This window comes from Legionella nigrisilvae, from assembly GCF_977063395.2.
Map to the genome: position 1 here is coordinate 634,388 of NZ_CDRUGZ020000019.1, position 57,671 is coordinate 692,058.

Consider the following 57,671-nt stretch of genomic DNA (forward strand, 5'->3'; position numbering starts at 1 on the left):
CTCAGGTATCCCGTTGGGTGCAGAGTTATTTTTTATGTATACGACAATGCTTATTGCTGTTCCAACCGGTATTAAAGTATTTAACTGGGTTAGCACTATGTTTCGAGGTTCTATGACCTTTGAAACGCCCATGTTATTTGCGTTGGCATTTGTATTTTTATTTACCATAGGTGGATTTACAGGGCTTATGTTGGCATTGGTGCCTGCAGATTTTCAGTACCAAGATAGTTATTTTGTAGTAGCTCATTTCCATTATGTTCTGGTCCCAGGTGTAATTTTCGCCCTTTTTTCTGCAACCTATTATTGGTTGCCGAAGTGGACTGGGCATATGTATAACGAGGTACTGGGCAAATGGCATTTTTGGTTATCTGTTATTTCAGTAAATGTAGCATTTTTCCCGATGCACTTTTTAGGTCTGGCAGGAATGCCCAGAAGAATCCCAGATTATGCATTGCAATTTACTAATTTTAATATGATCTCTTCTATAGGTGCTTTTATTTTTGGTTTTACTCAGCTTTTATTTTTATTTAATGTGATTGCCACAGTAAGGAAAAAGGGTACTAAAAAAGATATCGCAGCTGGAAGATCTTGGGAAGGAGCATATGGTTTGGAGTGGACGTTACCTTCACCACCCCCATATCATACGTTTACGACACCACCTAAACTCGATTTATAGGTTTGTTGTATGAAAAATCAAAAAGGGCATCACAGGCTAATTATCATCTTATCGGGTCTTGTACTGGGGATGTTTGCTTTCGGATTTGCCTTAGTGCCTATTTATAATAGTTTATGTAAGTCACTAGGTATTAATGGAAAAACAAACCCCGAAGCGGTAGCTTACGATGTAAATAAAGCGAAAATCGATAAAAAAAGGGAAATTATTGTAGAGTTTGTTGCGACAAACAACAGTGGGGTACCATGGGCTTTTTATCCCAAAACTCGAAAAATAACGGTACATCCCGGGGAAATAGCCAAACTTGCTTTTTATGCTGAAAATAAAACGGATCATCCGATGACCGTACAGGCAATACCTAGTGTTACACCTGGGATTGCTGCAAAGTATCTGAAAAAAACTGAATGTTTTTGCTTTACTCGGCAAACACTAAATGGACACGAGGCAATGAATATGCCTTTATTATTTCATTTGGATGCTGATTTACCTGAAAAGGTGCACACAGTTACTTTGTCTTATACTTTATTTGATGTAACAGATAAAGGTTAACATAACCTGGCAGCTCTGATTATAAGCATCTAAGCAGTAATCATAAGCTAGTCATGCAAGTTGGTAATTTTTAGTAGGTTACATGCTTCAATGGCAAGGAGCGTGTCAAAAACAGATTAATGCCTGTTTCAATTCTACTAGCTTGGTCATAGAACTTGGTTTCTTGCTTTATGCTTCAGAAACAAAGTCCTGGGACTTAGGATAGCGAATTCTAAATAGGCCCTATTCATGACAGGAGATAAAAATATAATGGGAGCACATGGTACTTATTATATCCCTAAGCCAAGCCATTGGCCTTTGGTGGCATCATGTGGGTTAACTACTACGCTTGTGGGTGCTGCATCTTGGCTTCATAATGATTGGTATGGACCCTACATATTTACTATTGGTGTAGGAATCATGATTTTTATGTTATTTGGCTGGTTTGGCCAAGTGATTTATGAAAATTCGAAAGGAGTCTATGACGAACAAGTTGATAGATCATTTCGTTGGGGAATGTGCTGGTTTATTTTTTCTGAAGTTTGTTTCTTCGGTGCATTTTTTGGAGCCCTTTTCTATAGCAGGTGGTGGTCTGTCCCTATATTAGGAGGTGAATTTCACCCCATTACACACTTTACATTATGGCCTAATTTCAGTGCCAACTGGCCTATCTTATTTAACCCAAACAACCAGGTTTTTGCTGGTGCTCATGAAGCAATGGGAGCGTGGGGATTAGCAGCAGTGAACACGCTTATTTTATTGACCTCTGGGGTCACTATCACCTGGGCTCATTGGGCTTTAAAATTAGGAAAGCAAAGACAGCTCATTATCGGGATGATTTTAACCATTTCGTTAGGTATATTATTCTTAGCTTTACAAAGTTATGAGTATCATGAAGCATACACAGAAATGAATTTAACCCTATCTTCGGGGATTTACGGAACGACATTTTTTATGTTAACCGGATTCCACGGGATACACGTGACTTTGGGTACAATTATGCTAATTGTGATCACTGTTCGTTGTAAATTAGGTCATTTTACTCCAGAACGGCATTTTGCTTTTGAGGGAGTGGCTTGGTATTGGCACTTTGTAGACGTGGTCTGGTTGTTCTTATTTGTTTTTGTTTACTGGCTATAAATCGATCCTTATAGTTGTAGCCCGGGTGCACCAAAATGTAACCCGGGTTTCTTCATGGTTAAATCAATTCGAGTTCGCTGCTTCCAGCAAGGATGATTCAGTAGTGATTTCATAAACGTGTATTAATCAACAAACCAGGCTGAAATTGGATCTCTTTTATGGTTAGCTTATAGGTAAAAAACGAGTGAGCGAATTGAATTTCTTGGATAATTGCCTGGCCGCGAAAATGTTTGGCAAAAAAGGAAACTTCAATCTCCTTTTCAATATATTCCTCGCATCTTAATTCCAGTTTTTTTTCAGATAAACTTAGTAGTTGGCTTATGTATTCAATTTCGCCAATCTTCATTAGAACATGAACAGGTTGAACGGGCTGAATTAACATTGCGTTCTCCAAGCAATATAACCAGCTTATAAGGTAATTGTAGTATAAAATTGTAGCATCTATCAAAAGTTCAGGTAGAGTTTCAAAACGATGATAGCGGCAATTTCCTTTCTAAAAAGAAATCCAATGGCGTTGAGTTTCCCGGATTTGATGTTCGCCCATCCGGGATAAAGTCGCAATGAATTAAAAATTATTGAGGGGCACCGATTAATTGATCGATAATCTGTTGCAAACTGTGTTCATTGTCATAGTGAATAACTAATGAACCTTTACCCGCTTTTCCGGGCTTGAGTTTAATTGCAGTCTGTAAATGTTGAGAAAGATTTTTTAATTGCTCGTGGTAAATGTGTGAAAGATCACTATAAAGCTGTTGATCTTTGGTTTTACCTAATTTGATTCGTTCGACCAACTTCTCCGTTTCACGTACAGATAAGTTTTTGGCAATAATAAGCTGAGCCACCTGGTTTTGTTGTTCTTCTTCTAACATGAGTAAGGCGCGTGCATGTCCCATATCAATATCGCCATGTTCTAAAAGCTTTTTAACTCCTGCTGACAAAGCCAATAATCGCAAAAAGTTGCTTACAGCAGCTCTGGATTTACATAAAAGATCAGCCACTTGTTGATGCGTCAAGGAAAACTCGTGAGTAAGTCTATGCATGGCACGAGCTTGATCCATCGCATTTAGATCTTCACGCTGTAAATTTTCCACTAAGGCCATAGCCATCGCTGTTTCATCATCAACCTGCTTCAAAATAACTGGAACTTCAGTCAGGCCTGCTAATTGGCTGGCACGCCAACGACGTTCCCCGGCAATAATTTCATAACGCCCATCACTTAGTTCGCGAACCAGAAGAGGTTGGAGTAAGCCTTGTTTTTTAATTGATTGGGCTAGTTCCATGAGTGGAGCTTCTTCCATCTCGCCACGGGGTTGATATTTACCCGGCTGCAGGCAGTCTACTGCGAGCTTGAGACTTTCAGCTGGCGGTTTCTCATTTAAAAGAGTGCTACTTGATTGGCTTAATAACGCGGATAAGTTACGCCCTAAACTACTACGTTTTGCTGTCATAAATTACCCCATTCATCCTGCTACAGTCTGTTTATTAATCAACTCGGAAGCGAGTACCATGTAGGCTGCTGCACCTGGTGATGTTTTATCATAATGTAAAGCTGGCAATCCGTGGCTTGGTGCTTCAGCAAGTCTAACATTACGCGGTATTACGGTTCTGTAGACCTTACTTGGAAAGTGTTCTATTAGTTGTTTTGATACCTCAGAACACAATCGGTTACGAGCATCGTACATGGTTCGTAACAGACCCTCAAGATGTAAACGAGGATTTACTGAGGCTTTGACCTGTTCAATAGTCGACAGCAGAGCAGCTAACCCTTCTAGTGCGTAATATTCGCATTGCATAGGAATAAGCACAGAATCCGCAGCAACAAAAGCATTTATAGTTAGCGTATTCAAAGCGGGTGGGCAATCAATCAGAATAAAATCATAATTGTTTTGAATAGGCTGGAGTGCTTTAAATAAAAATGTTTCACGATGATTGCGCTCCATTAGACTTACTTCAGCCACCGTTAAATCATCATTGCCTGGAAGTAAATCATAACCACTGGTTGTGGCAAGGCATGCTTGTTCTGCAAGACAATCATGGAGTAATACATCATTAGTTGTATGAACCAATTGGCTTTTATCGACGCCGCTACCCATAGTGGCATTGCCTTGAGGATCCAAGTCAATTAGTAAAACCTGTTGTCGATTCGCTGCTAAAGAAGCAGCTAAATTAATCGCTGTAGTGGTTTTGCCTACTCCACCTTTTTGATTGGCAATGGCTATAACTTTTGCCATGATTTATTCCTTGATTAAACTCGAATAAGCAGTAAACATCCAGGATCTGATTAACGTGCACCTGATTGGCTAAACGATGATTTCGCTCAAGTCAGAACAATTAAACAGCTGTTGTTAACTACTTTTTCTTGGTTGATTTTCAATAATGACGCAACAACGCTCGCCTTCAATACCTGAAACCTTATAATGTTCTATCGAGCAGTGCTGCTTTATCTCATTTAATTCTGTATCAGGATCACGTCCTTTCATTGCCAACCAAATTCCATCATCGGCAATAAGGTGTTGCGTCCACTGAACCATTTGTACCAGACTACTAAAAGCGCGACTTACTACTGTATCAAAACCTTGAGTTGGGTGGTAGTTTTCGACTCTAAATTGTACAATTTCAACATTTTTTAAGTCGAGTTGTCGCTTAACTTCATTCAAGAATCGAGTTTTTTTACCATTTGAGTCTAATAAAACAAAGTTAAAATCAGGCCGAGCTAAAGCAAGAGGGATACCCGGTAAACCGGCTCCTGTTCCTACATCTATAATTTGTTTGCCTCTAAGCCAAGGCAAAATAGCCAGGCTATCTAATATATGCTTACTCACCATAGACTCAAGGTCACGGATTGCAGTGAGATTATAAGCTAAATTCCACTTGTTAAGTAAGAATAAGTAATCCACCAAAGGTGCACTAAGTGCATCCAGCTCAAATTGTTGCAAACCTTCTTTAAGTTGCGATTGTATTTGCTCTATTTGTTCCTTCATACCTCAATTCGCTGTTTTTTCAAATGCACCAAAAGTAGGGACAAGGCGGCAGGAGTTACACCTGAAATCCGGCCAGCTTGGGCTAAAGTAGCGGGTCTTATCTTGGTTAACTTCTGAATTACTTCATTAGATAATCCTGTGACCTTGCTATAATCCAGAGATTCGGGAAGGACCGTGTTTTCTTGTTTACGCATTTTTTCAATATCTTGTTGTTGCCTATCGATATAGCCTGCATATTTGTTTTGAATTTCTATTTGTTCGCTAACTTCGGGTAGCAGTTCGGGTAAATTCAAATCTTCGAGCATGAGTAAATGCTGATAATTAATCTCTGGACGTTTCAAGAACTCTGAGGCTCTATTATCATGTTGCATGGGATTGAGTAACACATCTTTTAAAATCTCATTATGCCCTACACGAACCCACGTTTGGTGCAGCAACGATTGCGTGGACGCTATTGCTTCACTTTTGGTAGTAAAATGTTGCCAACGTTCATCACCCACTACGCCTAATTCGCGGCCTTTAGCAGTTAAGCGTAAATCTGCATTATCTTCACGTAAAAGCAGCCGATATTCAGCACGCGAAGTGAACATTCTATAAGGTTCTTGAGTGCCGCACGTAATTAGATCATCGATTAATACACCTATATAAGCTTCATCACGCCGTGGGCACCAAAGTTCTTTATCTTGTACTTGCAGCGCTGCATTCATTCCTGCGATGATTCCTTGGGCAGCCGCCTCTTCATAGCCGGTGGTCCCATTAATTTGTCCTGCAAAAAATAAGTTGGGGATGGGTTTGGTTTGCAAAAATGAAGTTAATCCACGAGGATCAAAGTAATCGTATTCTATAGCATAGCCTGGCCGGGTAATATGAGCATTTTCAAAACCTTTGATCGTACGAACAAACTGCACTTGTACTTCAAAAGGAAGGCTTGTAGAAATACCATTAGGATAGATTTCTTCAGTGGTTAATCCCTCGGGTTCAACAAAGATTTGGTGAGATAATTTATCAGCAAAACGAACAATTTTATCCTCTATAGAGGGACAATAACGCGGTCCTACGCCTTCAATAACCCCAGCATACATAGGTGATTGGTGCAAATTATTACGAATAATTTCATGTGTTGCTTCAGTTGTATGGGTAATATGACACGGGACTTGTAGCGGATGATCGCTCACATGACCTAAATAGGAAAAAACAGGGGTCGGTGTATCGCCTGGTTGCACCGTCATTTGACAGTAATCTAAGGAGCGACGATCGATTCGTGGAGGGGTGCCTGTCTTTAGACGGCCAACGGGCAAATCAAGATCACGTAAGCTTTTGGCTAGGGCTACTGAAGGTGGATCTCCTGCACGACCTCCGGCATATTGATTCATACCTACATGAATTTTTCCGCCCAAAAATGTACCCACTGTCAGTACTATTGCACGTGCTCGCAAGACCAGGCCCATTTGAGTTACTACAGCAGTTACGCGTTCTCCTTCAATCAATAAATCGTCCACAGCCTGTTGAAAGAGGGTCAGATTGGGTTGTGTTTGTAATTGCTCTCTAATGGCTTGGCGATAGAGCACACGGTCCGTTTGCGCACGTGTAGCGCGGACTGCGGGACCTTTGGAGGCGTTAAGCGTGCGAAATTGAATGCCAGCTTTATCTGCAGCTTTTGCCATAGCTCCATCCAAGGCATCAATTTCTTTCACCAAATGGCCTTTTCCTATCCCACCTATAGCAGGATTACATGACATTTGACCGAGCAAATCCATGTTATGAGTAAGTAATAACGTTTGCGCTCCCATCCGGGCTGCCGCTAAAGCAGCTTCTGTGCCTGCATGTCCGCCACCTACTACAATAACATCATATAATTTTTCAAGATTCATGACTGATCAATATTTGTATAACAAAAAGAGGAATTATACACTTTTTTGTGCATTGTCCCAATATTAAAGAATTAGATGCGATTGGCCTTGGTTCATGCATCAGTTTATTCACGAATAGTTCATCATTATCAAGCTCATATAATCGCATAAGTTTACAAATTTATTCATTGTGGAGATTTAATGCATAAGTTTTGGTCCATTTTAGTCCTAAAAATTTGTTAATTGATCAAAAAATGATCTATTATCATAATAATTATACTTCTTGTGGTTTATCTTATGTGGCGCGATGTCCCGAGTCTCAAAGATTGGGAAAAATTATGTGAAACTAGCGGATTAACTCCAGCTGAGGTGAATACCAGTCTTGTAGCTATTACTCAATTATTACAAGAATATCATTCCATTCCAAAAACAAAAATAGAGTTCTTTGATAAAAGAATGGAATTACTTTCTCAGATAAATGAGATGAGCACTCAATTAATGAATCTACCCAAAGCAGTAGAACCATTGCGTATTATTCAAAAACTGGCGGAAAATAAAACAATCTATCTAGAGAAATTAAAAAATCATTATAAAGAGGCTAAACCGCGTCATCTATCCAAAAATGCGATGTTGGAAACAATTAAGGAACGCGAAAAAACACATGGAGAAAACCCTTTATTAAGTCTTTTTGGTTCAACTTTGATTGAGCGCTTAGATCCAGCTCATCGAACAATTGAATTTAATTATAGTGATATTGAAAAAGGTTTAAACCGTGCCGAATATCCGATGAATACTGCATTTTATGAATGGGCTAGAGAAACAGATCCACCTCCCTTTTTTTTGTGGTTAGAGGAGCATCCCTTAACAACCGCATTAGAAGGTATAAGTGACAATTGGCGAGAGTCTTATAAAACAAAGATAACTTCCGTAGATTACGAATTACGAGATAAAGTCCAAGTCCAGATAGAGGATGAAAAATTAAAAATTATTCCCAAAGATTCCTTAGCGGAATGGCCTACACTAAACACAATCCGATTAAAAAACATTTCTTATAAAAGAGGCATGGCATTTGGCGGTGCGGCTTTTGTTTGGGATAAATATAATGACAATTTATTCCATGTCCATCCCCATAAGGCTGGAATTTACCATCACTCGTCACTTTTTAATGGCCGTAAGGTTCGTTGTGCCGGAATGTGGTTGGTTAAAGATGGGATGGTGGCGATGATTAGTAACAGCAGTGGCCACTATAAACCGGATTCATTGCATTTTTATCAATTAATTCGTTTTCTTCATGATAAAGGTGTTGTTAATAATCTTACCCAAGTAGCCGATTTCTTGCGGCCTCTGCCTTATACAGAAGGAACACGGGTACCTAGTAATTTTATTCCTTTGGAGGAGTATTTTGCTTGGGCTGAGGAACAACCTTTCGTGCAAAAATACTTGAAAGGGGAACACTTAAAACCCCTCTCTCTCTATAAGGAAGTGGATGCAGGAATGAAGATGTCAAAGCAAAATTAATTTTTAGCAAAAATATCGATGACCGATTTTCTAATTTAGAACGGGAAAGACTTCTCGAACTTGTTTTGACGCAACCCCACTTTGTTCATATTTAAATCATAATAAGTTGTTATACTATGCATAGAGAGATAATTTTTATGAGGAAAGCCATGTTTTTCGATGAAAATGAAATTGAGCTCGAAGATTTTTCGATAACGCATTTAAGAAAAAGATTAAAATTCATGAAAGGGAAAAAAGCGCCTCAAAAATCAATTGTCCAATCTATATGGAAAACGCTTCCATTATTTAACAGTTTTATGGACTCTGTAGAGGAAGCTGGGAGTGCCATTACAAGTATGGTCCAAATTAAAGGCCATTTAACCCATGCTTCAGATGCAGCAGGTAATGCTTTCCTAATCATTAGAATAGTGAATGCTGCCTTTGATTTTATCCGGATTCCAGCTATTTATATTGCAGCCTATATAGCGAATCAAGAATCACCGATAACCTTGTCACGTAATGCCCGGTTTTTATATTCGGCAGTACTTTTAGGTCTTGCAATAACTGCAATTGCCTTTCCCCCATCAGCTCCTATTATTGCTTTAATTATTTCAATCGCTGCCCTGGGTTTAAGTGTGATCACGCTTGCCAAGCTTTATTATAAACGGTACGAGATACAAGATAAGTTAGCACAAATAGAAAAAGATATTGATAATAAAAAAAGTCATATAGCTCACTTAATTGATGACTTAGAGCAATTAGAAGCTGAAGAAAAAAAGGCAAAAATTGCCGGACAAAGAGAGAACATTAAACTCATAGAAGATAACTACAAAACGAAACGACATGAAATAAAGGAACAATTAGACGAGTTACAAAAATTATATGATGATCAGGAGTTGGGCAAAGGAAAATTAGCAAAGCTGGGTTCTCAAGCTACTTGGGATAAAACAGCCGGGGTGGCCTTCACTTCACTGGCATTAATTGGTGCCATAGTCAGTTTGGTATTCCCTCCTGCAGGATTTCCAATTTTTGCTGTCGCCATGTCTTTGGCGGCGATTTATATTGTTGGACGAATTACTTATCCTTTATTTAAGTTCCTTGCGGGAAAAATGGTTAATAGCCGTAACAAAATGCCAGAAGTCACTAAAAAAGACAGTGATGATAAAGAAGTAGAAGACGATTTGCTTGAAACTTCGTCTATGAAGGTGCAGCAGGATATGGATAAAATAAGAAAAGATGCAAAACGATTAGAACAAATTGTCGCTGATTTTCCAATTATTGGGACACCCAAAAAATCTGAAGTAAAGCCTAAATCATCTACTTTAGAAATTAGCACCGCTAAAAAGAAAAAGATTGATGAGGAGCTTCAAGAAGATGATGAACATCCATCAATGCAGTAAAAAGCATTGTTCTTTTTAACTCGATTAGATATCACCTAATCGCTGCCTTATGATCAACGCCTGGGGTTCGCAAAAAATTCCAGGTTTTTTTATTTTCATTTTTTGGACTTTGGCTTTGCCTACTAATAAAATCATAATCGATTCATTGGCGGTAGGGCATCTTCAGGTTCTTTTTTATTCCGATTATGTTTTTTTAGTTGCTCAACACTGCGCCACAATTCCTCGCCTCGCCACAAGGTTTTTTCTTTGTTTTTATATAAAACTTGGGAAAGAATTTGCACTTGTTTTCTGAAGGTTGCGTCGGTCGTGAGACGTGTTAAATCAGTTAAATTTAATATAGGTGCATCGGGCCAGTAAAGATTGGCCCACTTTAATAAGGCATCGCGTGCTTTTTGTGGATTGGCTTGCCTACACGCTTTATGGAGATTATTTAAAGCAGTTTTGTATTGACCACTCCCAGTATTTTTATGGCGTCTTTGCCATCCCCATAATGCTAAAGTAACGAGCCACGCCAAACCAAAAAGTGCTGCTACTATCCAAGCCCAATTAAATTTTGTTGAGGAAGTGATAGATTCGCTCACTGTCTTGGTGGATTGAGTGACAGGTTGGTTTTTAGGGATAAGAGGTTGAGTTATATTTGTTGTGTTTGAAGGAGTAACTTCGAAGGTTTTTGCCGGTAAAGTGGCAATTTCTTCTTTTCCAGTTTCGGTATTGAACCAAGGGAGTTTTAATTCTGGAATCGTTATCTTTCCTGCTTTATTAAATAAATAGGTGACTTTAATCTCTGTGCGACCAATCAATTCACCGTAGGTAACCCGGTTTTTATCGTTCCCCTTCTCCGGATAAACATTCACTCCATCGGTTTCTGGAAAATTGAGCGAAGGTAAAAGTTGAGCAGGGATTCCAACCCCTTCAAGAGTAACGGTACGAATTAAGGTGTTGCCTTGAGCTATGGTTTTCTCTGCGTTTTCATATTGTTCCATTAACTTAACTTGTTTGGCTGGCAACCATGTTTTACCTGAAAACTCTTTAGGGATGGGTTGTACGTCAATGGCAATGGTTTTGTCCTGAGCTTTTACGCGTTCGGGATTAAAATCATAAATTAATGCAGTAAATACGGGGGATTTAATTTTTAAAGTGCCACTCTTTTGTGGAAAAATAGCATAATTTTGCTCCTCAACCAGATAAGTCACATTATTTTTTTGAATCTGAGATCGTTTTTCCTCACCTAAAGGAATAAGCAGAGCATTTTCTACTTGGGGGCCTTGATAATTTGCATCTAATAGATGCTTTGAATTGTATAAAGTAACTTTATAAATAATTTGCTGATTCAAATAGGGTTTTTTATGGTCTACCTCAGTGGTTAAATAAAGATTCTGATTGTTGTGACCAGCAGAATCGTCTCTAGGTGTATTTTGCGATGCACTCCCCGTGGTGACTTCAATGGTCATAGGTTTTGTATAGTCCTTGCCAATTCTTATTGCCGGAATTGTTAGCTTACCTTCTTTTTGGGGCTTTAAAGTTATAGTCCATTCACTAGAGGATTGGGCCTGACCATTAATAATCGAATAATTCATCCGACGTTCGGTGCCCACAATCATAAAATTCTTTTGAAGTGGGGTCAGGTCCGGGATGCCTCCATTTTGTAAATCATCTTGAGTTAGAATTAATCTGAATGAATCATCAATGCTTATTTGGGAAGGATCAACTTGCACCTGTACTTCAGCATTGACTAATGCACTGAATAAACAAAAGAACCCAATAATTATTATTTTCTTCATTGATACCACCCGCGTTCTCTTCTTAAATGGTCACGTAAAAATTTTTCTCGCATCAATCCGCCAGGATCATCAGGAATCAAACGCAACCATTGTTCTTTAGCTTGTTGTTTTTCTCGTTCTGTTTCAGATTGTGCTTCACTATTTTGTTGCTCTTTGTTTTGCTGATCTTTGTTTTGCTGCTCTTTGTTTTGCTGCTCTTTGTTTTGTTGATCTTTGTTTTGCTGCTCTTTGTTTTGCTGCTCTTTGTTTTGCTGATCTTTGTTTTGCTGATCTTTGTTTTGTTGATCTTTGTTTTGCTGCTCTTTGTTTTGCTGCTCTTTATTTTGCTGCTCTTTGTTTTGCTGATCTTTGTTTTGCTGCTCTTTGTTTTGCTGCTCTTTGTTTTGCTGATCTTTGTTTTGTTGATCTTTGTTTTGCTGATCTTTGTTTTGCTGCTCTTTATTTTGCTGCTCTTTGTTTTGTTGATCTTGATTTTGTTGATCTTTGTTTTGTTGATCTTTGTTTTGTTTTTTTTCTTTATCTTTTTTCAAAAGGTCTTCAACCAACTTTTTATTATAAATGGCATCTTGATTTGCTGCATTGATTGCTAACGCCTTATCATAGGCTTTTATTGCTTCTTCATATTGTCCCATATGGGCCAAAGCGTTGCCTTGATTATAATATCCTTGTTCATTGTTTAAATCTTGATACAGCTCGGCTGCTTTTTGATAATCGCCTGCACGATATGCTGCAGCCGCGGTCCAATCACTGCGTGTAAATGTTTCCTTAGCTTGTTTAAATTGATTTTTTTTCATCAACTCTCGACCTTGTTGATCCGGTGTGGACCATAAGTCTTGCCAACTAAAGGCATGGGTAGCATATGACAAAAATGAAATGAATAAAAAAATAAAGAAACGGATCATACAGCTACCCTCTGTATCCAACCACGTCGAAACACAGGCAAGAGTAACAGCATCGCTGGTATTAAAAACCAACGCCCTTCATCACGCCAAAGAGGAACATCTTTTTCTTCACTAAGAGCAAACTCATTAGTATTACTGGATTTCAGCCATTGATCCAAATCGCTTGAATCGGATGCATATTTGACTAGTTGTCCACTACCTGCATCGGCAAATTGCTGAAAAAGTGGATTTAAATTCTTATCCGCTTTGACGGGCATAATAGATGAATAAATTCCTGATTCAGCTAATTTTCCGGCTAAGGCTATTGAGGCACCGGAAGGTGCATCTGCTGTTAACACCAAAATTTGTCCTTGGTTGTAACCCGCTTGTTTGATGAGCTTACTGGCTTCATTCAAGGCGCTATCAAGGTTTTGTCCAGTTACTGGCAAAATATCTGGAGTTAATGAAGAAAGTAAGGATGAAATAGTATGCCCATCATCAGTCAGCGGAGAGACAACAAAGGGTTCACTGGTAAAGACCACAAGCCCAAATTGACCTACATCTTTGTGGGCAAATAAATCATGCAATTTAAATTTAGCACGACTCAGACGATTAGGTGTTAAGTCATTAGCCATCATATTATCAGACATATCTAAAACCAGGACTCTTGGCTGTATTGGTTTATAGGTTGCTACCGGCAATCTATACCAAGCAGGACCGGCAATACTAAAAATCATAAACAAAATACTTAAAAACAAACAGAGCATGGAACCCATACGTTGTCCTTGTCCTTTTTTTTGCAGAAGATGACTCAACAAATGTTGATCGCATACTTCCGACCAAGCATGGAGTTTTGGTTTTTGCCGCCATAAAATCCAAATCAATCCCAGCAGAGGTAAAATCATTAACAGCCACCAAGGTCTTAAAAAATGAAACGTTGCAATCATGACTTTAAAGCCTCCCGATCGGTCATTGTAGCTCGTATGCTTAAGCTCAAATCTGCTTTTCTCAGTAGCCAAGAGAAACAAAGTAATAACGCGAGGCCGACAAACCAAGGATAATATTCTTTTTGGGGACGAACTGTGGCTTGTTCCTGATTGATAGTTTCCAACTGATTAATTGTTTTATAAATTGAATTTAATGTTTCCGTATCGGTAGCACGAAAATACCGGCCGTCAGTCATGTCGGCCATTTTTTTTAAGGTTTCTTCATCGAGATCTGCGGAGGCATTTTGCATCATAAAGTCACCAATAATGGCTCTTGAATCTGCTTCAGACCCTAAGCCTATTGTATAGATTTTGATGCCCTCTTCTTTAGCCAATTCAGCCGCTTTTAAAGGAGCAAGTACACCAGAATTGTTTGCTCCGTCCGTCAATAAAATAAGGATCCTTCCCTTTTTGGGAACATTATTGAACCGTTTTACAGCAAGACCCACGGCGTCACCAATAGATGTTGTTTTACCTGCAAGCCCTGCAGTAGCATCTTCAAGCCGTAAGAGAATGGTATGTCGATCATAAGTAAGAGGTGTTTGTAAATAAGCTCGGGTCCCAAAGAGGATTAAACCAATTTTATCACCCGTACGGTCTTGTACAAATTGTTCAGCAGCACTTTTTACAACACTTAAACGACTCACTGGACGTCCGCGTAAGAGCATATCGGGAATTTCCATACTTCCAGACAAATCTAAAGCCATCATAATGTTAAAACCCTCACGTGAGATAGGTTTGGGAGCACCAATCCAGCGAGGACCTGCTAAAGCAACCACCAATAATAACCATATTATCGCGGGGGTGAGCAATAAATATTGAGCCGAAACAGAACGTTTTTCTAGATCTGCAATGCGAACCATGTCAGCAAAGAAAGGTACCTTCAATGCCGTAGGCAATTGTACTTTGGCTCTTGGCATTAAAAACCAGAAGATCAAAGGTAAAGGTATGACGATTAAAACCCAAGGGTTAGCTAATTCGAACATGGCACTCCCCTTTGTTTAATCCAAAGCTGTGCTGCATTGAATAATGGTTTAAGATCCATAATTTCTTGTGTTTTAAAAGGAGCATCAAGGAGTAAATCCTTTACCAAATAGAAATCAACATCTTTGCTCGTTTCATTTAAAAATTTAAGCCATTCTTCTCCATGTAAACTAGCTACTTGTTCTCTTGGATAATAGACCAGGGCGACGCGGCGTAGTAATTGTGAAATATGGGCACTGGTCTCGGCTCCATTTTGTTCCTGATCATATTGATGCTGATAGTTATTTAATAAAAGCAAAGCTTGTTTTTTAGCGAGAGCATTAAGATGTTTTTTATATATAACGTAAGCGAGGATCATTGCTAAAAATAAACTCAACCCAATCAAAATATACCACCCAGGAGCCATAGGCCACCAACCTATTGGAGGAGGGAGATGAATATCTTTTAATTGCGCCAGAGGATCGTTATTAACCACGGGACCTCCTGGGAAATGTTTGCCGTACGAGGGGAGCCAAATCAATATCGGATGTAACCTGTACATACTGAATATGTAAGCGTCGCAATTGAGTTTGCAAGTGCTCTATACGTTGCTGACAATACTGTTCATATGCGGTACTCACCGAGCGCAAGCTCGTATCAAGGATGAGCTCTTGTCGCCCATTGGTTATGGCATATTGCTGGGGTTTGGGTGGAGAAAGCTCAACTTGGTCACAAATATGATAGGCCAGGATGTCATTATGGTAACGTAATCGATTCAGATGTTTTTCGCACTCACGGTCCATAGAATAGAAATCACTGATCAAAACCAGGATACTACCCGGTCTCACCACCCGATGTAAGCGAACCAATGCATCGCTAAGCTGTCTGGGTTGGGCTTCACGTTGTTCTTCCGTCTGATCGGTATATTGACTTAGGGATGCTAATAAGGGCAGTACGCCCATATCCCTACTGCGAGGGGTAAATTCACTGTGATCCGTAGCTGAGAAAAATACGCCTCCTACTCTATCGCCTTCTTTGATGACGGTCCAAGCAAGAAGTGCTGCCAGTCGGGCAGCAATAACGGATTTAAATGCGATGCGCGTACCAAAAATCATAGAAGGATTAAAATCCGCGAGAATCACCACCGGTCTTTCTCGTTCTTCCTGATAAATTTTAATGTGAGGTTTACCCGTGCGTGCAGTAACGCGCCATTCCATATGACGTATTTCATCGCCTGCCTGATAATTTCTTACTTCGGCGAAATCCATGCCGCGGCCACGTAATTTGGATAAATGATTTCCTGATTGTATCGCTTTACCTTCAGGTCGATAATGCATGGATTGGACATATCGTCTTAAGCCAATTAATTCATTTAATTCTGCAATAACGCCATTAGCCATAAAAACCTCGTCTATCTCATATGTCGCTTTAGATGGGGACTGAACTCATCCGATTCAAGGCTATTATTTGTTAAGCCAAAGGCCCAAACTACTTTTTAAGGAACAGCGACTAAACGTAATAAGGAGTCAATAAAATCGTCGCTATTAATTCCTTCTGCTTCAGCTTCAAAGCTTAATAGGATGCGATGCCTTAATACATCATGGGCAATCACGTGAATATCATCTGGAGTAACATAATCTCTCCCACAAAGCCAGGCATGAGCTTTCGAACAACGATCTAAAGCAATCGTAGCTCGGGGACTTGCACCAAAACGTAACCAACGACCCAGTTCTTCGCTGTATACGCCAGGATTACGAGTTGCAACTACTAATTGGACTAGATAATTTTCTAATGCTTCGCTGGTATGAACATTCAGTACCTGTCTACGCGCTTCAAATAATGTTTTTTGTGATAGCTTTTCAGTGGTAACGGGTTTAGTGGCCATAACAGCGCCTAAAGCTTCTTTGCGAGAGAGAGCTAAAATATCATGCTCTATTTTGGCATCAGGATAACTAATTTTTACATACATTAAAAACCGGTCCAGTTGTGCTTCCGGTAAAGGATAAGTTCCTTCCTGCTCAATTGGATTTTGTGTTGCCATGACTAGAAATAACTCCGGCAAAGGATAGGTTTTACCTCCTATAGTAACTTGGCGTTCTGCCATTGCTTCAAGGAGTGCGGATTGAACCTTAGCTGGGGCACGGTTGATTTCATCGGCCAAAAGCAAATGATGGAATATAGGGCCAGGTTGAAACACAAAAGAACCATTTTGTGGATGGTATACATCGGTACCAGTTAAATCTCCCGGCAATAAATCGGGTGTAAACTGGATGCGATGAAAATTTCCTTCCACACCATCAGAAAGTGCTTTAACTGCTCGGGTTTTTGCTAATCCTGGAGCTCCTTCAACTAATAAATGACCATCTGCAAGTAAGGCAATGAGCAAACGTGAAATTAATCCATTCTGGCCTAAAATTTGCGAATTTAAGTGATTACTTAACTGTAGTATTTGACGTTGTACAGCATTTCCACTCTTACTGTCTTCTACTTGCTCCATAGTTTCTACCTTAATCTAAATAACATCGAATAGAGTTAAATAAAAAAACTTATCCTAGCGTGAATTGTATTCGCTGCCAAGTGCTGCAGCGCATTTTGTTCAATCGTTAACCATACTTGGGGTGAAGTAAGCTAAAATTTGTAGCTTGGGAAAGGCGATGCCATCATTCAGGTCTGTTGCACTTCCCCTTGAGACTCTATTATTGTTGATAATCCGGATGGAGTTCCAAAGGCATCAGTGTTTGCAGCTTTTGATATAGAGAAAGGCTCTCTTCACAAAAAACCTGAAATTGTTGTTGGTTCTCCCATAGATCATAATCCGCTCCTTTAAGGAAAACCTGTTCTTTTTCGAGAGTTTTCAATACAACGCGTTCTTGATGTGAAAATCCTAAATGGCTATTTAATTCGACCAATTCCATTAGTTTTTTATGTTCTTTAATTGGGCGATGTTCGTGCAAACAATATGCCTTTAATGTCAGCACAAAAGCTTGATACATCAAAGAAGTAACAGGAGTTAATACCGTAAGTGGATCAGTTTGTCTAAAGGTCCAATCGGTGATTTGCTGCAAGAGATAATCGGCAGCGTAGGCATGTTGGGTTGCGATATTGAGCATTTCCAATGGGGATAAATAACGTTTGTCCATAAAGGAATTTTCCTATTCGATTTGAGTTGCTTTAGCTTATACAGCGGCATTCAACTGCTTTTTCTGGTTTTAAAGTATGTTAAAATTGGCCCTCATTATATCTATGAATTAAATTGATGCACGCTTTTATTAACAGTGCCTGGAAAATAGGCTCTCTGACATTATCCAATCGATTAATCCAAGGCCCTTTAGCGGGTTATAGCTGTGCACCATTTCGGACATTATTTAATCATTATCAGGCCCCAGCGTATTGTGTGGCTGAGATGAGTTCTGCAACGGATATTCTTTTTAAACATAAAGCTAATTCACGTTATATTTATCGGGCTCCACAAGAAGAGATTCTTGCATATCAAATTGCAGGCACTGAACCTTCTATATTGGCGCAAGCAGGACAATACCTCCAACTAAATGGTGCGAATATTATCGACATCAATTGTGGTTGTCCAAAACCTAAAATTCGTAAAAAAGGTGCGGGAAGTGCTTTACTCGAAGATCCGGAACACTTAGTGCGTATTGTCAAAAAAGTTCGTGCCGCGATTACTGTTCCCTTAACTATAAAAATCCGCATTCAAGGGGATGTAAAAGATGTTCTGCTGGCAAAAAAAATTGAAGAAGCGGGAGCAGATGCTCTAATCGTACACGGTAGGCGTTGGGTGGATGATTATGATGTAGCATCTGATTTACACCAAATCGCAATAATAAAACAAAGCATCGCTATTCCGGTCATTGCTAATGGAGATATTAATAATATCCATAGTTTGCATAGGGCAATAGAATTAAGTAATTGCGATGCTTATATGATCTCGCGTGCTGGCAGTGGTAAACCCTGGCTTTATCAAGAGTTATTAAAACAGCAAATTATTCCTATCAGTTTAGGGGAAAAGATCAGTTTGTTTATGACGCACTTACATGGATTGGCAGCACTGGAAGATGAGTATAAGGCTGTTTTACAAAGTAAGTCCCTAGTGCGTTATTATTTTGGCAAATTATTTGATGAATCAGCAATAAATCGTTTTTATAAATTGGATTCTTTGGATAGGATTTATAGCTTTTTGCAATCTTGGGTATAATTCGATTCTCAGAACGTTATTAAGTAGGTTAAATTAAATCACTGTAATCTTGATTATAAAGCTTAAGATGCTCCAATCGCTGAGCCGCTTTTTGCGCTCCTTCCTGATTTCCATTAGCAAAACGAAGCTTGGCAAGATAATTTAAATAAAGCTCAATATATTCTGGAGAAATAGGATATTGAAGGCCAGTTTCCAAGACCTCTTGAGCAAGGTCTAATTCATGTTTCTCTATTAAAAGTCGAGCAAAAGTAAGTCGCGCTAAACAAAAATGAGGATCATTTTTTATAGCCTTACTAAAATAGGCTTTTGCTTTTTGAACATCATCACGCTCTAAACTTTGTAACAATCCCATTTGAAAATAAGGACGTGCAAAGTAGGGGTTCATTGCAATTGCTTGTTTAATCGCAAATTCAGTTTTTTTTATCCAAGAATGACGTTCTTGAACTGAGGTTGCTTGTTGGATTAGTTGTAAACTTGCGTCAATTTTAAGGCTTTGAATTTCAACAAAAGGAAATAAGTTTAGCGCATGATTACTAGACGCAATCGCTTCGTTAAATTGTTTGGCTTGAATTGCTGCTTCAGTATTCTTGATATAATGTTCGAGAATTAAAAAACGAAAAAAATAAGAGCTGATCACTAATAGAAATACAATGACTCCACTACGCAGGATCCAAATATTTTTAAGTGAGAATGAATAAACTTTAACTCCACCTTCCTTCCTAAGAAAATAATGCAAATACCCTAAGCAGCATCCCATGAGGAGGTTCATAGGGAATACATAAAAATTAAAATCAATAAAGCTATGACATACTAAAGCCCCTAAAGCACTAAAGCAGGCGATGCCTTTGATATGGGTAACAGAGTTTTTACTCGGGTGGTTTAAATAGTGTTTTAAATAGATAAGCCCCGTCATGATAATTCCCAGCAGAATAACAATTCCTGGAATTCCAGTTTCAACAAGTAATTGTAAAAAATCATTGTGAGCATATTCGAGATTAGAACCATCACCGGGCAAGCTGAAGGCAGGATAATACTGTTTAAAATTAAAAATTCCTAAACCATACCATGGAGTATTTTGCCATAATTGCCAAGCACCGTTCCAGATAATAAGCCGGGATTTCTCATGAACGAGTAAGTCAAGACGATGTTGTATGGCGGGTTGAGCAAAGAGGCACAAGGTGGCTAATGCCAAAACTAAAATCCCTGATAATTGGTACATACTTCTAAGTTTTAGTTCATGACGGCATAAAACGATTTCTAGGGTTGCAAAGCAAATAAAACATAAGATCACACCACGGCTTAAAGCAGCCAATAAGGCTAGGGTGATGATATAAATACTGTTTAGGATAATGATTTTTTTTATGGTGTCTGATGATTTAAATCGGTTTATTTCTAGAGTAAAAAATTTACCTATTAATAAGAGATCGATCATCATTAAAAAAGCGGCAGCGGTATTCTTGCTTGCAAAAATACCAACAGGCATTGCATTTTTTGCGAATAATTGAATTAGTGCGTAACCTGCACAAATAAGACCTAATATCCAAAGCAGCTTGAGTAAATTCTTCCATAACCAATCCGCTAGAGAATCTCTATTAAATAAAATAAAACCAAATATCCACATGGAGCACTGAAAGATACCAAAAAGGGCAGTGCGTGGAACCAGGCCTACTAATGGAGGTAGAGTTGTCCAAACCAGCCAAATTCCCAGTAAAAAAGTTAATTGGGTATATTGAATTGACTTTAGAGACCAACAATAGCTAAGTGTAGAAGTAACAATAACACCATAACTGATTATTAAAATGGAATAGTCACTGGTGCCTTTAAACAGAAACGCTGCAGTGATCAACAAAAAAAACAGGACGCCTACAGACTTGTGAACATTGTTTTCTTGACTCAAAAAAGCCAGGGGCACCCTGTATTTCATCGAACATCACACATCATAAATAGTTAACACCCTGAAACCCATTTCCCTTTGATAAAAGGACCATCTAACGAGAAATCATGCTGGGTTACGGTGGTTGCAGGGTTACTGTTTCCGCCAGGAGGTAGTAGAAACATATGTAAATAATGCTGCCACATCCAACCTCCCATTAAGCTAATCTGTCCATTTCCTACTGCCAATTGATAGCTGGCACCTAATTTAGCTTCCAGCTCGGGAACAAGCCGAGTTTGTTTAGCCTGAGCGCTAAAGGGAAAGGCAATACCGCTTAAGTTTGCTCCAGATAAGCTGGCTTTACCTTGTCCAGTTAACAGGGTCATAGCACTTTGAGCAAATAATGCGAAACCATATTTCATATCCCGAGACATATCTACTCCTACCCGAGGACCGGCACCTTGGAATTTAGTGTAGGCGACGGATCTTTGTATTATATGTGGCGTAGGGTCAGAGGGTAGTTTTTCAAACTGATTGTCTGAACGTGTGATCCGGGTATTAACGTATTGTCCACCAGCATAAAAACGGATGGTTTTCTTTTTGCCGAAATGACTGGTTTGTGCAAATTCTAAATTAACGGCATCAAACTTAGTATCGAATTTTAAATCGGTGAAGGTAGTAACTGGATTAAATTCATCTCCAGAAAAAAATGAAAAATAATCAGAGTTGTCCGGATTGAAATGCAGCCAATTAACATTGAGATCATTTCCTGTATTAAAATGGTAGCTTCCTTCCAGTAAAAAACCCCAGTCCCAAGAAGAATCAACGGTATGCGAGTCGTTGCTGATTGGATTTAAAATTGGATTAAGTAGTGCGGAATTGGTGTTGGGTTGTAAATATAAAGCGCTAATACCCACATCCCAAGCATTGCATGGACAAGGAACCGTTACATTATCAGGACTGCATACAGGACCCATTGTCCCTGCTTGAGCTATTCCAAAACCCAGAGTACAAAGTATAAAACTGGCTATGTTCTTCATGAATTATTTATCATCCTTGTTGTTTTTACCCAATTATTCAATAAGTGAATTGATTAATCAATTAGGTATTAATAAATTATCCAAGCAAGCTTCTCCCCCCATCCACCTTGAGTATTTGTCCGGTGATATAGGGATTTTCGGCTAAGGCTAAAATTGCTTGGGCAATATATTCAGGATCCCCTTGTTTTTTTAACGGAATTTTCGCAATAATTTTTTCTTGTGTTTCTTGAGTTAAGATATTGGAATGCTCAGGCCAAATAGTAGCCCCTGGCGCAACGGCATTGACCCTAATTTCAGGCGCAAATTCACGTGCCAAGCTTTTTGTCTGCATTTCCAAAGCGGCTTTACTCTGGCAATATACAGAATAGCCTTTCAATGGTTTTTCTGCATGAGTGTCGCTTACATTGATAATGGCTCCAGATTCTTTTGCCAATAAAGGACGGGCTGCGAGACTAAGTAAAAAAGGAGCCTTAACATGAATGTTAAAAAGAGCGTGCCAATCTATTTCAGAAAAGGCAGTAAATTCAGTGCGGAGGAATACTGAAGCATTGTTAACTAATAAATCCAAACGTCCAGCCCAATCTTGAACAGTACTCATTATTTCTTCTGCTGCGCCGGGTTCATTTAATTCCCTTTGTAAAACAAACGCACTATAGGGACGTTGTTCATTTAAACCCGCTGCTAAGGCATGAGCCTCTGTTAATGATTGATGGCAATGGATTATAACTTTATACCCTGCTGAATGAAGTTTTTTGACTATCGCTGCACCGGTTCGGCGCGCTCCACCAGTGATTAAAGCAACTTTCACTTCTTGTTTGTTTGTCGGATTCAATGTATGTTCCTATTCTCGATTATCCTCGGTAAAACGAAGCTTCCTCACTTTATGCCTAGGTCTCCACGGAACCGCGGGACGGAGGATCAAAATTGCCTCGGTTTTGCCAGTTAAATTTTTTAAAGTAATTATGAGTATAATAAACACCATAAACGCGCTACTGGCCGAACGCCAGGCTATTCCCTTCGTAGAGTTCATGCAACTTGCATTGTACGCTCCTGGAGAGGGATATTATAGTTCCGGATTACAAAAATTAGGGAAGCAGGGGGACTTTATTACAGCTCCCGAATTGACTCCCTTATTTGGTAAAACGCTAGCGAATCAGTGCCAGCAGGTATTAATGCAACTTGAATCGCCGATGTTATTCGAATTTGGTGCCGGTTCTGGCGCTCTTTGTGTTGCTATATTAGAACATCTGGCAGAACAAAATGCTTTGCCAGAAGCTTATTATATTTTGGAGGTCAGTGCTAATTTACAACAGCGTCAGCGGGAACTGATTGCCCAAAAAATTCCTCATCTTGCTCATTTAGTTACTTGGCTTGATCATTGGCCAGAAGTTCCTTTTAATGGTGTGATTTTGGCAAACGAAGTTCTAGATGCGATGCCAGTTCATCGCTTTATGAAAACGGAACACGGCATTATGGAAAGTTATGTTGCTTTGAATGAACAGCACCAATTAATAGAGCTATTTAAACCCTGCCAGAATCAACGTTTGCTGGATTACATTCATAATCGATTATCCCTGCCAAAAACTCCTTATCTTTCGGAGGTAAATCTTTTTATCGATGATTGGATCTTAAATAATTATCAAATGTTAAAACAAGGCGTGGTATTTTTGATTGATTATGGATTTCCTCGTCATGAGTATTATCATCCTGATCGTAATCAAGGCACTTTAATGTGTCATTATCAACACCAAAGTCATCCGGATCCGTTGGTGAATCCAGGAGAGCAGGATATTACCGCACATGTAGATTTTACACATGTTGCAGAAGCGGGACAACAAGCGGGTTTTCATATCGCAGGTTTTACCAACCAAGCCTCTTTTTTGCTGGCCAACGGTTTGCTAAGCTTAATTAATACTTTGGATGATCAAATAGAACTAGTAAAAGCAAAACAAGCGATAAAGCAACTAACTCTCCCCAGTGAAATGGGAGAGTTATTTAAAGTAATTGCTTTAAGTAAAGATGTGGAAATTTCCTTAAACGGATTTCTATTAAATGATAAACGAGTGAGTTTATGAACATAAAAAGATATCTGACAACCGTGGAATTACAAAAAGAGTCCATGAAATTTTCTGCTGGTCATACGACCATTTTTTCTGCAACTGAAAGAGAGCCGTTACATGGCCATATGTATGGGGTTTATTTGGCACTCACGACTTGGGTTGAAGAAAATGGGATGACTTTTGACTATCGCTATTACAAAGAGCGCATCCATAAATTGTGTCGTCATTTGAACCAAACTTTTCTAATGCCGCAATTCTCTCCTTTTCTGGAATATGCTGAGGATGATGAATATTATTACTTTACCTTTAATCATAAGAAAATTCCCTTTCTGAAAGAGGATGTGACTTTATTACCAGTCACAAATATTACGGTAGAAGAGTTATCTCGTTGGTTTGTGCAAGAACTGATTAAAGATAAAGCAGAGTTAGATCGACATCGAATTGAGAATGTTGTGGTCAAGGTTTTTTCAGCTCCAGGACAATCAGCCAATCATCAATGGCAAAGAGCGCATGAATAAAAACGAGCAAGATAATATTATCGACAGCGCTCGTTCATCAATGCCTGCTGAGGTACCCCTGGATTTGAGGGAGCGTCATGATGTTGGGATGCCTACGACACAACCCTCTGTGCCAAAAATGACTACTATTTATCAAGTCTGTATTCCACATACGCATCGAGATTTTTTTGATTATGTTGTTGATGGACTTACTCCCTCCATTGGCGCGCGAGTTTGGATTCCTTTTCGCAAACAGATGCGTTTAGGTTTAGTAGTAGGGATTCATGAATCCTTGGACGATATTTCCTCATTAAAAAGCATCAGTACCGTTATTGATGACCAACCATTAATTGATAAAGCCACCTTAGCGTTATGTTCTTGGATTGCCAATTATTATCAGTCGCCCTTGTCTGAAGTAGTCCCACTGGCATTACCTAAAAAATATCGCTTAGGACAACCCAGCCAATTACCTATGGGGGATTTTTATCAATTGGCATTACCACTGGAAGAAGCCAAAATGCTTATTCCGGTGCGTGCTCGCAAACAATTGGAGCTGGTTGATTTCTTGAGTACCCAAAAAGAACCTGTTGCCAAAAATTGTTTGACTGAAAAAGGATTTAGTTCCACTCAACTTTGTAGCTTACTTGCTGCGAAGATCATTTCTTTATCTCAACAAATTGTACTGCCAGAAAAAGCAGATACTTTCTCAACTCCGCCCTTAATACTTAATTCGGAGCAAGCGGCTGCGGTAGATGCTATTACTGAAGCACTGTCTCAATACCAGTGTTTTTTATTACAAGGGGTCACAGGAAGCGGCAAAACAGAAGTTTATTTACAGGTTATTGCCCAGGTTCTTGCGGAACAAAAACAAGTCTTAATTTTGGTACCCGAGATCGGATTAACACCACAATTAGTGACGCGTTTTACCTCACGTTTTAAGCAAGCTGTTGCAGTGATTCATTCCAACTTGAATGAATCAGAACGACAAGTGGCTTGGCAATTAGCAAAAGAAGACAAAGTGAAAATAGTGATAGGAACCCGAGCCGCAATTTTTACACCGATGCCTAATCTAGGGTTAATTGTAATTGATGAAGAGCATGATGCATCTTTAAAGCAAATGGAAGGAGTGCGCTACTCTGCTCGAGATACGGCATTAATGCGCGCCCATTTAACAAATATACCTATTATTTTAGGATCAGCGACTCCTAGCTTAGAAAGTATGTACAATGTAATACAAAAAAAATACACTTTACTTCGCTTGACCCACAAAGCATGTTCCACAACTCCGTTACATTATCAATTGATTGATCTGCGTTCACAAACACTTCAACATGGTTTAGCAACTCCAACCTTGCACGTCATTAAGGAACATTTACTCAAAAAAAATCAGGTATTGGTATTTATTAATCGACGAGGTTTTTCCCCAGTACTGTTATGTCACCAATGTGGCTGGATGGTGGATTGTCGTGCTTGTGACACTCATCTCACACTGCATAAACAGTTAGGAAAGATGATTTGTCATCATTGTGGATTAAACCAAAAAACTCCGGATCGTTGCCGTAATTGCCAAAGTACGGAATTAATTCCGGTGGGCGCCGGTACGCAACGGATTCATGAGTTTTTAAGTGCATATTTTCCAAATACAGAGGTTGTGCGAATTGATCGGGATGCAGTGCGAAAAAAAAATTCCTTGGATGAGCATTTAGACAAAATTCATAATGGCAAGGCACAGTTGATTGTTGGCACCCAAATGTTAGCAAAAGGTCACCATTTTCCACGTCTTTCTTTAGTTGTGGTAGCCGATGCAGATGCGGGACTTTATAATCAAGATTTTCGGGCGCTGGAACATTTAGGGCAATTGTTAATACAAGTTTCGGGGCGGGCAGGTCGAGAAGAGCAAGCGGGTCAAGTGTTGATTCAAACCCACTTACCCAATCATCCACTCCTTAATGTGTTGATTCAACAAGGGTATGATTCATTTGCAGATGCCTTATTAGTTACCCGCGAACAAGCGCAACTGCCTCCTTATCACTATTTGGCTGTAATTAGGGCGCAAGGAAAAGTAGCAGCAAGCGTTTTAAAATTTTTGCATGCGGCGAAAGAGCAAATCTTGGCCTCTTCAATTACCGTTATGGGACCAGCACCTGCTCCTATGCCTCGCAAAGCAAATCAATACCGCATGCAATTACTACTGAAGTCTTCCTCCAGAAAAATCCTGAAAAATGCCTTAACGCAATTGCGTGAATGGTTATCAGGTAATAAATTAGGTAATGGTGTGCGTTGGAATGTGGATGTGGACCCTATAGATTTATCATAATGGAGATAGAATGACCGACTTGAACCTTGAAGTACATAAAAAAGTTTTTTCCATAGCTTGGGGAGATATGGATGCATTAGGCCATGTAAATAACGCCCGCTATTTTGATTATTTTCAAGAAGCACGTATTGAATGGTTAAGACAGCTCAATATCAGTATGTCTGAACAAACTGGCCCGGTAGTGATCCACGTAGCATGTACCTTTTTAAAGCCGGTAATTTATCCTGCGACAGTAACGTTGTGCTCCAAAATCCACAGTCTCGGAAATTCTAGTATGGTTATGGAGCATGAGCTGTATCAGGATGAAGTCAAGATGGCGCAAGGAAGCTGCAAGATTGTTTGGGTGGATTATACGAAAAATAAATCCGTAGCGTTACCCGATGAAATCCGCCGACTATTTGAAACTAAGTAAGCTAGGGAAAACCTCCCTGCCATTTAGCAATGATTTTGATATCTCTGCGAAGAGGTTAAAAATCATTATCATTCACCGACGGCAGGAACCTATTTTTGTAGTAGTTACTACTGCTATGCCATTTCTAGAAATGGATTAAACTGCAATCGGTGCTTTGATCGCAGGATGAGATTGATAATTTACGAACTCGAAATCATCATAAACATAGTCAAATAATGATTGCGGCGTGCGTTTGATATTTAAGGTGGGTAGGGGCAAAGGATCGCGGGTTAATTGAGTGCGTGCTTGTTCTAAATGATTTAGGTACAAATGGCAATCGCCGCCAGTCCAGATAAAATCACCTACATTGAGATTGCACTGCTGAGCAACCATGTGAGTAAGCAATGAATAAGAGGCAATATTAAACGGTACTCCCAAAAATACATCAGCAGAGCGTTGATACAACTGGCAGGAAAGAGTTTTATTCGCAACATAAAATTGGAATAGGGCATGACAAGGCATTAAAGCCATTTGATCCAGCTCTCCAACATTCCACGCACTAACCAACAAGCGACGTGAATCAGGATTGGTTTTTATTTGTTGGATGACATCACTGAGTTGATCAATAGTTCGCCCATCGGGTGTTGGCCAATTTCGCCATTGTTTTCCATAAATAGGTCCCAATTCACCATTGCTATCTGCCCATTCGTCCCAAATAGTAACTCCGTTTTCGTTTAAGTAAGAGATGTTCGTATCCCCTTTTAAAAACCAGAGTAACTCATGCACAATACTGCGCATATGTAATTTTTTAGTAGTGACTAAAGGAAATCCTTGGCGTAAATCAAATCTCATTTGATAACCAAAAACCGATAGAGTCCCTGTGCCGGTGCGATCTGTCTTTTGATTGCCGTGCTGTAGAATGTGTTCTAACAAGTTTAAATAAGTTTTCATCGTTTAATCCACCATAACCAAAATCCCAGTAATAACATGGGAATAGATAAAATTTGTCCCATAGTCACCCATCCGAAGGCAAGATAGCCGAGCTGCGGATCAGGTTGTCGGAAAAACTCAGCAATGATACGACAAATGGCGTATCCTATTAAAAAAATAGCAGAAACTCGCCCTACAGGACGAGGTTTACGCGCATAAATCCAAACAAGAAGGAACAAACCAATTCCCTCCAAACCAAATTCATACAATTCTGAAGGATGGCGAGGTTGATTATCAACATGGGTATATACTATCCCCCAAGGCATGTCAGTGACTCGACCCCATAATTCACCGTTAATAAAGTTACCAATTCGTCCAGCGCCTAAACCAATAGGAACTAACGGAGCAATAAAATCACCAATCTCCAGGAAGGATTTACCACTTTTGCGAGAAAAGAGCCAGAGTGCAACCGCCACCCCTATTAAGCCCCCATGAAAGGACATTCCTCCTTGCCAGATTTTAAATAAGGCCAATGGATTATGCACCAGTTCCGTGAAATTATAAAAAAGCATATAGCCAATGCGTCCGCCAATAATGACACCAAGGGCTGCGTAAAAAATCACATCACTGATTTGTTCAGACGTCCAATCCAGTTTGTAATGCTTCGCTCGCCAGTGAGCCAATAACCAGCCGCTCACAAAGCCAATTAAATACATTAATCCGTACCAATGCACTTGTAACGGGCCTATTGAAAATGCTACAGGATTTATATAAGGAAAAGTGAACATATCTATTTAAATTCCTTGGTTATAACACGCACGTTACCTTCCAACCAGATTACACGATTCAAGCAAATTCGTATTCATAAAGATTTTCCGGCCCTAATCAGGCCTCCCAATCCTTCGTCTTCTAGGGCTTTTTGTAAATGAAAACGTATTTGGGCCGGATGTTCAAATTCCAGTACTTCGGCTAGAATCTTACGAGCATTGGCAATGGCGAAATTACGAATAACCCATTTTACTCGCGGTAAGCTCGACGAGTTCATACTTAACGTATCAAAGCCCATGGCGATTAACAAAATAACTGACAAAGGATCACTGGCCATTTCTCCACAAATACTGACCTCAACTCCCGCTGCATGACCTCCTTCAACAACCTTCAGTAAAACACGCAGCATGGCGGGATGCATCGAATCATAAAGACCTGCAACTCGCGCATTATTTCTATCTACAGCGAGGAAATACTGCGTCAAGTCATTACTACCCACGGAAATAAAATCAACTCTCTTGGCGATTTCGCGAGCCAAATAGGCGGCTGCAGGGACTTCGATCATGACACCTAACTTGGGTTTTTCAATGACACACCCTTCTTCCAATAATTCAGTATATGCTTGATCAATAAGATAAGAAGCTTCTTCAACTTCGCTTAGATTAGTGACCATAGGTAACATAATTCGCAAGTTATTCAATTCTTCACTTGCTCGCATCATCGCGCGAATTTGCATCAAGAACACATCAGGATGATCTAGGGTAACGCGAATACCTCGCCATCCTAAATAGGGATTATCTTCTTCTACAGGAAAGTAGGGAAGTACTTTATCACCACCAATATCCAAAGTACGCATGGTCACTGGACGGGGAGCAAAAGCCTTTAGAGTTTGTCGATAAATAATAGTTTGTTCATCTTCTGAAGGGAAATGATCCCGGCTCATAAATGGAACTTCTGAACGGTACAGACCAACTCCTTCGGCACCGACACTCATGGATAAGCCTGCATCCATTGCCAAGCCTGTATTCACTTGCAACGATACTTTATAATTATCAACCGTTTCTGCAGGTTTATCTCGCAAGCTCACCAAGCTTTGCGTTAATGCTTGCTCTTCTTGTTCCAGTAATTTGAATTCTGCAAGTACTGATTTCGAGGGTGATATATAAACTTGCCCATAATATCCATCCACAACAATGGCTTTGCGAGAAATCAAATCCAATTTTAAACCACGAACACCCATAACCGTGGGAACGCCCAACGCACGTGCTAAAATAGCGACATGAGAGTTGTTGGAACCCTTGGCAGATATTACCCCCGCCAGATATCCTTCTGGAACTTCTGCTAAGGCAGCGGCGGTTACTTCCTCACCTACGAGAACTGTTCTTTTGGGATAAACAATTTCTTCTTGTTGCGACCATTGTAATGCGGCTAAAACACGTCGTCCTAAATCACGAAAATCACTCGCCCGCTCACGAAGATATGAATCCTCCATGCTTTCAAATTGGGCAATGTGCTTTTTAATCACCGTTGCCAAGGCAGCCTGAGCGCCAATTTTTTCTTTACGAATTACCTGTTCTACTTCAATGCCCAAACTGTCTTTATCGAGAATACGTAAGTACACATCAAACAATGCATGCTCATCTTCTGCAACAACGGATTTCATACGTCTGCTTAAACGATGCATGTCGTCTCTAGTGGATTCCAGTGCCTCATAAAACGCATTAATTTCTTCATCCAAAGTCTCGACAGGATTTTGGGGAACTGCATCGATATCTGCTTGCGGATAGACAACCACAGCGGTGCCTATCCCAATCCCTGGTACAGAACCAATTCCGGCAAGAGCTGCAGTGCTTAAGTCAACTTTTTTGGTAACGCCTAGAGGTTTAGGCTGGGTTAACTCAGCCAATTCGCCTGTGGCTTCGGCATGAGCGATAATCCCACCCAGTTGAGCAGCTAAGGTAATTAAAAAAGATTCTTCCGTATCATCGAAGTAACGTTGCTCTGTTTGTTGAACAATGAGTACGCCATAGAGCTTTCTATGTTGAATAATAGGCACACCTAAAAATGCCTTGAGATGTTCTTCACCCAATAAGGGATTATGATAAAAATCAGGATGAGCTGGGGCATCCTCTATATTGATGGGTTCTTCCCGTCGTCCGACCAGACCTACAAGTCCACTATCAAATGCAATACGAATTCGGAATGGAGCTTGCTTGTTTAAACCTTCGGTTGCAATAAGAACATATTCGGCGTGTTTGGTATCGATGAGGTAAACGGAAGCGGCCTCTGCATTAATGGCTTTATTAATTTGTTGCACCAGAATGCCAAGAGCTTCGGAGAGCTGTTTGGCTGCAGTGACTTCTTGAACTATCCGTTTAAGTACTTTGAGCATCTATGCCTATGATTACCTCTTTTATAAATGGTTACCGAAATGGCCGCATTTGGCACATCTTGAACGAAAATCGCTTCGAAACACTCACATAGCGATCTATGCTCCTATTTTGCGAAGCGATTTTCGTTCAACCTGTACCCAAATTCAACCGTTCAGTAAGATTTTTATATCCCACGTGACCTACGATCTTTTCTTTCTTTTAATACCGTAAGGTGTACGACGACTCTTTTTCAATAAAGGTTCTAACTCTTTCAAGGCCTGCATGTAAACTTGGCGTTTAAAAAAGATAACTTGTCCTTCTGGCTCATGAAAATCTACCCAACGCCAGCTGTCAAATTCTGGTGAATCACTGAGATCCAGTTTGACCTTTTGCTCACTGGCTACGAGCTTTAACAAATACCATTTCTGTTTTTGTCCTATCACTAGAGGCTCACTGCCATGACGTAGATATTGTTTGGGAAGTCTATACTTAAGCCAACGTTTGGTAGACCCAATGACCTCAACATCTTCCTTATCCAAACCTACTTCCTCATGCAATTCCCGAAACATTGCTTCTAATGAAGTTTCGCCGGCCGCCAAGCCACCTTGCGGAAATTGCCAAGCATCATGACCAGTCCTTCTACCCCAAAAAACCCTATTCTGTGCGTTGACAAGGATAATACCTACATTCAACCGATAACCGGCACGATCAATCACCATGATGTCACTGTTTAGATTAAACCGCTAATAGCTCGATTTTTCCATAAACTGCAAGAGCTTGGCAATTAAATATGTAATTATTATTGAAAAAAGGTAAGTACTCAATAAAAACTATGATCTCAATTTCTAAATAATAGGTTTTTCCAATCGGTTTAACGATGCCCAGCTAAAGGGAAATCAAGTAGCTACAATAAAAGTACTACATCATTTACGATTATTTAGTTATATAATTGGAACAAGTCTTCCAATTTACAAACCTATGAAAAAAAGAATCCTCATCATTAATACGGGCGGCACGATTAGCAGTATTAAAACAAAAAATGGTTATGAGCCTGCCCCGGGTTATGTGGAAGCTGCATTGCAACAAATTCCCTTATTGATGCATCCAGACATGCCTGAGTATTCGATAAAGGAATACCATCCTTTACTTGATTCATCCAATATGACCGTTCATGATTGGAATCGAATCGCTCGAGACATTGCCGATGATTACCCGAATTTTGATGGTTTTGTAGTATTTCATGGTACGGATACCATGGCCTATACTGCATCGGCGTTATCTTTTATGTTAGAAAATTTAGGAAAACCCGTACTTATTACTGGATCTCAAATTCCTTTATCCGAAGTACGGAATGATGCTATAGATAATGTGGTAACTTCATTGTGGCTTTGTGCCAATCAACCCATCCATGAAGTATGCATTTACTTTAATCAGCATTTAGTACGTGGAAATCGAACACAGAAAATAAGTTCGCAAGGATTTAAGGCCTTCGATTCACCAAATTACCCCCATTTAGCAGCTATAGGAATAGATATTAAGGTACATAAAAACCTTTTGCTCAAACGGCCGCAGCAGCCATTTAATTTACAAACGATTGAGCCGCAATTTATTGCGAACTTCAGATTATTCCCAGGATTTGCCACCGACGTTTTGGCTTATATTTTAAATCAGTCCATATGCGGTTTGATTTTGGAGACCTATGGTGCGGGTAATGCTCAAAATAACGATCCTCGTTTTTTAAAATTGCTCAAAGAAGCTTGTGCCCGGGGTGTAATCATCATTAACTGTACCCAATGCCAACAAGGGGGAGTAGAAATGAGTCACTATGCTACAGGACACTCTTTAAAAGAAGCAGGTCTCATTAGCGGCCATGATATGACTCCTGAGGCAGCACATTGCAAGTTACTTTATTTGCTTAGCAAACGATTGGAAATTGGAGAAATAAAAAGGTTAATGGAAAGAGATCTTTGTGGTGAATTGACATCATAATCAATTGTTTTTATGTCTCCTATAAGTTAAAAAAGCTGTCTAAGTAAAATTTCTACCATCACGAGTAACTTAAGATTTAAGAAAGTAAAACCCAGGTTTGTTCCCGGGTTTTACCCCTAACATTTAAACTAAACGAATTCTTTTGGCTTAACTACTGCTTCAGGTGATGCTTCAAATGTATCTGTTGTCAGCTCATTAATTTTTCTAATGGCCAAATTGAGTTGTTCCCCTAAGCGACCTTCGCTGGGAGAAAACCAATCTGAGGGTAATGTTAAATGTACTCCATAAAATGAGAAGAAAGGCAATGTATAATTGGCCTTATCTTTTTTTACCGTTTTTTTATTGTCTTCGGCTAAGTCTCGTAAAACTTGAAGGGTTCGTTTTTTTTGTTCTTCGAGGTTATGAGAGGGTTTTATTATTTCAAATAGAGACTGAAGTCTTACACCCAGCTTTTCTTCTTTTTCTGCCCGAAGCTTTAGATCAATACCTGATAAGGGACAAAAAATTTCTTCACCAAAATAATACACCGCATGCTGATAGACTATATGTGCTGGATTATTCTTAAAATCTTGATCAATTAACAAAAAATCATAGGCACCTGATTCTTTGAATAATTTTAGTTTTTCATAAAATGCGCTGGTATGAAAAACTAAGTTATTAAGACAGGAAATAGTATCACCTGTGTCTTTGGGTTCTCCATGAGATTCTCTTTTTAGTTGGACACGTGAACGGTACTCTGTAATCAATTGAGTAATGGCTTTAACACTTACTTCGTCGGACCCGGTGCTTTCGTATTTGACTATTTCATCGGATAATTCATCTATGAGATCTTTTTGTTCTTTAGAAAGTATTTTATTATGGCCATAAGTTTTAGACTTGCTATCTAAGCTTGCACTGAGAGGGCTCAATTGTTCCTTGATTAATTTTTTCAAAACCATTAGAAAAATAGTCATTGCTCTACTCCTTGAACTGTAATTTAGTTATCATTTACATATTTTTATATTAAGCAGATTTATCTCATTGCAAACCTATATTTTTTAACCTAGGAACTCATAACTACATGAACTTACAAATTATTATCTTAGCTGCAGGCCAGGGTAAACGAATGTATTCCAGTACTCCTAAAGTACTTCACCAAATTGCTGGGAAGCCTATGTTGACTCGGGTAGTGGAAACAGCACAGCAACTAAATCCTGATGTAATCCATGTTATATATGGTCATGGTGGTGAACAACTTAAGAACTCACTCCCTGACTTACCTGTGCATTGGGTATATCAGGCAGAACAATTAGGTACGGGTCATGCAGTTATGCAGGCATTACCTTTTATCCCACCACAAACACAAGTTCTTGTTTTATCTGCTGATGTACCACTTATTGAAGCAAGCACGCTGCGAGCATTAATTGAGTGCAACAATTCAGCAAATTCTTATAAATCCGTTTTGACACTTTTGGTTGCTCATCTCGAAGATCCTAGCGGTCTTGGACGTATTATTAGAGACAACCAAGGTGAAGTTTCCATCATTGTAGAAGAAAAAGATGCAAATGAGCAAGAAAAGAATATAAAAGAAATTTATTCAGGTATTTGTTGTGCAATATCTGATGATTTAGCAAAGTGGTTGCCTAGACTGAGTAATGATAATGCACAAGCTGAATACTATCTAACAGACATCATTGCTTTAGCTGTTGCCAGTCAAACATTAATTAAAACAATGAGTGTAAAAGATAACGCAGAAATTCAAGGGGTAAATAACCGTCTGCAACTCCAACAATTAGAGCGAATATGGCAAGTAAAACACGCTGAAAAATTGCTCCAACAAGGAGTAACACTCGCTGATGCACATCGCTTTGATCTGCGCGGTGAATTAACCTGTGGCAAAGATGTATATATTGACATCAATTGTGTGTTCCAAGGTAAGGTAGTTATTGGAGATGGTTGTTCTATCGGACCTAATTGCATCCTTACTGATGTGAGCTTAGGTGCTGGCTGTAAAATTTATGCCAACAGCGTTTTGGAAGGCTGTGAAATAGCAAATGATTGTGCAATTGGTCCTTTTGCTCGTTTAAGATCGGGTACGGAATTATCTGCAAACTGCAAAATAGGTAACTTTGTTGAAACCAAAAAAGCGGTATTTGCTGAGGGATCCAAAGCAAGCCATTTAAGTTACTTGGGAGATGTAAGTCTGGGGAAAAAAGTTAATGTAGGTGCCGGTACAATTACTTGCAATTACGATGGAGTTAATAAGCACAAAACCATTATTGAAGATGGAGTGTTTATTGGTTCAGATACCCAGTTGGTTGCTCCAGTGACAATAGGAGCTAATGCAACGATAGGCGCAGGGAGTACCATCCGAAAGCATGTACCTCCAGGTGAGTTGACGCTAACTGAATCAAAGCAGAAAACAGTTTATGGTTGGAAAAGACCTGTAAAAAAGGAATGATCCGCAATTTGCCTGGAACGCTCTTATAACCTAGGTTATATAGCTTAACCCCAGGCTAATGTTATGACGTCCGTAATCACAATATTTAATCCCTTAGTCATACTGCAAAGTTAACGCTTTATTCTTCTCCATATGAGTACAAAACCATAAAATAAAAGGGAGGAGAATGAGCGTCATTAATAATTTGTATTGCCAAACATTCACGACCAAATCAATAACCTGATCATAGGGATAAATACCCCCGAACAATAAGCTGTAGTCAATTAAGCATAATAAAGAATTGGAACAAAAATTAGCAATTAAGATGCGTAACGGACGATGTAAATTCCACTTGCAGTATTTTAAATAGTGTAACAGTAGGGCATTACTAATAAAGGCAACAAACAACGCTACCGAAGCCGTAGGTAGTCTTTTGAGCATGATATAATTGTAAAAAGGATTTAAATCAAAGAATGTCGGGGATGGTAAAGCCACGAGTCCTATAAGTAAAACATCAAATGTAAATTGAGTCGCAATAAGGATTAGGCATAATTTTAAATTAACTCGATAGCCCCAAAGCTCACCTAGGATGGTACTAATCATTAATGTAATGGGGAAAAACAAAGAGCTGGCTGATAGAACCATATATTTATGGATAATAGTTACGATTCTATATTCACAAGCCAGACAAATAAGCATGATGACGATCGCAACACAAATAAAGTAATGATATAGGGGTAATCCCTCTCTGCCAGGTTCTGGAGTGAAAAAAGAATTCTGGTATTTAAGCAAAATGGTTAAATAAAACACTCCAATAAGAAGCAATATGAGTGAAGCAATCATCATGGAATCAATAAAAATTTGTTTGAAACTGTGGAGATGTACTCCTGAAAATAAGAGAAAAAAATCAAGTCCAAAAAAACTAATACCACCTAATACGGCAAGGAGCATACATTGTTTTGGTGAAGGCAGTATTTTACTGGACTTAGGATAAAACAATAGATGGGGTAGGTAGAAGCTAAGTGCAAAGGAAATGGTGGTTGCAAAGAATTTCTTAGGGATGTCTGCAAAAATAATTTGATAAACGGGATTATCATGCATGTATTCGGCGGCAGGTAAATGTATAAGTACATACACGCCAATACAAAAAACATATAAAGTCATTAACGAAATATTCAGCAGATGCCTTTGTTCTTTTATCGTACAAGTTCTTAATGCCAATAAATATAAACCTGCTATTAATGGGGTGATTAAGCAGTTCACTGAGAACATTAATCCATCTATGAGAACAATTTTAAACGAAACATTAATGAGTAGAATAAGAGAGGTAATAACGCTTACTGTCAGGAACAAGAAACAGCGTGAACGCTGTGAAGGCAATGATTGATTCATATGTTTAGGATTTCCATAACTTTGCCTTGGTTTTTACTGACAATTGTGCTTTTTAATAAACTAATTCGCGCGTAAATATAACACCATTGTATTTAATATGGCAAGTAGTTGCCCACTTCTGCGGGAGTACTGCGGTAGCGCCTGAAAAAAATTAGGGGTCTTAAGCCAGATGGTGAGAACGATCGGGCACTAGGCGAATTGCGATTTCAAACAAGGTGATCGAAAGAATCCAAATACTATAAGCATTCTTTCGACCCACAACTCATTGATTATAAACAGTTGTTGAAGAAAGTTCCTCTTGAGATGGTGAAGAACAATCTACTTCTTGCGGAGGTCTATTGTTCATGGCTCTTGCTCGCTGCTTCGTAGAAAATAAACTATTAGCAGTTACTCCAGTTAAAGTTTTTGAGGGAATTAACTGTTTGGCGTCTATCACTGTTGGTGTTCTTGGTGTTTTTAATTCATTAGCTGAAGGTACAATTTGGGTCTTAGGCTCCTGGGGAAGCTCAATAATTTTGTTTGATTCATGTAAGCCTGCGCTGCGAGTCCCTTTAGCCAAAATTACCTCATAAGATACACTGTTTCGTTCAAGCCATAATCTTAGGGCAGTAACAAAATCCCAAAAATCCTCTTTCTTACTCAAAGATAACAGAAATTCAGACAATTTTATAGGTAAGCCGAATCGGTAGTTTAATACGACTGGAAGTGTATATTTAACCGTAGACGCAATTGCTGTAGGCGCCGTTGTTAAGGTTTTAACTGGTTTTGTGGCTTCAATAATTTCTATAATATAGAGTAAATCAGAGCGGATGTCGGGCCAAAATTCCTTAATCACTGGATCATTGACGGCATTTTTAGGGCTGTGAAAGATTCTAGGTAGAACAAGGTTTCTTGTTTTCTCCATAGCATAAAGTAAATCTATGCTAATATCGTTCCAAAATTCTTTGCGAATATTTGACCAAAATTCCTTACTCACTGGAGCATTGAGTTCATTTTTGGAGCTATTAAACATACTAGGTAGAAGATGCTTTGTGGTTTTCTTAAAAAAACCAGGTGGCGTTGGTTTAACTTGCTCTAAATCACTTTCCAAAACCTTAGTTAGAAATTTGAAAACAGTTGATAAAGGAATGAAGGGTTTAGCGCCTGGAGGTGGTTTAAAATCAATAGGTATTCGTTGCATTAATCCTGCAAATACGACGTCAACAGTGAATCGCTTGATACGATCATAAATCACTAAAGGATCAACGGGGATGGTATCTTTCGTTGAGCGAACTAATGGCAAAGTCATGTGCGATGCCACATTAATATGGGCTAAGAGTAATAAATGGCGCAATGTACGGAGATAAAGGTAGGGGATTGGGCCTACCGTAGAATCAAGTGCATAATCCATTAAGGCTGAAGTTGCTGTATAAGAAGCCCCTAAAGACAAGATGGATTCAGACTTCATCGCCTTATGGCGCTCACAACGTTCTGGGGTTGCCATCCGAGTGATGTATTCACCATAAAAAAAGATAGCCAAGATCCATGCCACTTGCTCCCCATAGGGAACGAATTTACTAATTCCTAAAAGTACAAGATCATTAAAAGCCAATACAATGGGTTCGCGTAGGGAACCTTTAAATTTGCGTTTGAAATTACAATCCTCTTCTTTTTCGCCACAGAGGGTCGGTGGGGGAGGGATAAGTTTTCCTTTGTGTTCGTTAAAAGCAGATGAACCTAATGCATCAAGAGCTAAGGTATGCACAACTACTTTGGATGCTTGTCGATAAGTAAATCCCCATACTGCGTAATTTACTAAAGTTAAGCTAGGAACAACCATATAAGATGCTAAGATCCCGGTTGGATCTTCGGGACGCAAATAATTTTGAATATTATTATTGGCATAATGTGCGCCCACAACAGGAAGGACATCATACAAAAGTATATTCCCTCCTCCTTTGACAATTTTCATCACCGGGGGAGTGACTACTGCAGGAATTGCCTCACGTAAGGCTAAGACTTGTTCCGCTACATAAAATGCAGTATTTGCAGCGTAACCTACTGTTTGCTTTATGGCGTTATTCCAAACCCATGTTGCCCCATCACCAAGTGACTTGGTTCCATCAACTACTGAAGTCCACCAGTTCATAGTATTGCTCTCCCTGCAACAACGAAATTTTATTGTAAGAGTAAAAATTTGGAAATGCCAGTCTTTTTCGCATGAAGTGCAGGAACATTACATCTTGCTAATGATTCAAATAAATCTTTATTTTAATAAGGAGAATGGTAACCTTTATTATTTATTTTTTTCAGTTCAACTAACCCGTTATCATAACTAATCAATTGATTTTTCGCGTTAAATTACTTAAGTTATGTCCTAATCCATTAACCCGAGGGCAGGAAATTCTAAACATCTGGGGTGTAATGACAAATCTCTCTATTAAGACCAATTCTTATCAGGATATTCACATAGATCTTGAATGATACAGTTTTTACAATGAGGACGTCGTGCGGTACATATATAACGTCCATGGAGAATAAGCCAATGGTGAGCGTCCTTCAAAAACTTGGGTTCGATGTTTTTTAGGAGCGCTTTTTCAACTGCTAAAGGAGTTTTCCCTTTGGCAAGCCCTGTGCGGTTCGCTACCCGAAATATGTGGGTGTCTACAGCCACAGTGGGCTCCCCAAAAGCGGTATTGAGAATCACATTAGCGGTTTTACGACCTACCCCAGGCAATGATTGCAATTCCTCACGTTGATTAGGAACGTTACCCTTATATTTTTTGACCAGCAGGTCACAGGTGTTCATAATATTTTGGGCTTTGCTATTATAAAGGCCTATAGATTTTATATACTCTTTAAGTCTATCCAGTCCTAAATCAAGGATACCTTGAGGGGTATTAGCCACCGGAAATAATTTAGCAGTGGCTTTATTTACACCCACATCCGTTGCTTGTGCTGAAAGAATGACCGCAATTAATAATTCAAAAGAAGAGCGGTAAGTCAACTCAGTAGTTGGATGTGGGTTTTGTTCTTGAAAACGGGCAAAAATTTCGTGGCGCTGTTGTTTATTCATGGCTTCTTTTCGCTTTTACGCGGGCCAATGCCTGTTGGATATAGTCCTGCTTGGCTTGCATGTCTTGGGTTTTATCCGCTTTTAATGCAAGTTGACGCTTTTCTCGATACGCTTGCTGTTTTTCATGTTCTTCACGTAACAAACGGGTTTGTTTGGCATTAAAACGTTTACGTGCTAAATCTTTATCATAGTTTACATGGGGTAAATTAACCATCTCGATACAATCTACGGGACAGGGAGCAACACATAATCCACAACCCGTACATTCATGGTCAATTACAGCGTGCATTAATTTGCCGCTGCCAATAATTGCATCGACCGGACAGGCTTTGATGCATTTGGTACAACCGATACATTCTGCTTCACGAATGACAGCAACAGATGGTGCGCGGGTATTTGCTAACGCTTCTTGCAAGTAAGGAGCAGGATCAACATTGAGTAATGCTCCGAGCGCTTTAACTGTGTCAACTCCTCCTGGAGGACATTTATTAATCGCAGCACTCCCTTGAGCTAGCGCTTCGGCATAGGGCAAGCAACCAGGATAATTGCACTCGCCACATTGAGTTTGTGGCAAAAGTGCTTCAATTTCTTTAACTGAGGCCATTGTTCACCTGTTTGGATTGCTCCAGCATGGCTTGTATTTTTTCTTTTTCAACACGAACCATTAAAGGTTGAAACGTATTGATGCTCTGATTTAATAAAGGATTATCAATTGATTCCCAGGTAAGGGGGGGACAATTTAAAAATTCTTCCGCGGCATTTGCCATCAGAGGGACTATTGGCTTTAGGTAGGTAATTAAGATTCGGAATAAATTAATTCCCATGGTACAAATAGCTTGTACTTCAGGTAAACGTTCTTCTTGCTTTGCTAATACCCAAGGTTTATGAGTATCGATGTATTGATTGACTTTATCGGCACAATCCATAATGTGACGTACAGCACGAGCATAATCGCGAGATATAAATGATTCAATGACTTCAGCACGCATTTCTAGCAGTTCGGCATACAATTGTGGATCGCTTAAGCTATTACTGAGTTGGTTCGCAAATCGCTTATTGATAAATCCGGCGCAACGGCTGGCAATATTGACAACCTTGCCCACAAGGTCTGCATTGATTCTGTTGGTGAAATCCTCAAAATTTAAATCGAGATCATCAACACGACCATTCAGTTTAGCTGCAAAATAATACCGTAGGTATTCCGGATGTAAATGTTGCAGATACGTACGTGCTTCCAGAAAAGTTCCGCGTGATTTTGACATTTTTTGGCCATCAACGGTTAAAAAGCCGTGAGTATAAACTGCAGTAGGCATCCGATGACCACTGGCAGCAAGCATAGCCGGCCAAAACAGAGCATGAAAGTAAACGATGTCTTTGCCCACGAAATGGTACAACTCAGTGGTCGTTTCTTTATCCCAAAATTCAGCAAAAGAGACGTCATGTTCCTCACAGTATTTCTTAAAACTGGCCATGTACCCTATAGGAGCATCAAGCCAGACGTAGAAATATTTATCGGTGGTCCCTGGGATTGGAAACCCGAAATAAGGTGCATCACGTGAAATATCCCATTGTTTTAATCCAGCCGCAAACCATTCATCTAATTTGTTGGCTACTTCAGCTTGCAGGTGCCCGCTTCGAGTCCATTCCTTTAATAGATCTTCATAACGAGGTAAGTCAAAAAAGTAATGTTCTGAATCTTTTTCTACAGGTTTAGCACCGGAAATAGCAGATACTGCATCAAGTAGATCTGTGGGTGAGTAGGTTGCACCACAAACTTCGCAGTTATCGCCATATTGATCCTTAGCACTACATTTAGGACAGGTCCCTTTGACATAACGATCGGGTAAAAACATTTGCTTTACGGGATCATAAGCTTGACGTATGGTTCGTTTAATAATTGAACCATTTGCCTTTAAGGACTCGTATATAGTCTCCGCTAAAATTTTATTTTCTGGGGAGTGAGTCGTGTGATAACAATCATAAGCAATCGCAAAGGCTTTGAAGTCACGCTCATGGCTTAGTTTGATCTCAGCCGTTAACGCTTCAGGAGTAATCCCCATTTGCTCTGCTTTTAACATAATTGGAGTGCCATGAGCATCATCACCACAGATACTGATGCATTCGATTCCAGACATCTTATGAGTGCGTACCCAAATATCCGTTTGAATGTGTTCCACTAAATGCCCAAGATGTAAATGTCCATTTGCATACGGTAAGGCGCTGGTAACCAGCATTTTACGTTGTTTCGCCATCAAGTAGATACCTGCTTATCTGAAAATGATTGATTATAACGCATATGAATTATAAATGCTGTAGGTAACTGAGTTTCAAATAGAGGACTTTACTTTAAGAAAGATTTCTAAACTAAGGGTTTAGTTTATGTATTTGCTTGATAAATTAATTGAAAATGGAAATAAAAAACGCGGCCTAGGCCGCGTTTTGAAAATTTTACTTAATTATAAGTATTAGATGATGCTTCTAAAACTGTTTTCTCTTCTGTGCTCACTACAGGAGTAGAAGGTTTTCCTTTAGTAGAATTGAGCGGAGAACTAAAATTCGGAACATCGGACATTATAGTGTCGGCATCTCTTCTATCAGTAGGAGATGACATTCTACTTAGTGGATTAGTTTTGATTTCAGTAGTTTTGATTTTTTTTGTATCAGAACCGATCTCAAGAACATCTTCTTCTGAATCTGACTCTGACTCTGAGTTCTCATTAATAACTTGGTATTCATCTTCGTTAGCACTTCTAGGAGCTTTGCTTTTAATGTTTTTGCAGCAATCAGCAACCCAAGAAAAGAAATTACCCGCAGCAGCGCCTACATAAGTAGCAGCAGAAACCGCAGCACCCGCTAATAGAGAAGCCAAACCGATTTGCGCAAGGGCGTTAGCACCAGCGATACCTGCAATAGAAAAACCGTAGATTGAGAATGAAGCAACTGCAGTTAAAGCAGCAGGCCATAAGAATAAAGTCAATGCAACAGCACCAGCAGCAGCTAAAGTAAGCCAAGCAGCAGTAGTAATTGCTTTTTTGTGTTCAGACAAGAAGTCAGAAATTGAACGGCCAACAAATTTAATCCCATCTGTTACTAAACCTAATAAACCACGATGTGCTATACCCTTATTATCTGTATATCCCAATACCGATTTAACCACGCCAGTAAAAGCATTAGCGGGTAAATAAGCAACGGTCTTCATAAACTGTTTAAATGTCATTATCTTACTCCAAGGTTATAAATCAGGGCGAATAATAGCAACGATTTTGCTATATGTGAATCAAAAATGCTCAATTTGTTGTAACAAAAGTGTAAAATAAATTGCTTTTTTTGGGTTAATAGTTTAATTAATGAGCACATTGGTAGTTAATAAAACCTTAAGGCTAATTTTTATTCGGCGGGGTATTTATCTCAAACGAAATTAATACCCTAATTGCAACTTATATATAGGATTAGAATAATATTTTTATGTAGGATCAGAATAATATCCAGTAGGATCAGTAATTCCAGCCCCAAGAAAACCGCGTTGTCTAAAGGTACAACTATCGCATTGTCCACAGGCTTGGCCCGCATCATTGGCTTTGTAGCAGGAAACAGTTAAGCTGTAATCTACTCCTAGACTTACTCCAAGCTGAATGGTTTGTACCTTGCTTAAATGTTGTAATGGGGCATGAATCGTAAAACGATCACCCATTACCCCAGCTTTGGTTGCTAAATTGGCTAAATTTTGAAATGCCGCGATAAATTCTGGACGGCAATCTGGATAGTGTGAATAGTCAACAGAACTTGCACCAATAAATATGTCTCTAGCATCTATTGATTCTGCAAAACCTAAGGCCATAGCTAGAAAAATGGTATTGCGTGCAGGAACATAGGTTACTGGAATATCAGTGCCGCCCTGGAAAGCAGGTACTTCCAAAGAACCATCAGTCAATGCTGAATTTCTGAATAATTCCGTATCTAAGGTAACGATCTGATGTTTTGCTACCTCGTAGTGTTGTGCAATACGCTTTGCTGCACGCAATTCAGCAGAATGTCTTTGCCCGTAAGAAAAACTAATCGCATAACAAGAAAAGCCTTTGGAAGCAGCCAAAGCTAGACAAGTCGTTGAATCTAACCCACCCGATAATAGAACTACTGCTTTTTTTTTCATAATAGTAAGTCCCCGTAAATTACTTATTTTATATATCCTTTCAACAAGTCTAAGCACCACACGCATCTATGTTATGCGGATAACTACAGCAGGGTAGAAGAGCCTAGTTTCCTGGATTGATTGAAAAGTTACCTTTTTTTAGGTAAAAAATACTGTTAGAATGCGGCGATTATGCCATAACATGGAACTTTATGACGACTATTCTTTATCCCGTTATCCTTGCAGGAGGTTCTGGAACTCGTTTATGGCCTTTATCTCGAAAAAATTATCCAAAACAATTTCTGGCTTTAAATGGTGAGTTATCCCTCCTGCAACAAACTGTAAAACGAGCGCAGAGCTTGGTAATGACGCCTTCTCTTATAGTAAGCAATGATGCTCATTATTTTCTTTGTCAGGATCAATTAAATCATTTTAATCAGTCAATGACTTATTTGCTGGAACCTTGTGCTCGTAATACCGCCCCAGCCATCGCATGTGCAGCTCATTATTTATCTCAGCAAGCAGGGCCCGATGCGGTGATGTTAGTACTTCCTTCAGATCATTGGATTGCTGATGATAAAGAATGGCAAGAAGCGATGTTAATAGGAGCACAATATGCTGCCGAACACCACGCTCTAGTTACTTTTGGGATTCAGCCCGATAGTCCTAAAACTGGATATGGTTACATAGAAGCAGGCGAGCCGCTTACTGAAAAGGTGCAACAGGTTTTAAGTTTCAGGGAAAAACCGGAACTTGATCGCGCCAAAGAATTTATTGCCGATGGAAACTATTTTTGGAATAGCGGCATGTTTGTTTGTCGTGCGGATGTGTATCTTCAAGAGTTAGCAGAATATCAACCTGATATTTATTATTTTAGTCAGCAGGCTGTATTAAAAGCCAAGAATCATCATGATTTTTTACGTCTTGATTTAGAATCGTTCTCTCGTTGCGAAGCGGAATCCATTGATTATGCGATTATGGAAAAAACGAATAAAGCAGTAGTAATCCCTGTGTCTATGCAATGGAGTGATTTAGGATGTTGGTCTGCAGTAGCCGATGCTAATACAGCCGATCAAGATGGGAACACCGTCACTGGAAAAGTTATTGCTCAACAAAGTACGAATTGCTTGATTCATAGTACCGACCTTTTAGTTACCGCAATTGGTGTCCAAGATCAAATTATTGTGGCTACCCAAGATGCTGTTTTAGTGGCTGATAAGCAATATTCCCAACAGGTTAAAGATCTAGTAAATTCTTTAAGTAAAGATCACCATCAATTAACTCAAGATCACCAACGAGTTTCGCGTCCCTGGGGATATTATGAAATTTTAGCTGAAGGTGCATCATTTAAAGTAAAACGATTGATGGTCAAGCCTGGAGCTCGGTTGTCTTTACAAATGCATCAGCATCGTGCAGAACATTGGGTTGTTGTGTCCGGCAAAGCAGAAGTAATAAACGACTCGCAAATGATTTATTTATCTGTGAATCAATCGACTTATATTGCCCAAAATACACTTCATCGTTTAAGTAATCCTGGTATTGAACCACTCTATGTTATTGAGGTCCAAAGTGGGGATTATTTGGGAGAAGATGATATTAAACGTTTTGATGACATTTACGCGCGCGAAATTACCTCATAAATTCTAATAATTCATCTAGTGATTGCCTGGGTAAAGCGAAGCGAACCCGGGTTCCCAATACCACCTTATCTCTGTACACGGCACTCAATATTGGCCCAAAAATTAATTTTTTACAAAAATCACCTTTTTTAGTGTAAATTTGGTATCAATATTGTAAATCAATGTATGCTCATCTTGTTTTTAAAATCAATATTATGTTATAAAAAAGAACATATAAATTTTTTCGCTGTGCTCTGAATGAATGGCCAGAATTCATGAGTATAGAGGTGATACTATGGCAACGAGTAGCGCAATTCTGCAGTCATTTCTTAGAGATGCATTAAAAGACAAAAAGAAACTTGCTGATTTGAGCTACGGGGACTTGCTTGACTACAACAGATCTGAATGTGGCCTCATTCAAATTGATTATTTCCCCGGAAAATTTTCTGACATCGAAGAGTTGTCAGACAGTACTCATGCAATCATTTTGCATGGTAATAGACTCTATTACGGGGATAAAAAAAGTAACAGTATTTACCCGCTGGCTCGCTTAAAGAAACCTGTTAAGCCGATAATCCCTTCAACACTCGCGCTTTTAAAAAAAAATTCTCCTGAATATACAGAATATATTAAATCATCTGAATACTTACAGTATCTCCAAAAGTTGGAGGAATATAATAATAAATTAATTATATATAACGAAGAAAGGGTTCAATACAATAAGCTAAAGAAGGCGTGCACTCCAAGCTATAAACGGGCTAGAGGAGAGGAGCTGGAATGTATTAAAAAATTCACAGGCCGTGCCTTTACAGAATACCGCAGCAATGCTTTTCTTTCTTCATTAAATTTCTATTTAGAGTTATTGAACAAAACAGACAGCGTGATGTTCAAATACATGAATGATCTTCAAAAAGAAGAGCGTGTATATGAGTTGCAAATGACTCTTTTGCTCTTGTTAGCCCAACAAAAACATGAAATAGAATATAAAAAATTCGAAAATATAAGAGAATACAATACCCAAATTAAAAAGTGCTCCGATTTTCTCAGATTATTAGATCCTGTATATCAGGCTAGGATAAAGGAGTTTGAAATACAGCAAGCAGGCTCTGATGCAAAACCTGTAAAATATATGGGTATTTCGGTAGGCCAATTATTAGCGGAAGATATTGTCGATTTGTCGATTGGTACTACGAAGTCGATTAAAAAACACATGGGCAAATTGAATGAGAAGAGATTGTATTGGGTATGGGGTTCAACTTTTTTAAAAACCGTAATTGGATTAGTACCCGAAGGTCGTTACTACGCCGAACAAGCGGCTGAAGCCATCAAAACTCCTGATTTTTATACCGGTAATCTGAGTTGGACTTTATACTATGCTCGTTTTTTTCTGGAATTGGGTATATTACTCAAACACACAATAAAAGGCCCATGGATGGATGAGGTGGAAGCGAACACTCCTTGGCAGGATCGTTTTCTAACCCAATGGTCACAAAGGAAGTTTGATTTATTGAATGATTCGGTATGGGGTACTGCAAATCTGCTTTGCTTCTTCTGGCTTACAGGAAAGGGTTCATTAGGGATGGCAGGAGATGCCGTTACTCTTGCGCTGCTGGTTTTCGACATAATTATGACAGTATGGGCTTTTGAAGAAGAACGAATTAAACATAACAAAGCCATGATCCAATACCAAGACGATATAGAGCGCTTAGAACAACAACTTCAAACATTTCGCGCCATGGAGAAGGAAAGACAACTTACTAATGAACAACAAAAAGAAAGCCGTCAAATAGAAATACAACTGCGTACCTTAAAAAATGAAAAATCAAAGTGTGAAAGAGATTGGCAACTTCAAAAAATATCTTTAATCAATAATATTGCCTATGCAGTAGGTTTAATGCTCGCTTTTTTGATCTTAACTATGCCCTTCATGCCTATAGCAGCTCCGGTTTTAGCTTCTATGGCCATTGCTGGCGCAGTATTGTGCTTTGTATTTACCGTCATCAATAATGCTACCAAGGGTGGTATTGAACTGTATAAAACCCATTTGACCATTCAAGAGCAAATGAAACAGGCCTCCGATTTAACGGAACAATTGAAAAAACAGTATGATGACCTTGATAAGAAGGGAAAACAATTTATTTTCCTGGAAATAAAGCAATGCCTGGCAGAGACTGAATATCAGAAAAGGGTCAGAGTTTATCAATCGGCAAGTCTAGTACGCAGCATTATAATTGAAGCGTTCATTCCTGCGGTTGTATTTGCAAGTTTAATGTTCGTACCTTTGGGTATAGGTGTACCCGTGCTTCTTATTGCAGTGGCGCTTGGCATTGCTTCCCATTATGCAGTAGAAACACTATTTAAACCTAAGGAGAAAGAGGCGTTAGAGTTTAATTCTACTGAATATGAGGAATTTTGTGAGGATATATTCAAAGTTGATTTTAAATTAGACAAGAGTCCTGCTTTCTTTAAAAAAGGTTCTGAAAACAATTCAATAGAACTATGTAATATGGCGTGTTTCTCCAATGATTAGCTGCAGCCTAATTCTGCTTTACATTGTCTAAAACTTATTTTTAATGATATTTGGTCTTTGAAATAAACACTATAAATAAAATTTTTTCATTTATATTCAACGGGGTTATATAAAATAAAAGACTGGTTTTCGTTATCTTCTAATGTATAATGTTTTGAAAGAAGCTTGGCCGGAGTGTCTTAATGAAAAAGCTCACAACCCTGTTGTTGCTTGTTTTTTCTTTCAACGTTGTTGCTTCTGTAGAGTTCGGTGATTCTTGCGATACGCATGCAGGGATGTCCGATTCTTATGTTTTAGCGCTTAGCTCACAGCCTGGTTTTTGTCAAACCTATGGATATGAAGCAGGTAAGCCCGAATGCATGCATCTATCTAAAGACTCTTATCAAGCAAAGCATCTTACCCTACATGGTTTATGGCCCAATCAGAATGCCTGCGGCCAAAGTTATGGATATTGTGGTGTAGAGCAAAAATCTAGACATTGTGCTTATCCTCCGCTAAATCTCTCACCTCAAGTTTCTGAACATTTAAAAAAAATGATGCCCAGTTACAATTATGGGAGTTGTTTGGAACGCCATGAATGGAATAAGCATGGAAGTTGCCAAATTTTATCTGCGGATGAGTATTTTTCGCTGGCGATGCGTTTGACGGAGTCGGTTGATAATTCGATTTTGGGACAATACCTAACGCAACATCAAGGACAAAAGGTATCCTTGGCGATGCTGCGAGAAATGGTAACCCAAACATTTGGTACAAATAATTCTGGAAAAGTTTATTTAGGTTGTAGGAATGGTATATTGGTTGATATTTATATTCAGTTGCCGGCATTAATTCCATTTGATGAACCGTTAGAATCATTAATCGATAGCGCTCCTGATTCACAAGTTAATGATACTTGTCCTGCTAAGGTAATGCTTTCAGATTTTAATAAAGGTTCCTGGTTTTAAAATAACCTGGGTAAAGCCCAGGTTTCGTATGAACTAAATTCCCGGGCCTCATCGCTTTATCCAGCCTTACTTATGAAGAATTTATGCATTATATCCTGACCTTGCACATTGTTAGAACTTCCTCTAATGTAGAGGAATTATTGATATGGGAATGAAGTCTATGCTAAAGCGGTCTTACTTATTGATTCCGATTGTATTTTTATTAACTGCTTGTGTGCATCATGCGCCAAAAAATGAGCCTCTCTCACCACCCCCTCAAGTACTTAAAATAAAACAAGTTAGACGAGTATCTGCTTTCAATCAAGTTAACGTCCAAGGACCAATTCATGTTAGGCTGCATACTGGTTATAAAGAGCCTGAGGTTATTTTATCGGGTGATCCTCGCGATTTGGCGGCAGTAAAAGTAGAGGTTTCACAAAACACCTTATATTTAGCGATAGCGGGGAAAGGAGATTTACATGGGTCAATCTATGCTGAGATACGAGGCCGATTTCTTAACCGCTTGATGGCTAATGGCACACCCATAATCACTGGGGATCAGATACGTACGAGTTTATTGGATGTTTACTTGGTGAATACCGGAACTGTAAGATTAGGTGGAGCTATCGGATTAAGAGTTTTGGATATACAAGGTAAAGGCCTTAATCAAATTGGCGGAATATCCAGTCCGGGTTTACGACTCCATTTAGAAGGAAGCCCGAAGGTACAACTTTCCGGGGTAGTTAACCTGGCTAATTTAGTCATGCAAGGAAATGCATGGTTGAGTTTATTTTGGGTTAAAACGGATACTTTGACGGTTCGTGCGAAGCAGAAATCTACAATCCAACTAGCTGGCGCCGTAAATAGGCTCGACGTTGAACTTTGGGGAAATGCACGATTTAAAGGTCGTTACTTACGGGCACAACGCAGTTTTGTCAAAACCCACGATCGTTCGGTTGCAGAAATTTCAGTGGCAAAACATCAGAGCAATTTAGCTACGGATGCCAGTGATATTTATTATTTTAATCTACCTACCACCCGCGCAGACTTTATGGCGTTCGATGGCTCGGTATTAGATATGCGCGAGTGGAATCAATTCGAATTGAAAGATTTCAATCGCTACAATAAGCAATTTCCTTAAAATTTATGGTGAAATTCCCCTTCACCCCAACCCTTTCCCGTAATGGGAAAGGGGGGGATTTATCGCTATCTCAACCGTATTGGAAAAGTGAGAGCAGCCCTTATCTCTGGCAGGGAGCGCATAACGAAGGTAGAGATCGACTCTAACTCTCTCCCATCAACAAAAGAGACGATTTTTCATTAAGATTGGGTGAGGTGCGTTGATTAATACACTGCACAATTTGATCCAAATCATTATCTAATGGCAAGACATGAGCTGAATTTGCTAACCAGTGGATTGTTGTGTTGGGGACATGAGAAAACATTTGTTCTACCTCTTTTGAGGCCACAACAATATCATGAACACCAAAAAAGAGATCAATTGGGCAATTGGGGGTAATCCATTGATATTCGCGAATCATTGTAAACAGTTCAATAAGTACAGGAATGGGTATCCTTCGATAGGATATTTCGGCATGTTTGTTGGTTTCCATATTACCCGCTACGCCCCTTAGCTCACAGAATCCAAGTTTTTTTAGTACAAGAAGAAGCTGTAGATTACGATAAATATTCATTTGTAATTTTAAAGCAGGAGCTAAAAGAAACATGTGATTGAATGTAAAAGTTGCACTCAACTCGCATGCCAATATTCCCCCAAGGGATAATCCCAGGGCATCCACATGTTGATATTCTTTAAATAACTGTTCACACTCTTTCGTTGCACATTCAATCCAATCTGAAACCTTGGTGTGGGCAAAGGCAGCGATACTTTCGGCATGACCCGGTAATGCTGGACAAACTATGGCATCGTAATGATTTAATTGAGGAATTAAGTAGCGATAAACTGCGGGTGTAGAAGTAAACCCATGTAAAAGTAGCAGTGCGCGATCAGTTTTTGTGCCTCGTCGTCTAATGGGCTTAAGGAGATTATAATCTTCTTTGTTTAAATCAAACAGTTGTTTACCGCGACGCATATAGCGAAAATCATTAAGATTCATAGTAAAATATCATTCCATAAAGGTTGCAATAATTTTGCAAAATTATTGTAAATTATGATTAAATCCAATTCATCAAAGAACGACTCTTGATAAGATAAGTGTATCTGAAATTATTCGATCTGCGCTATCTATTTAAAGGTAATGTTTCTTATGATGTGCTATCTTTAACATAGAGGTGGATTATTACAGAGGTTAAGATTTATGAGTACTGAAAAAACTGAAAAAGAAAAGCCCAAATTACAAGAAACTCAGACGACTAGCTCTCCGCCTCCACAACCTAATGTAATCACACCTGACATTAATGACGGGCCTAAACCAAAATCGGATAAGGACGAAGATAAGAAGCCTTCGCAAGACGAGGGTAAGCCCTTCCCAGAAGCTAAAAAGAAGTCTACTGAGAGTAAGGAAAAAAATCCTTATCTTGAATTGAACGAGCAACTCAGTGAGATGGTTTCTGAGATTAATGGAGATATAAACGGTGCCCTGAAAAAGGCAGGGGAAATGGCCTTAGATAAATTTTCAAAGACCGAGTTAGGCCAAGCTTTAGGTGGATTAAAAGACGCCCTTAACGCTAAGGCCGGAGATATAAAAGATCAATTATTGGATCAAGCGGATCAAAAATTGGATGATCTCAAAAACACCCAAGCAGGGCAAGCAGCTCTTCAGTTTAAAGAAATGGTAAGTTCTATTCAAGACGCGGTTAATTCGGGACTTGTGAATGCGATAAAAGGTGCCACAGCCCAGTTAACTGGGGGTGATGGGAAAGAACTGGATGAAATGGCAGAACCAGAAGAGGATGAGGATGAGCAAATGGATTTAAGTAGCCCGGAAAATAGTACTTCTTCGAATTTAATGTCGGAATTTAATGAAGCATTTGAAGGTATGGATTTTGATGCACTTGTTGAGCAATCACCTAGTCCTTCTCCTAGCGAGAAGGAAGATAAAACATTTGAACAGAATGGACCATCAGGCCCCTGACTTGCATCTATAAAATACCCGGGTTTTGCTTAACCCGGGTTGTATTCAAATTAAATTTAGCCCAAAAGCTTATGTGGTAAACTTTCAATGCGTCCGGCTTGAGTAACGACTACATAATTTAATTTACGTTGCAGTTCGCTAATTGTGTCTGCGCCAGCATAGGTCAGACCGGATCTTAAACCGCCAACTATATCAGCAATAATCGCATCTGGATTTTCTTTATAGGGTACTTCAGTTGCTACTCCCTCAGCCGTTTTCCATTCATGCATTTGTCCTAAGAAGTTCTCTTGCGCTTCTTTAGATGCCATGCCACGGTAACGTTTTACTTTGGTGCCATCTTGCTTTTGAATCACATCACCAGGAGTTGGTGATGTACCTGCTAACATACCACCAATCATCACAAAGTCAGCACCAAAGGCTAAGGCTTTGACGATGTCACCAGTGGTTCTAATTCCGCCATCCGCTACAATAGAGCGATCTGAGCGCGAACAATCTTGAATGCAGGTTAACATGGGTACACCAAAGCCAGTTTTAATACGAGTACTGCATACTGAACCACCGCCAATACCCGCCTTAATGATATCAGCCCCACATGAAGCAAGATAATCAGCTCCTGCATAGGTCGCAACATTTCCAGCCATAATACAGCGATCCGCAAGTAAATGACGTAAACTTTTTAGAGTTTTTCCTACGTATTTGGCATGGGCATGGGCAACATCCACACAAAAATAGTTAGCTCCCGCATCACGTAATGCTTCTGCTCTTTCCAATTCAGCTGCCGTACAACCAATCGAAACAAATACATTACTTTGACATTTTTTAAATTCTTGAATGTTTTCTTCGATCGACATAAAACGGTGTAATGCGCCCATTGCACCTTTAGAACCCATGAAATTAGCCATAGAACTTTCAGTAATTGTATCCATATTAGAACTAATTACAGGGAGCTCTAAAGATAATTTGCCCAACCGATCGGTATTGGTTGTTTCCACGACTCTTCTTGATTCGTGGTGGTTGTATGAAGGAACAAGCAGAACGTCATCAAAAGTGATGGCATGGTCAGTCATGGTAAATCCTTAAAGTGCGTACTATAAATGTTCTGCTGCATAAAATGCAAGCCTTGAGCGTTCCCCGCGAGTTAAACTCATATGCGCACTGTGCTCCCAGTGTTTAAACCGGTCTACCGCAAAAGTTAAACCCGAGGTTGTTTCGCTCAAATAAGGAGTATCTATTTGCTTAATATCCCCAAGACAAATAATTTTCGATCCTGGACCGGCACGTGTAACCAGAGTTTTTATTTGTTTCGGAGTCAGGTTCTGTGCTTCATCGATAATAATATAGCGATTTAAAAAAGTACGACCCCGCATGAAATTCAAAGAGCGAATTTTAATTTTGTTTTGTAATAGATCTTGAGTTGCGCCCCGTCCAAAACTACCGCCTACTTGGGAGCTGTGTAAAACTTCTAAGTTATCCATTAAAGCGCCCATCCACGGCGTCATTTTTTCTTCTTCAGTTCCCGGTAAGAAGCCAATATCTTCTCCAACAGGGATGGTCACACGCGTCATAAGAATTTCGTTATAACGGTTTTGATCTAAAACTTGAGTTAAACCTGCAGCAATAGTAAGAAGGGTTTTCCCAGTACCTGCAGGACCTTGTAAGCTTACAAAATCAATATCTGGATCCATGAGTAAATTTAAAGAAAAGTTTTGCTCACGATTTTTAGCATGGATTCCCCATACGGAATGTTTCGTGTAATCACGAACTAACTGAATCACTGCATGGTCACTTTCAAGTTTTTTCACGATGGCTTGGAATTGATCATCCTCGGTGCTAATGCAATCGTTGGGATTCCATTGATTAATTAACGGGCCTGCTACTTTATAAAAAGTCTTGCCGCTTTCTTGCCATGAACCCATGTCTTTTGCATGAGTATCCCAGAAACTATTATCAAGAATATGTAGACCTCGGTGTAAGAGATTGACATCATCAAGTACCTGGTCACTATAATAATCTTCTGCAAGAATGCCAAGAATTCCTGCTTTGATACGCAAGTTAATATCTTTCGATACAATAATCACCTGCCTTTTTCCCGCATACTTTTTTTGTAACCCTAAAGCGGTGGCAAGAATTGTGTTATCCACTTTATGTCCTGGAAGCGTGGAAGGAACAACTTGGTCGAATTCATCCGTTTGAAAAAATAACTTTCCACTGCACTTCTTTTTATCGGAGTTGAGATAGTTTGGTATAGCTAAACCAGATACGATTTGTTCATGCGAGGCATTGCTCATGAGCTCTACCAACATACGGTTGGTTTGACGGACGTTTCGTGCGACCTCCGATGTCCCCGTTTTATGGCTGTCTAACTCCTCCAAAACTACCATGGGTAAATAGATATCATGCTCTTCAAAATGATAGATGGCTGTAGGGTCATGCATTAAAATATTGGTATCAAGTACAAACAGCTTCGGGCGGGTATTGCTATTATCCATAAATTCACCTTGTGATTAAAACGCGTAGCCTGGTTGCGGTCTTCACCAACCTACAATTATTTGAATGCTTCTTTCATTCTGCTTAGGGGAGGAGATTCAGTCAAGGATAAAATTACTGTAACGATTCATCACGGGTACTAAAAATCCATATTAGGATCATTTTGAGCGATCGTTAGGCAACTCTGGTTTCTCCTAAAGCATTAATATGATCCGTCGGTATAAATTTTATTTTAATGAGTTAAGTACTTCCGCGACATGTCCTTTCACACTTACTTTACGCCATTCTTTGATTAATTTCCCTTGCGGATCAATGATAAATGTGCTGCGCTCAATACCCCGAACTTGTTTACCGTACATGGATTTCATTTTTATCACATCAAACAATTGGCATAATTGTTCATCATGATCGCTAATCAATTCGAAAGGAAAATTTTGTTTTGCTTTAAAGTTCTCATGAGATTTCAAGCTGTCCCGGGAAACTCCAAATATTTGGGCCTTTAATTTTTGAAACTGAGGATATGCATTCCGGAAATCTTGACCTTCTGTTGTGCATCCTGGAGTTGCATCTTTAGGGTAAAAATAAAGGACTACGTGTTGTCCTCGATAATCACTTAGATGAGCATTGAGGCCACTTGTTGCTGCGAATACAAAATCGGGTACCAATTCGTCTACATTCATTAATCTCTCCCTGTTTTTTTCATTATCCGGGAGCGGTCTCTTTCCCATTCCCGATCCTTAATGGTGTCGCGCTTATCATGCTCTTTTTTACCTTTGGCCAAAGCTATTTTTATCTTTATATTATTTTTTTTCCAATACAAAGAAAGGGGCACTATAGTATATCCTTGACGTTCGACACTTCCGATGAGGTGATTAAGTTCTTTTTTATTTAATAATAACTTACGTGTACGTATTGGGTCCGGGATAGAGTGAGTAGAGGCGGTTATGAGTGGCTGAATCTGGGCGCCCAGCAAAAAGGCTTCACTGTTTTTGATAATAATGTGGGCATCTGACAAATTTATTTTCCCTGCGCGCAAACTTTTGACTTCCCAGCCTTCAAGCACTAAGCCGGCCTCATATTGATCCTCAATAAAATAGTTAAAGCCTGCTTTGCGATTCAAAACAATGGTTGAATCGGATTGTTTTTTGTTGGTCATATTTATTCTTTATTGCGATCGTGTTTGTAATCCAATGGTAATTGAGGATAAACCCGATTTAATTGATCATCAACCGCGACTCGGTTATCAAATACAAAGCATTGTCCTTCCCAGAGCGATTCTTCCTTAGGCATTTGTTCAATATAGTTGAGAATACCATCATGCAAATGATACACATTTTCAAAACCTAAATCTTTTAAATAAGCGGTGGATTTTTCACAGCGTATGCCACCGGTGCAAAACATGGCAATTTTTTTATCTTTTTTATCGAGCAACTGCTCACGCACGTAGTGCGGGAAATCTCTAAAGTTTTCTGTGGTGGGATTAATGGCGTTTTTGAACGTGCCTAATTCAAACTCATAATCATTACGCGTATCGATTAAGACGACGTTAGGATCTTGAATTAATTCATTCCATTCCTGGGGGCTAAGATAAGTTCCCGCCTTTTTCAACGGATCAACGTTGTTTATACCCATGGTGACAATTTCTTTGCGAAGTTTAACCTTCGATTTTTCGAATGGATTTTCTTCATCGAATGTTTCTTTAAACTTTAAGTCGGCTAAGCGCTCATCTTGACGTATGAATTGATAAAAAAGATCCATTTGTTCACGCGTACCAGCAAAACTTCCATTGATTCCTTCAGAGGCTAATATAATAGTTCCTTTGATTTGGATTTCATGCATTTGAGCAAGCAAAGGTTGTCGCAACATTTCAAAATCTTCTAAGGAAACAAATTTATAAAATGAGGCAATGACGATTTTTTTCATTGTACTACCTGAAATATAAACAAAAATATTTGGCAAAAATTACCATTTACACAGAATTTAATCAATAGGCTTCAATTAAATGCACCCGATGTTACGTTTAAATATTAAGCAAAATTAATGAAATGCGTTGACAAAAACTAACCAGCGATCATACTGTTATATACCAAAGCTATCTGTGTTTTAATCCGTTGGCTTTTATAAGGAGATAATATGGCCTATTACATTCGGAAGTTGCGGTGGTTTCTTGTCCTTTGTTTATTCATACCTTTCATAAGTTATTCTGCTACCCCAGTAAAGTCGATGGTTGTTTTTGGCGACAGCTTGTCGGATACAGGAAATACCACGCATCTACTTAAAAGTTTGCGTCAGGAAGAAGACCCTGCTTTTTTAGTAGCTCCGTTTAAAGTTTTTGTGCTTAACAAAATGGTTGAGTTCGCCGACGAATATTATGTACCACAAATGGTTTTGGATTCCGGTATCGCTATTGTTACAGATTTTTTTGATAATCAATTAGCACCTTATATCGCTAATTTGGTCAGCAAAATTAAAATGGTGCCTGTATTACCTGGAAAACCCTATTGGAATGCACGTTTCTCTAATGGCCAGGTATGGAATGAATATTTAGCAAAAATGATATCCATTTCTCCAGAGGATGAAGAAGTGTATTTAAATCGTGCTTTTGGGGGGAGTTGGACTGCTACTTACGATTATCAATTAACAGTGTGGAATTTGATTCGTCATCCATTAGGAACAATAAAAAATCTAATCGTAGGTAAGTTGGTCCCACCTAGTCTTGGTCTGACTGTTCAAGCTTATTTGTTAGAACACCCTGCCTTAAGTGATGAAACGGTATTTTTTATTTTCTCAGGCAGTAATGATTACATCAACGTCTTATTCTTTGAAGACAATTACAACACAGAAGTAATGAGTACCTATGTTGATAATGTCCTATCAGGCGCTGGTTCTGCTGTG

52 protein-coding genes (2 of these 52 running past the window's edge) are annotated in these 57,671 nt (G+C 39.2%); 18 read left to right on the forward strand and 34 right to left on the reverse strand.

Features of this window, described 5'->3' with window-relative positions:
- The 3 genes from ctaD to ACWTE2_RS07900 all read left to right on the forward strand — a co-directional run.
- Positions 1-676: the end of a cytochrome c oxidase subunit I gene (ctaD, locus tag ACWTE2_RS07890; RefSeq protein ID WP_454784901.1), read on the forward strand. 944 nt of this gene lie to the left of the window's left edge; the window shows 676 of its 1,620 coding nt (coding positions 945-1,620); the start codon falls outside the window, past its left edge; its stop codon occupies positions 674-676.
- A 9-nt stretch (positions 677-685) separates the two neighbouring features.
- Entirely contained in the window at positions 686-1,222 is a 537-nt protein-coding gene (locus ACWTE2_RS07895; protein ID WP_182392213.1) for a cytochrome c oxidase assembly protein, read from the forward strand.
- 249 nt (positions 1,223-1,471) lie between these two features.
- Positions 1,472-2,341 carry a cytochrome c oxidase subunit 3 gene (locus ACWTE2_RS07900; RefSeq protein ID WP_454785028.1) on the forward strand — a complete coding sequence of 290 codons (870 nt, stop codon included), beginning with the start codon at positions 1,472-1,474 and terminating at the stop codon, positions 2,339-2,341.
- A 109-nt stretch (positions 2,342-2,450) separates the two neighbouring features.
- Here the strand turns inward: ACWTE2_RS07900 and ACWTE2_RS07905 are convergent, their stop codons facing one another.
- The 5 genes from ACWTE2_RS07905 to mnmG form a co-directional block, all read right to left on the reverse strand.
- Positions 2,451-2,723 (reverse strand): hypothetical protein, encoded by a 273-nt coding sequence (locus ACWTE2_RS07905; protein WP_454784902.1) that lies wholly within the window; start codon positions 2,721-2,723, stop codon positions 2,451-2,453.
- 190 nt (positions 2,724-2,913) lie between these two features.
- Positions 2,914-3,789, reverse strand: coding sequence for a ParB/RepB/Spo0J family partition protein (locus ACWTE2_RS07910; RefSeq protein WP_454784903.1), 876 nt, complete (start codon positions 3,787-3,789; stop codon positions 2,914-2,916).
- A gap of 12 nt (positions 3,790-3,801) precedes the next feature.
- Positions 3,802-4,572 (reverse strand): ParA family protein, encoded by a 771-nt coding sequence (locus tag ACWTE2_RS07915; RefSeq protein ID WP_182392216.1) that lies wholly within the window; start codon positions 4,570-4,572, stop codon positions 3,802-3,804.
- 114 nt (positions 4,573-4,686) lie between these two features.
- Positions 4,687-5,322, reverse strand: coding sequence for a 16S rRNA (guanine(527)-N(7))-methyltransferase RsmG (gene rsmG / locus ACWTE2_RS07920; RefSeq protein ID WP_454784904.1), 636 nt, complete (start codon positions 5,320-5,322; stop codon positions 4,687-4,689).
- On the reverse strand, positions 5,319-7,193 hold the full coding sequence (mnmG, locus tag ACWTE2_RS07925; protein WP_454784905.1) for a tRNA uridine-5-carboxymethylaminomethyl(34) synthesis enzyme MnmG: 1,875 nt from the start codon (positions 7,191-7,193) through the stop codon (positions 5,319-5,321). The genes rsmG and mnmG overlap by 4 nt, the downstream gene beginning before the upstream one ends.
- Positions 7,194-7,469: 276 nt before the next feature.
- Here mnmG and ACWTE2_RS07930 point away from each other — a divergent pair, with 276 nt between their 5' ends.
- Together ACWTE2_RS07930 and ACWTE2_RS07935 are read left to right on the forward strand one after the other, a co-directional pair.
- The gene (locus ACWTE2_RS07930) at positions 7,470-8,690 is read left to right on the forward strand and encodes a hypothetical protein (RefSeq protein ID WP_454784906.1); all 1,221 of its coding nucleotides are present in this window, start codon (positions 7,470-7,472) and stop codon (positions 8,688-8,690) included.
- A 149-nt stretch (positions 8,691-8,839) separates the two neighbouring features.
- Positions 8,840-10,069 (forward strand): hypothetical protein, encoded by a 1,230-nt coding sequence (locus ACWTE2_RS07935; RefSeq protein WP_454784907.1) that lies wholly within the window; start codon positions 8,840-8,842, stop codon positions 10,067-10,069.
- A gap of 131 nt (positions 10,070-10,200) precedes the next feature.
- Here the strand turns inward: ACWTE2_RS07935 and ACWTE2_RS07940 are convergent, their stop codons facing one another.
- The 8 genes from ACWTE2_RS07940 to ACWTE2_RS07975 form a co-directional block, all read right to left on the reverse strand.
- Positions 10,201-11,850 (reverse strand): protein BatD, encoded by a 1,650-nt coding sequence (locus ACWTE2_RS07940; RefSeq protein WP_454784908.1) that lies wholly within the window; start codon positions 11,848-11,850, stop codon positions 10,201-10,203.
- The gene (locus ACWTE2_RS07945) at positions 11,847-12,752 is read right to left on the reverse strand and encodes a tetratricopeptide repeat protein (protein ID WP_454784909.1); all 906 of its coding nucleotides are present in this window, start codon (positions 12,750-12,752) and stop codon (positions 11,847-11,849) included. The genes ACWTE2_RS07940 and ACWTE2_RS07945 overlap by 4 nt, the downstream gene beginning before the upstream one ends.
- The gene (locus ACWTE2_RS07950; RefSeq protein WP_454784910.1) at positions 12,749-13,678 is read right to left on the reverse strand and encodes a vWA domain-containing protein; all 930 of its coding nucleotides are present in this window, start codon (positions 13,676-13,678) and stop codon (positions 12,749-12,751) included. Before ACWTE2_RS07950 ends, ACWTE2_RS07945 begins: the two co-directional genes overlap by 4 nt.
- Entirely contained in the window at positions 13,675-14,703 is a 1,029-nt protein-coding gene (locus tag ACWTE2_RS07955; RefSeq protein ID WP_454784911.1) for a VWA domain-containing protein, read from the reverse strand. The genes ACWTE2_RS07950 and ACWTE2_RS07955 overlap by 4 nt, the downstream gene beginning before the upstream one ends.
- Positions 14,691-15,176 (reverse strand): DUF4381 domain-containing protein, encoded by a 486-nt coding sequence (locus tag ACWTE2_RS07960; RefSeq protein ID WP_454784912.1) that lies wholly within the window; start codon positions 15,174-15,176, stop codon positions 14,691-14,693. The genes ACWTE2_RS07955 and ACWTE2_RS07960 overlap by 13 nt, the downstream gene beginning before the upstream one ends.
- Entirely contained in the window at positions 15,169-16,080 is a 912-nt protein-coding gene (locus ACWTE2_RS07965) for a DUF58 domain-containing protein (protein ID WP_182392226.1), read from the reverse strand. Before ACWTE2_RS07965 ends, ACWTE2_RS07960 begins: the two co-directional genes overlap by 8 nt.
- A gap of 95 nt (positions 16,081-16,175) precedes the next feature.
- A complete protein-coding gene (locus tag ACWTE2_RS07970; protein WP_454784913.1) occupies positions 16,176-17,177 on the reverse strand; it encodes an AAA family ATPase in 1,002 nt (333 codons plus the stop codon).
- A 199-nt stretch (positions 17,178-17,376) separates the two neighbouring features.
- Positions 17,377-17,820, reverse strand: a complete 444-nt coding sequence (locus ACWTE2_RS07975) for a hypothetical protein (protein ID WP_454784914.1) — start codon at positions 17,818-17,820, stop codon at positions 17,377-17,379.
- A gap of 116 nt (positions 17,821-17,936) precedes the next feature.
- On the opposite strand from ACWTE2_RS07975, the gene ACWTE2_RS07980 reads away from it, so the two are divergent.
- Positions 17,937-18,890, forward strand: coding sequence for a tRNA dihydrouridine synthase (locus ACWTE2_RS07980; RefSeq protein WP_454784915.1), 954 nt, complete (start codon positions 17,937-17,939; stop codon positions 18,888-18,890).
- Between the two features lie 28 nt (positions 18,891-18,918).
- Here ACWTE2_RS07980 and ACWTE2_RS07985 read toward each other — a convergent pair whose 3' ends face one another.
- From ACWTE2_RS07985 to ACWTE2_RS07995, 3 genes are all read right to left on the reverse strand, one after another.
- Entirely contained in the window at positions 18,919-20,787 is a 1,869-nt protein-coding gene (locus tag ACWTE2_RS07985; RefSeq protein ID WP_483099545.1) for an O-antigen ligase family protein, read from the reverse strand.
- 50 nt (positions 20,788-20,837) lie between these two features.
- Positions 20,838-21,803: an Lpg1974 family pore-forming outer membrane protein gene (locus ACWTE2_RS07990; protein WP_454784917.1), complete on the reverse strand. Its 966-nt coding sequence runs from the start codon at positions 21,801-21,803 to the stop codon at positions 20,838-20,840.
- A 76-nt stretch (positions 21,804-21,879) separates the two neighbouring features.
- Positions 21,880-22,635 (reverse strand): pteridine reductase, encoded by a 756-nt coding sequence (locus tag ACWTE2_RS07995; RefSeq protein WP_454784918.1) that lies wholly within the window; start codon positions 22,633-22,635, stop codon positions 21,880-21,882.
- A gap of 130 nt (positions 22,636-22,765) precedes the next feature.
- Between ACWTE2_RS07995 and ACWTE2_RS08000 the strand changes: the two genes are divergently transcribed.
- The 4 genes from ACWTE2_RS08000 (at position 22,766) to ACWTE2_RS08015 (ending at position 27,089) form a co-directional block, all read left to right on the forward strand.
- Positions 22,766-23,878, forward strand: a complete 1,113-nt coding sequence (locus ACWTE2_RS08000; RefSeq protein WP_454784919.1) for a class I SAM-dependent methyltransferase — start codon at positions 22,766-22,768, stop codon at positions 23,876-23,878.
- Positions 23,875-24,381, forward strand: a complete 507-nt coding sequence (locus ACWTE2_RS08005) for a 6-pyruvoyl trahydropterin synthase family protein (RefSeq protein WP_454784920.1) — start codon at positions 23,875-23,877, stop codon at positions 24,379-24,381. The genes ACWTE2_RS08000 and ACWTE2_RS08005 overlap by 4 nt, the downstream gene beginning before the upstream one ends.
- 118 nt (positions 24,382-24,499) lie before the next feature.
- Positions 24,500-26,677, forward strand: a complete 2,178-nt coding sequence (locus tag ACWTE2_RS08010; RefSeq protein ID WP_454785029.1) for a primosomal protein N' — start codon at positions 24,500-24,502, stop codon at positions 26,675-26,677.
- A gap of 10 nt (positions 26,678-26,687) precedes the next feature.
- On the forward strand, positions 26,688-27,089 hold the full coding sequence (locus tag ACWTE2_RS08015; protein ID WP_182392234.1) for an acyl-CoA thioesterase: 402 nt from the start codon (positions 26,688-26,690) through the stop codon (positions 27,087-27,089).
- 135 nt (positions 27,090-27,224) lie between these two features.
- Here ACWTE2_RS08015 and thyA read toward each other — a convergent pair whose 3' ends face one another.
- The 4 genes from thyA to ACWTE2_RS08035 form a co-directional block, all read right to left on the reverse strand.
- Positions 27,225-28,019, reverse strand: a complete 795-nt coding sequence (thyA, locus tag ACWTE2_RS08020) for a thymidylate synthase (protein ID WP_182392235.1) — start codon at positions 28,017-28,019, stop codon at positions 27,225-27,227.
- Positions 28,016-28,786, reverse strand: coding sequence for a prolipoprotein diacylglyceryl transferase (gene lgt / locus ACWTE2_RS08025; protein WP_454784921.1), 771 nt, complete (start codon positions 28,784-28,786; stop codon positions 28,016-28,018). Before lgt ends, thyA begins: the two co-directional genes overlap by 4 nt.
- Before the next feature lie 74 nt (positions 28,787-28,860).
- The gene (ptsP, locus tag ACWTE2_RS08030) at positions 28,861-31,158 is read right to left on the reverse strand and encodes a phosphoenolpyruvate--protein phosphotransferase (protein WP_454784922.1); all 2,298 of its coding nucleotides are present in this window, start codon (positions 31,156-31,158) and stop codon (positions 28,861-28,863) included.
- A 180-nt stretch (positions 31,159-31,338) separates the two neighbouring features.
- Positions 31,339-31,857, reverse strand: coding sequence for an RNA pyrophosphohydrolase (locus ACWTE2_RS08035; protein WP_454784923.1), 519 nt, complete (start codon positions 31,855-31,857; stop codon positions 31,339-31,341).
- Positions 31,858-32,116: 259 nt separating this feature from the next.
- Here ACWTE2_RS08035 and ansA point away from each other — a divergent pair, with 259 nt between their 5' ends.
- Complete coding sequence (ansA, locus tag ACWTE2_RS08040; RefSeq protein WP_182392239.1) at positions 32,117-33,127, forward strand: asparaginase; 1,011 nt, start codon at positions 32,117-32,119, stop codon at positions 33,125-33,127.
- Between the two features lie 128 nt (positions 33,128-33,255).
- Here ansA and ACWTE2_RS08045 read toward each other — a convergent pair whose 3' ends face one another.
- Positions 33,256-34,080 carry a lpg2874 family Dot/Icm T4SS effector gene (locus ACWTE2_RS08045; protein ID WP_454784924.1) on the reverse strand — a complete coding sequence of 275 codons (825 nt, stop codon included), beginning with the start codon at positions 34,078-34,080 and terminating at the stop codon, positions 33,256-33,258.
- Positions 34,081-34,187: 107 nt separating this feature from the next.
- Here ACWTE2_RS08045 and glmU point away from each other — a divergent pair, with 107 nt between their 5' ends.
- Positions 34,188-35,567 (forward strand): bifunctional UDP-N-acetylglucosamine diphosphorylase/glucosamine-1-phosphate N-acetyltransferase GlmU, encoded by a 1,380-nt coding sequence (gene glmU, locus ACWTE2_RS08050; protein WP_182392241.1) that lies wholly within the window; start codon positions 34,188-34,190, stop codon positions 35,565-35,567.
- Positions 35,568-35,660: 93 nt separating this feature from the next.
- On the opposite strand, the gene ACWTE2_RS08055 is transcribed toward glmU, so the two are convergent.
- From ACWTE2_RS08055 to queC, 7 genes are all read right to left on the reverse strand, one after another.
- Complete coding sequence (locus ACWTE2_RS08055; RefSeq protein WP_454784925.1) at positions 35,661-36,938, reverse strand: VUT family protein; 1,278 nt, start codon at positions 36,936-36,938, stop codon at positions 35,661-35,663.
- Positions 36,939-37,200: 262 nt separating this feature from the next.
- Positions 37,201-39,066, reverse strand: a complete 1,866-nt coding sequence (locus ACWTE2_RS08060; RefSeq protein WP_255464285.1) for a hypothetical protein — start codon at positions 39,064-39,066, stop codon at positions 37,201-37,203.
- Positions 39,067-39,357: 291 nt separating this feature from the next.
- On the reverse strand, positions 39,358-39,993 hold the full coding sequence (gene nth, locus ACWTE2_RS08065; RefSeq protein ID WP_454784926.1) for an endonuclease III: 636 nt from the start codon (positions 39,991-39,993) through the stop codon (positions 39,358-39,360).
- Positions 39,986-40,597: an RnfABCDGE type electron transport complex subunit B gene (locus ACWTE2_RS08070; protein ID WP_454784927.1), complete on the reverse strand. Its 612-nt coding sequence runs from the start codon at positions 40,595-40,597 to the stop codon at positions 39,986-39,988. The genes nth and ACWTE2_RS08070 overlap by 8 nt, the downstream gene beginning before the upstream one ends.
- Entirely contained in the window at positions 40,584-42,245 is a 1,662-nt protein-coding gene (metG, locus tag ACWTE2_RS08075) for a methionine--tRNA ligase (RefSeq protein ID WP_182392245.1), read from the reverse strand. Before metG ends, ACWTE2_RS08070 begins: the two co-directional genes overlap by 14 nt.
- A 200-nt stretch (positions 42,246-42,445) precedes the next feature.
- Positions 42,446-43,210, reverse strand: a complete 765-nt coding sequence (locus tag ACWTE2_RS08080; protein WP_454784928.1) for a hypothetical protein — start codon at positions 43,208-43,210, stop codon at positions 42,446-42,448.
- A gap of 246 nt (positions 43,211-43,456) precedes the next feature.
- Complete coding sequence (gene queC, locus ACWTE2_RS08085) at positions 43,457-44,143, reverse strand: 7-cyano-7-deazaguanine synthase QueC (protein ID WP_454784929.1); 687 nt, start codon at positions 44,141-44,143, stop codon at positions 43,457-43,459.
- Between the two features lie 191 nt (positions 44,144-44,334).
- Here queC and ACWTE2_RS08090 point away from each other — a divergent pair, with 191 nt between their 5' ends.
- From ACWTE2_RS08090 to ACWTE2_RS08105, 4 genes are all read left to right on the forward strand, one after another.
- Positions 44,335-45,762: a mannose-1-phosphate guanylyltransferase/mannose-6-phosphate isomerase gene (locus ACWTE2_RS08090; RefSeq protein WP_454784930.1), complete on the forward strand. Its 1,428-nt coding sequence runs from the start codon at positions 44,335-44,337 to the stop codon at positions 45,760-45,762.
- 274 nt (positions 45,763-46,036) lie between these two features.
- The gene (locus tag ACWTE2_RS08095) at positions 46,037-48,271 is read left to right on the forward strand and encodes a hypothetical protein (protein WP_454784931.1); all 2,235 of its coding nucleotides are present in this window, start codon (positions 46,037-46,039) and stop codon (positions 48,269-48,271) included.
- 182 nt (positions 48,272-48,453) lie between these two features.
- On the forward strand, positions 48,454-49,215 hold the full coding sequence (locus tag ACWTE2_RS08100) for a ribonuclease T2 family protein (RefSeq protein WP_454784932.1): 762 nt from the start codon (positions 48,454-48,456) through the stop codon (positions 49,213-49,215).
- Positions 49,216-49,375: 160 nt separating this feature from the next.
- Positions 49,376-50,335 carry a GIN domain-containing protein gene (locus ACWTE2_RS08105; protein WP_454784933.1) on the forward strand — a complete coding sequence of 320 codons (960 nt, stop codon included), beginning with the start codon at positions 49,376-49,378 and terminating at the stop codon, positions 50,333-50,335.
- Positions 50,336-50,477: 142 nt separating this feature from the next.
- Here the strand turns inward: ACWTE2_RS08105 and ACWTE2_RS08110 are convergent, their stop codons facing one another.
- Positions 50,478-51,311, reverse strand: coding sequence for an alpha/beta hydrolase (locus tag ACWTE2_RS08110; protein ID WP_454784934.1), 834 nt, complete (start codon positions 51,309-51,311; stop codon positions 50,478-50,480).
- A gap of 201 nt (positions 51,312-51,512) precedes the next feature.
- Between ACWTE2_RS08110 and ACWTE2_RS08115 the strand changes: the two genes are divergently transcribed.
- Positions 51,513-52,289, forward strand: a complete 777-nt coding sequence (locus ACWTE2_RS08115; RefSeq protein ID WP_454784935.1) for a hypothetical protein — start codon at positions 51,513-51,515, stop codon at positions 52,287-52,289.
- 56 nt (positions 52,290-52,345) lie between these two features.
- Here ACWTE2_RS08115 and ACWTE2_RS08120 read toward each other — a convergent pair whose 3' ends face one another.
- From ACWTE2_RS08120 to trhO, 5 genes are all read right to left on the reverse strand, one after another.
- Complete coding sequence (locus ACWTE2_RS08120; protein WP_454784936.1) at positions 52,346-53,356, reverse strand: guanosine monophosphate reductase; 1,011 nt, start codon at positions 53,354-53,356, stop codon at positions 52,346-52,348.
- 21 nt (positions 53,357-53,377) lie between these two features.
- Positions 53,378-54,778 carry a PhoH family protein gene (locus tag ACWTE2_RS08125; RefSeq protein ID WP_182392255.1) on the reverse strand — a complete coding sequence of 467 codons (1,401 nt, stop codon included), beginning with the start codon at positions 54,776-54,778 and terminating at the stop codon, positions 53,378-53,380.
- A gap of 225 nt (positions 54,779-55,003) precedes the next feature.
- Entirely contained in the window at positions 55,004-55,456 is a 453-nt protein-coding gene (locus ACWTE2_RS08130; protein ID WP_454784937.1) for a peroxiredoxin, read from the reverse strand.
- Complete coding sequence (gene smpB / locus ACWTE2_RS08135) at positions 55,456-55,932, reverse strand: SsrA-binding protein SmpB (protein ID WP_182392257.1); 477 nt, start codon at positions 55,930-55,932, stop codon at positions 55,456-55,458. Before smpB ends, ACWTE2_RS08130 begins: the two co-directional genes overlap by 1 nt.
- Positions 55,933-55,934: 2 nt before the next feature.
- The gene (gene trhO, locus ACWTE2_RS08140; protein ID WP_182392258.1) at positions 55,935-56,699 is read right to left on the reverse strand and encodes an oxygen-dependent tRNA uridine(34) hydroxylase TrhO; all 765 of its coding nucleotides are present in this window, start codon (positions 56,697-56,699) and stop codon (positions 55,935-55,937) included.
- 210 nt (positions 56,700-56,909) lie between these two features.
- Between trhO and plaC the strand changes: the two genes are divergently transcribed.
- Positions 56,910-57,671, forward strand: the 5' portion of a protein-coding gene (gene plaC, locus ACWTE2_RS08145) for a lysophospholipase/glycerophospholipid:cholesterol acyltransferase PlaC (protein ID WP_454784938.1). Its footprint extends 537 nt past the window's final position; only the first 762 of its 1,299 coding nucleotides appear in the window; the start codon lies at positions 56,910-56,912; the stop codon falls past the right edge of the window.

Coding starts and splice junctions, on each gene's coding strand:
- ACWTE2_RS08100 (WP_454784932.1), top strand. CDS start 48,454: ATGAAAAAGCTCACAACCCTGTTGTTGCTTGTTTTTTCTTTCAACGTT.
- ACWTE2_RS07905 (WP_454784902.1), bottom strand. CDS start 2,723: ATGTTAATTCAGCCCGTTCAACCTGTTCATGTTCTAATGAAGATTGGC.
- rsmG (WP_454784904.1), bottom strand. CDS start 5,322: ATGAAGGAACAAATAGAGCAAATACAATCGCAACTTAAAGAAGGTTTG.
- thyA (WP_182392235.1), bottom strand. CDS start 28,019: ATGAAAACTTATTTAAACTTGTTAGAACACATTCTACAGCACGGCAAT.
- ACWTE2_RS08060 (WP_255464285.1), bottom strand. CDS start 39,066: ATGAACTGGTGGACTTCAGTAGTTGATGGAACCAAGTCACTTGGTGAT.
- ACWTE2_RS07900 (WP_454785028.1), top strand. CDS start 1,472: ATGGGAGCACATGGTACTTATTATATCCCTAAGCCAAGCCATTGGCCT.
- ACWTE2_RS08110 (WP_454784934.1), bottom strand. CDS start 51,311: ATGAATCTTAATGATTTTCGCTATATGCGTCGCGGTAAACAACTGTTT.
- lgt (WP_454784921.1), bottom strand. CDS start 28,786: ATGTTCACTTTTCCTTATATAAATCCTGTAGCATTTTCAATAGGCCCG.
- ACWTE2_RS08010 (WP_454785029.1), top strand. CDS start 24,500: ATGACTACTATTTATCAAGTCTGTATTCCACATACGCATCGAGATTTT.
- ACWTE2_RS08070 (WP_454784927.1), bottom strand. CDS start 40,597: ATGGCCTCAGTTAAAGAAATTGAAGCACTTTTGCCACAAACTCAATGT.
- smpB (WP_182392257.1), bottom strand. CDS start 55,932: ATGACCAACAAAAAACAATCCGATTCAACCATTGTTTTGAATCGCAAA.
- ACWTE2_RS07975 (WP_454784914.1), bottom strand. CDS start 17,820: ATGGACAAACGTTATTTATCCCCATTGGAAATGCTCAATATCGCAACC.
- ptsP (WP_454784922.1), bottom strand. CDS start 31,158: ATGCTCAAAGTACTTAAACGGATAGTTCAAGAAGTCACTGCAGCCAAA.
- ACWTE2_RS08015 (WP_182392234.1), top strand. CDS start 26,688: ATGACCGACTTGAACCTTGAAGTACATAAAAAAGTTTTTTCCATAGCT.
- ACWTE2_RS07915 (WP_182392216.1), bottom strand. CDS start 4,572: ATGGCAAAAGTTATAGCCATTGCCAATCAAAAAGGTGGAGTAGGCAAA.
- ACWTE2_RS08120 (WP_454784936.1), bottom strand. CDS start 53,356: ATGACTGACCATGCCATCACTTTTGATGACGTTCTGCTTGTTCCTTCA.
- ACWTE2_RS08035 (WP_454784923.1), bottom strand. CDS start 31,857: ATGGTGATTGATCGTGCCGGTTATCGGTTGAATGTAGGTATTATCCTT.
- ansA (WP_182392239.1), top strand. CDS start 32,117: ATGAAAAAAAGAATCCTCATCATTAATACGGGCGGCACGATTAGCAGT.
- ACWTE2_RS07945 (WP_454784909.1), bottom strand. CDS start 12,752: ATGATCCGTTTCTTTATTTTTTTATTCATTTCATTTTTGTCATATGCT.
- ACWTE2_RS08080 (WP_454784928.1), bottom strand. CDS start 43,210: ATGACATTTAAACAGTTTATGAAGACCGTTGCTTATTTACCCGCTAAT.
- ACWTE2_RS08055 (WP_454784925.1), bottom strand. CDS start 36,938: ATGAATCAATCATTGCCTTCACAGCGTTCACGCTGTTTCTTGTTCCTG.
- ACWTE2_RS07910 (WP_454784903.1), bottom strand. CDS start 3,789: ATGACAGCAAAACGTAGTAGTTTAGGGCGTAACTTATCCGCGTTATTA.
- ACWTE2_RS08095 (WP_454784931.1), top strand. CDS start 46,037: ATGGCAACGAGTAGCGCAATTCTGCAGTCATTTCTTAGAGATGCATTA.
- ACWTE2_RS08115 (WP_454784935.1), top strand. CDS start 51,513: ATGAGTACTGAAAAAACTGAAAAAGAAAAGCCCAAATTACAAGAAACT.
- metG (WP_182392245.1), bottom strand. CDS start 42,245: ATGGCGAAACAACGTAAAATGCTGGTTACCAGCGCCTTACCGTATGCA.
- trhO (WP_182392258.1), bottom strand. CDS start 56,699: ATGAAAAAAATCGTCATTGCCTCATTTTATAAATTTGTTTCCTTAGAA.
- ACWTE2_RS08130 (WP_454784937.1), bottom strand. CDS start 55,456: ATGAATGTAGACGAATTGGTACCCGATTTTGTATTCGCAGCAACAAGT.
- ACWTE2_RS08090 (WP_454784930.1), top strand. CDS start 44,335: ATGACGACTATTCTTTATCCCGTTATCCTTGCAGGAGGTTCTGGAACT.
- ACWTE2_RS07895 (WP_182392213.1), top strand. CDS start 686: ATGAAAAATCAAAAAGGGCATCACAGGCTAATTATCATCTTATCGGGT.
- ACWTE2_RS07980 (WP_454784915.1), top strand. CDS start 17,937: ATGCACGCTTTTATTAACAGTGCCTGGAAAATAGGCTCTCTGACATTA.
- ACWTE2_RS07930 (WP_454784906.1), top strand. CDS start 7,470: ATGTGGCGCGATGTCCCGAGTCTCAAAGATTGGGAAAAATTATGTGAA.
- glmU (WP_182392241.1), top strand. CDS start 34,188: ATGAACTTACAAATTATTATCTTAGCTGCAGGCCAGGGTAAACGAATG.
- ACWTE2_RS08125 (WP_182392255.1), bottom strand. CDS start 54,778: ATGGATAATAGCAATACCCGCCCGAAGCTGTTTGTACTTGATACCAAT.
- ACWTE2_RS08005 (WP_454784920.1), top strand. CDS start 23,875: ATGAACATAAAAAGATATCTGACAACCGTGGAATTACAAAAAGAGTCC.
- ACWTE2_RS07955 (WP_454784911.1), bottom strand. CDS start 14,703: ATGTTCGAATTAGCTAACCCTTGGGTTTTAATCGTCATACCTTTACCT.
- ACWTE2_RS07970 (WP_454784913.1), bottom strand. CDS start 17,177: ATGGAGCAAGTAGAAGACAGTAAGAGTGGAAATGCTGTACAACGTCAA.
- ACWTE2_RS07940 (WP_454784908.1), bottom strand. CDS start 11,850: ATGAAGAAAATAATAATTATTGGGTTCTTTTGTTTATTCAGTGCATTA.
- nth (WP_454784926.1), bottom strand. CDS start 39,993: ATGAATAAACAACAGCGCCACGAAATTTTTGCCCGTTTTCAAGAACAA.
- ACWTE2_RS07950 (WP_454784910.1), bottom strand. CDS start 13,678: ATGATTGCAACGTTTCATTTTTTAAGACCTTGGTGGCTGTTAATGATT.
- ACWTE2_RS07935 (WP_454784907.1), top strand. CDS start 8,840: ATGTTTTTCGATGAAAATGAAATTGAGCTCGAAGATTTTTCGATAACG.
- ACWTE2_RS07965 (WP_182392226.1), bottom strand. CDS start 16,080: ATGGCTAATGGCGTTATTGCAGAATTAAATGAATTAATTGGCTTAAGA.
- ACWTE2_RS07990 (WP_454784917.1), bottom strand. CDS start 21,803: ATGAAGAACATAGCCAGTTTTATACTTTGTACTCTGGGTTTTGGAATA.
- ACWTE2_RS08105 (WP_454784933.1), top strand. CDS start 49,376: ATGCTAAAGCGGTCTTACTTATTGATTCCGATTGTATTTTTATTAACT.
- mnmG (WP_454784905.1), bottom strand. CDS start 7,193: ATGAATCTTGAAAAATTATATGATGTTATTGTAGTAGGTGGCGGACAT.
- ACWTE2_RS08045 (WP_454784924.1), bottom strand. CDS start 34,080: ATGACTATTTTTCTAATGGTTTTGAAAAAATTAATCAAGGAACAATTG.
- ACWTE2_RS08000 (WP_454784919.1), top strand. CDS start 22,766: ATGAGTATAATAAACACCATAAACGCGCTACTGGCCGAACGCCAGGCT.
- queC (WP_454784929.1), bottom strand. CDS start 44,143: ATGAAAAAAAAAGCAGTAGTTCTATTATCGGGTGGGTTAGATTCAACG.